Source organism: Pseudomonas sp. GD04158 (assembly GCF_029834875.1).
GTDB lineage: Bacteria > Pseudomonadota > Gammaproteobacteria > Pseudomonadales > Pseudomonadaceae > Aquipseudomonas > Aquipseudomonas hydrolytica.
The window spans coordinates 1-53,860 of sequence record NZ_JAODYT010000028.1 but is presented as its reverse complement, the minus strand read 5'-3'; the positions used below and the strand labels follow the sequence as shown (position 1 = coordinate 53,860).

Annotated in this window: 50 protein-coding genes; 20 read left to right on the top strand and 30 right to left on the bottom strand. The window is 64.0% G+C overall.

From position 1 onward, the window contains the following. The 4 genes from N7333_RS12835 to N7333_RS12820 form a co-directional block, all read right to left on the bottom strand. A partial coding sequence (locus tag N7333_RS12835; protein ID WP_279858912.1) for a YeeE/YedE thiosulfate transporter family protein occupies window positions 1–954 on the bottom strand: 954 nt, incomplete at its 3' end. A gap of 201 nt (window positions 955–1,155) precedes the next feature. Beyond that, on the bottom strand, window positions 1,156–2,082 hold the full coding sequence (locus N7333_RS12830; protein ID WP_129483644.1) for a sulfurtransferase: 927 nt from the start codon (window positions 2,080–2,082) through the stop codon (window positions 1,156–1,158). Between the two features lie 103 nt (window positions 2,083–2,185). Beyond that, window positions 2,186–3,415 (bottom strand): acyl-CoA dehydrogenase family protein, encoded by a 1,230-nt coding sequence (locus N7333_RS12825; protein WP_129483643.1) that lies wholly within the window; start codon window positions 3,413–3,415, stop codon window positions 2,186–2,188. After that, window positions 3,412–4,371, bottom strand: coding sequence for an aliphatic sulfonate ABC transporter substrate-binding protein (locus N7333_RS12820; protein ID WP_279858910.1), 960 nt, complete (start codon window positions 4,369–4,371; stop codon window positions 3,412–3,414). Before N7333_RS12820 ends, N7333_RS12825 begins: the two co-directional genes overlap by 4 nt. Before the next feature lie 388 nt (window positions 4,372–4,759). Between N7333_RS12820 and N7333_RS12815 the strand changes: the two genes are divergently transcribed. The 4 genes from N7333_RS12815 (at window position 4,760) to N7333_RS12800 (ending at window position 8,706) form a co-directional block, all read left to right on the top strand. Next, window positions 4,760–6,079 carry an OprD family porin gene (locus N7333_RS12815; RefSeq protein WP_129483641.1) on the top strand — a complete coding sequence of 440 codons (1,320 nt, stop codon included), beginning with the start codon at window positions 4,760–4,762 and terminating at the stop codon, window positions 6,077–6,079. 72 nt (window positions 6,080–6,151) lie between these two features. Next, entirely contained in the window at window positions 6,152–7,144 is a 993-nt protein-coding gene (locus N7333_RS12810) for an aliphatic sulfonate ABC transporter substrate-binding protein (RefSeq protein WP_129483640.1), read from the top strand. 3 nt (window positions 7,145–7,147) lie between these two features. Further along, complete coding sequence (locus N7333_RS12805; RefSeq protein ID WP_129483639.1) at window positions 7,148–7,978, top strand: ABC transporter permease; 831 nt, start codon at window positions 7,148–7,150, stop codon at window positions 7,976–7,978. Next, the gene (locus N7333_RS12800) at window positions 7,975–8,706 is read left to right on the top strand and encodes an ABC transporter ATP-binding protein (RefSeq protein ID WP_096825274.1); all 732 of its coding nucleotides are present in this window, start codon (window positions 7,975–7,977) and stop codon (window positions 8,704–8,706) included. Before N7333_RS12805 ends, N7333_RS12800 begins: the two co-directional genes overlap by 4 nt. Before the next feature lie 482 nt (window positions 8,707–9,188). On the opposite strand, the gene N7333_RS12795 is transcribed toward N7333_RS12800, so the two are convergent. The 8 genes from N7333_RS12795 to N7333_RS12760 form a co-directional block, all read right to left on the bottom strand. After that, entirely contained in the window at window positions 9,189–9,668 is a 480-nt protein-coding gene (locus N7333_RS12795; protein WP_252576700.1) for a GNAT family N-acetyltransferase, read from the bottom strand. Between the two features lie 79 nt (window positions 9,669–9,747). Beyond that, window positions 9,748–10,212 carry a hypothetical protein gene (locus tag N7333_RS12790; protein ID WP_129484126.1) on the bottom strand — a complete coding sequence of 155 codons (465 nt, stop codon included), beginning with the start codon at window positions 10,210–10,212 and terminating at the stop codon, window positions 9,748–9,750. 79 nt (window positions 10,213–10,291) lie between these two features. Then, window positions 10,292–10,669: a hypothetical protein gene (locus N7333_RS12785; protein ID WP_129484127.1), complete on the bottom strand. Its 378-nt coding sequence runs from the start codon at window positions 10,667–10,669 to the stop codon at window positions 10,292–10,294. A 169-nt stretch (window positions 10,670–10,838) separates the two neighbouring features. Then, window positions 10,839–11,333, bottom strand: a complete 495-nt coding sequence (locus tag N7333_RS12780) for a hypothetical protein (RefSeq protein ID WP_129484128.1) — start codon at window positions 11,331–11,333, stop codon at window positions 10,839–10,841. Window positions 11,334–12,194: 861 nt separating this feature from the next. Next, the gene (locus N7333_RS12775) at window positions 12,195–12,497 is read right to left on the bottom strand and encodes a hypothetical protein (RefSeq protein ID WP_129484129.1); all 303 of its coding nucleotides are present in this window, start codon (window positions 12,495–12,497) and stop codon (window positions 12,195–12,197) included. A 128-nt stretch (window positions 12,498–12,625) separates the two neighbouring features. Beyond that, window positions 12,626–13,012: a hypothetical protein gene (locus N7333_RS12770; RefSeq protein WP_129484130.1), complete on the bottom strand. Its 387-nt coding sequence runs from the start codon at window positions 13,010–13,012 to the stop codon at window positions 12,626–12,628. A gap of 440 nt (window positions 13,013–13,452) precedes the next feature. Continuing rightward, entirely contained in the window at window positions 13,453–13,617 is a 165-nt protein-coding gene (locus N7333_RS12765; protein WP_177491342.1) for a hypothetical protein, read from the bottom strand. A 207-nt stretch (window positions 13,618–13,824) separates the two neighbouring features. Continuing rightward, on the bottom strand, window positions 13,825–14,001 hold the full coding sequence (locus tag N7333_RS12760) for a hypothetical protein (protein WP_157786536.1): 177 nt from the start codon (window positions 13,999–14,001) through the stop codon (window positions 13,825–13,827). Between the two features lie 489 nt (window positions 14,002–14,490). Between N7333_RS12760 and chrA the strand changes: the two genes are divergently transcribed. Next, window positions 14,491–15,825: a chromate efflux transporter gene (gene chrA, locus N7333_RS12755; RefSeq protein WP_129484132.1), complete on the top strand. Its 1,335-nt coding sequence runs from the start codon at window positions 14,491–14,493 to the stop codon at window positions 15,823–15,825. Here chrA and N7333_RS12750 read toward each other — a convergent pair. Beyond that, window positions 15,820–16,275, bottom strand: a complete 456-nt coding sequence (locus N7333_RS12750; RefSeq protein ID WP_129484134.1) for a GNAT family N-acetyltransferase — start codon at window positions 16,273–16,275, stop codon at window positions 15,820–15,822. The two genes, chrA and N7333_RS12750, sit on opposite strands and share 6 nt — an antisense overlap. Before the next feature lie 126 nt (window positions 16,276–16,401). Here N7333_RS12750 and N7333_RS12745 point away from each other — a divergent pair, with 126 nt between their 5' ends. The 10 genes from N7333_RS12745 to cysW all read left to right on the top strand — a co-directional run bounded on the left by N7333_RS12745 (window position 16,402) and on the right by cysW (window position 25,226). Further along, window positions 16,402–17,040, top strand: a complete 639-nt coding sequence (locus N7333_RS12745) for a peroxiredoxin (protein WP_012020099.1) — start codon at window positions 16,402–16,404, stop codon at window positions 17,038–17,040. A 9-nt stretch (window positions 17,041–17,049) separates the two neighbouring features. Next, window positions 17,050–17,643 (top strand): NADPH-dependent FMN reductase, encoded by a 594-nt coding sequence (gene ssuE, locus N7333_RS12740; protein ID WP_129484136.1) that lies wholly within the window; start codon window positions 17,050–17,052, stop codon window positions 17,641–17,643. Between the two features lie 76 nt (window positions 17,644–17,719). Next, complete coding sequence (locus N7333_RS12735; protein ID WP_129484138.1) at window positions 17,720–18,700, top strand: sulfonate ABC transporter substrate-binding protein; 981 nt, start codon at window positions 17,720–17,722, stop codon at window positions 18,698–18,700. 91 nt (window positions 18,701–18,791) lie between these two features. Next, complete coding sequence (gene ssuD, locus N7333_RS12730) at window positions 18,792–19,940, top strand: FMNH2-dependent alkanesulfonate monooxygenase (RefSeq protein WP_129484140.1); 1,149 nt, start codon at window positions 18,792–18,794, stop codon at window positions 19,938–19,940. Window positions 19,941–20,173: 233 nt separating this feature from the next. Further along, entirely contained in the window at window positions 20,174–20,968 is a 795-nt protein-coding gene (gene ssuC / locus N7333_RS12725) for an aliphatic sulfonate ABC transporter permease SsuC (RefSeq protein ID WP_129484141.1), read from the top strand. Continuing rightward, window positions 20,965–21,765, top strand: coding sequence for an aliphatic sulfonates ABC transporter ATP-binding protein (ssuB, locus tag N7333_RS12720; RefSeq protein ID WP_129484142.1), 801 nt, complete (start codon window positions 20,965–20,967; stop codon window positions 21,763–21,765). The genes ssuC and ssuB overlap by 4 nt, the downstream gene beginning before the upstream one ends. Before the next feature lie 89 nt (window positions 21,766–21,854). Then, window positions 21,855–22,070, top strand: a complete 216-nt coding sequence (locus tag N7333_RS12715) for a TOBE domain-containing protein (protein ID WP_003242436.1) — start codon at window positions 21,855–21,857, stop codon at window positions 22,068–22,070. A gap of 222 nt (window positions 22,071–22,292) precedes the next feature. Further along, window positions 22,293–23,309 carry a thiosulfate ABC transporter substrate-binding protein CysP gene (cysP, locus tag N7333_RS12710; RefSeq protein ID WP_129484143.1) on the top strand — a complete coding sequence of 339 codons (1,017 nt, stop codon included), beginning with the start codon at window positions 22,293–22,295 and terminating at the stop codon, window positions 23,307–23,309. A gap of 253 nt (window positions 23,310–23,562) precedes the next feature. Further along, window positions 23,563–24,402: a sulfate ABC transporter permease subunit CysT gene (gene cysT, locus N7333_RS12705; protein ID WP_096825288.1), complete on the top strand. Its 840-nt coding sequence runs from the start codon at window positions 23,563–23,565 to the stop codon at window positions 24,400–24,402. After that, window positions 24,399–25,226, top strand: coding sequence for a sulfate ABC transporter permease subunit CysW (gene cysW, locus N7333_RS12700; RefSeq protein WP_012020091.1), 828 nt, complete (start codon window positions 24,399–24,401; stop codon window positions 25,224–25,226). Before cysT ends, cysW begins: the two co-directional genes overlap by 4 nt. A 60-nt stretch (window positions 25,227–25,286) precedes the next feature. Here cysW and N7333_RS12695 read toward each other — a convergent pair whose 3' ends face one another. The 7 genes from N7333_RS12695 to N7333_RS12665 are packed head-to-tail and all read right to left on the bottom strand — an operon-like array spanning window position 25,287 to window position 39,449. Then, a complete protein-coding gene (locus tag N7333_RS12695) occupies window positions 25,287–26,951 on the bottom strand; it encodes a diguanylate cyclase (RefSeq protein ID WP_129484144.1) in 1,665 nt (554 codons plus the stop codon). Continuing rightward, window positions 26,944–27,330 carry a response regulator gene (locus N7333_RS12690; RefSeq protein ID WP_003242430.1) on the bottom strand — a complete coding sequence of 129 codons (387 nt, stop codon included), beginning with the start codon at window positions 27,328–27,330 and terminating at the stop codon, window positions 26,944–26,946. Before N7333_RS12690 ends, N7333_RS12695 begins: the two co-directional genes overlap by 8 nt. Beyond that, window positions 27,323–30,220, bottom strand: a complete 2,898-nt coding sequence (locus tag N7333_RS12685; protein ID WP_279858905.1) for a CHASE domain-containing protein — start codon at window positions 30,218–30,220, stop codon at window positions 27,323–27,325. Before N7333_RS12685 ends, N7333_RS12690 begins: the two co-directional genes overlap by 8 nt. Next, complete coding sequence (locus tag N7333_RS12680) at window positions 30,217–32,139, bottom strand: ATP-binding protein (RefSeq protein ID WP_129484146.1); 1,923 nt, start codon at window positions 32,137–32,139, stop codon at window positions 30,217–30,219. The genes N7333_RS12685 and N7333_RS12680 overlap by 4 nt, the downstream gene beginning before the upstream one ends. Beyond that, complete coding sequence (locus N7333_RS12675) at window positions 32,139–36,014, bottom strand: PAS domain S-box protein (RefSeq protein ID WP_279858904.1); 3,876 nt, start codon at window positions 36,012–36,014, stop codon at window positions 32,139–32,141. Before N7333_RS12675 ends, N7333_RS12680 begins: the two co-directional genes overlap by 1 nt. A gap of 10 nt (window positions 36,015–36,024) precedes the next feature. Further along, the gene (locus N7333_RS12670) at window positions 36,025–37,146 is read right to left on the bottom strand and encodes an HDOD domain-containing protein (protein WP_012020085.1); all 1,122 of its coding nucleotides are present in this window, start codon (window positions 37,144–37,146) and stop codon (window positions 36,025–36,027) included. A 2-nt stretch (window positions 37,147–37,148) separates the two neighbouring features. After that, window positions 37,149–39,449 carry a GGDEF domain-containing phosphodiesterase gene (locus tag N7333_RS12665; protein WP_129484148.1) on the bottom strand — a complete coding sequence of 767 codons (2,301 nt, stop codon included), beginning with the start codon at window positions 39,447–39,449 and terminating at the stop codon, window positions 37,149–37,151. A 168-nt stretch (window positions 39,450–39,617) separates the two neighbouring features. On the opposite strand from N7333_RS12665, the gene desA reads away from it, so the two are divergent. The 3 genes from desA to N7333_RS12650 all read left to right on the top strand — a co-directional run bounded on the left by desA (window position 39,618) and on the right by N7333_RS12650 (window position 43,638). Further along, window positions 39,618–40,808: a delta-9 fatty acid desaturase DesA gene (gene desA, locus N7333_RS12660; RefSeq protein ID WP_003242424.1), complete on the top strand. Its 1,191-nt coding sequence runs from the start codon at window positions 39,618–39,620 to the stop codon at window positions 40,806–40,808. A gap of 111 nt (window positions 40,809–40,919) precedes the next feature. Beyond that, window positions 40,920–41,891, top strand: coding sequence for a sensor domain-containing diguanylate cyclase (locus tag N7333_RS12655; protein WP_254298597.1), 972 nt, complete (start codon window positions 40,920–40,922; stop codon window positions 41,889–41,891). Window positions 41,892–42,321: 430 nt separating this feature from the next. After that, window positions 42,322–43,638, top strand: a complete 1,317-nt coding sequence (locus tag N7333_RS12650) for an OprD family porin (protein ID WP_129484150.1) — start codon at window positions 42,322–42,324, stop codon at window positions 43,636–43,638. A gap of 259 nt (window positions 43,639–43,897) precedes the next feature. On the opposite strand, the gene N7333_RS12645 is transcribed toward N7333_RS12650, so the two are convergent. The 3 genes from N7333_RS12645 to N7333_RS12635 all read right to left on the bottom strand — a co-directional run bounded on the left by N7333_RS12645 (window position 43,898) and on the right by N7333_RS12635 (window position 45,748). After that, window positions 43,898–44,239, bottom strand: coding sequence for a DUF2388 domain-containing protein (locus N7333_RS12645; protein ID WP_012020080.1), 342 nt, complete (start codon window positions 44,237–44,239; stop codon window positions 43,898–43,900). A gap of 120 nt (window positions 44,240–44,359) precedes the next feature. After that, complete coding sequence (locus tag N7333_RS12640) at window positions 44,360–44,809, bottom strand: NfeD family protein (RefSeq protein ID WP_003242420.1); 450 nt, start codon at window positions 44,807–44,809, stop codon at window positions 44,360–44,362. Between the two features lie 3 nt (window positions 44,810–44,812). Then, window positions 44,813–45,748, bottom strand: a complete 936-nt coding sequence (locus tag N7333_RS12635; protein WP_003242419.1) for an SPFH domain-containing protein — start codon at window positions 45,746–45,748, stop codon at window positions 44,813–44,815. Window positions 45,749–46,009: 261 nt separating this feature from the next. Here N7333_RS12635 and N7333_RS12630 point away from each other — a divergent pair, with 261 nt between their 5' ends. Further along, window positions 46,010–46,690 (top strand): murein L,D-transpeptidase catalytic domain family protein, encoded by a 681-nt coding sequence (locus N7333_RS12630; RefSeq protein WP_129484151.1) that lies wholly within the window; start codon window positions 46,010–46,012, stop codon window positions 46,688–46,690. A 2-nt stretch (window positions 46,691–46,692) separates the two neighbouring features. On the opposite strand, the gene N7333_RS12625 is transcribed toward N7333_RS12630, so the two are convergent. Beyond that, complete coding sequence (locus N7333_RS12625; RefSeq protein WP_003242416.1) at window positions 46,693–48,477, bottom strand: GspE/PulE family protein; 1,785 nt, start codon at window positions 48,475–48,477, stop codon at window positions 46,693–46,695. 97 nt (window positions 48,478–48,574) lie between these two features. After that, on the bottom strand, window positions 48,575–48,901 hold the full coding sequence (locus tag N7333_RS12620) for a hypothetical protein (RefSeq protein WP_003242415.1): 327 nt from the start codon (window positions 48,899–48,901) through the stop codon (window positions 48,575–48,577). Between the two features lie 127 nt (window positions 48,902–49,028). On the opposite strand from N7333_RS12620, the gene N7333_RS12615 reads away from it, so the two are divergent. Continuing rightward, complete coding sequence (locus N7333_RS12615) at window positions 49,029–49,496, top strand: Lrp/AsnC family transcriptional regulator (RefSeq protein WP_129484152.1); 468 nt, start codon at window positions 49,029–49,031, stop codon at window positions 49,494–49,496. Here the strand turns inward: N7333_RS12615 and N7333_RS12610 are convergent. The 5 genes from N7333_RS12610 to N7333_RS12590 form a co-directional block, all read right to left on the bottom strand. Continuing rightward, complete coding sequence (locus tag N7333_RS12610) at window positions 49,493–50,176, bottom strand: DUF502 domain-containing protein (RefSeq protein WP_129484153.1); 684 nt, start codon at window positions 50,174–50,176, stop codon at window positions 49,493–49,495. The genes N7333_RS12615 and N7333_RS12610 overlap by 4 nt on opposite strands. 177 nt (window positions 50,177–50,353) lie before the next feature. Further along, window positions 50,354–51,634 carry a C4-dicarboxylate TRAP transporter large permease protein DctM gene (gene dctM / locus N7333_RS12605; RefSeq protein WP_012020076.1) on the bottom strand — a complete coding sequence of 427 codons (1,281 nt, stop codon included), beginning with the start codon at window positions 51,632–51,634 and terminating at the stop codon, window positions 50,354–50,356. Next, window positions 51,631–52,260: a TRAP transporter small permease gene (locus N7333_RS12600; RefSeq protein ID WP_252576699.1), complete on the bottom strand. Its 630-nt coding sequence runs from the start codon at window positions 52,258–52,260 to the stop codon at window positions 51,631–51,633. The genes dctM and N7333_RS12600 overlap by 4 nt, the downstream gene beginning before the upstream one ends. 136 nt (window positions 52,261–52,396) lie before the next feature. Continuing rightward, window positions 52,397–53,389 carry a C4-dicarboxylate TRAP substrate-binding protein DctP gene (dctP, locus tag N7333_RS12595; protein WP_012020075.1) on the bottom strand — a complete coding sequence of 331 codons (993 nt, stop codon included), beginning with the start codon at window positions 53,387–53,389 and terminating at the stop codon, window positions 52,397–52,399. Between the two features lie 282 nt (window positions 53,390–53,671). Then, window positions 53,672–53,860: helix-turn-helix domain-containing protein (locus N7333_RS12590; protein ID WP_279858903.1), on the bottom strand; the 189-nt coding region annotated here is incomplete at its 5' end.

Sequence of the window (53,860 nt, the reverse complement as noted above, 5' to 3'; positions counted from 1 at the left end):
GGCGCCGGCCCAGGCCGCGATCACCAGGCCGATGACGAACAGGCCGTTGTTCGACAGCAGCGTCTCCTTGACCACCGTGGCGCAGCCGGAAAAGCCGTCCAGTCCCTCCAGACGCTGTGGCAGCCAGCCCAGGCTGTCCGCGCCGGTGCGCGCCAGGCTGCCCAGTTCGGCCGTCACCCCCAGCGGTGCGACGCGAAAGTAGGCCAGCACCGCCAGCCCACCGATCAGCACGCCGCCGACCCAGGTTGGCCAACGCGCGCCGAACAGCAGCGACCACAGGCCCTGCGCTTCGGCCGACCTGCCCGTCTGGCGATACCGCAGCAGCCAGGTGGCCAGCGCACCCAGCAGCGCCAGTTGCAGCAGCAGCGAGCCGCCGTAACCGAGCCGGCCGGGCAGCCAGAGCACCGGCGCTTCCTGCAGGGCGGCCAGATACAGCGGGTTCCAGCTGAGAAAACCCAGGGCGAAGCCGAGCAGCGCGCCAGCGAGCGCGGCCAGCGAGGCGAAATTGCCCTCGCCGAGGCGATACAGATGCGCGCTGATGCACGAGCCGGAAATCGCCATGCCGAGGCCGAACACCGTGGCGGCCAGAGCCAGCACCCAGCTCAGCGGACCGATATGGGCATCCGGGGGCAGGCGCCCGCCGCTGGGGTCGGGGAGGAAGGCGCCGAACACCGCGTGATAGCCGAGGGTGCCCACCGCCAGGGCAGCGAGCAGGCCGAGCAGGCCGTCCGGTATGCGGCGTTCGACGAAGTCGCGGGTCACGCAGAAGAAGCAGAAGCGCGAACGCTGCAGCAGCAGGCCGAACAGCGCGCCGCTGGCCAGCGAGTAGCTGAAGGCGCGGCCTTCGTTGCTGCCGTCGGCCAGCTGCCAGATGAAGGCGAGCAGGGCGATGGCGATGACGCCGGCCGTGGCGATGGGTAGCGTTGCGCGAGGGGAGGCGATACTTGCGGTCATAGGTTGTCCTTGCTGACCGTAATGATGAAAGCGGCCCCGGTGTTCAGGCCGGGGCCGTGTTGTGCGTGACTGACAATTGTTCGTAGGAGCGGCTTCATCCGCGAAACTCGCGGATAAATCCGCTCCTACAGGAGGCATCAACCTTCATAGCGATGGATCGGTGAGGCGTGATCCACCCTACGCCTGGATCGGTTCAAGCCCTTACTTGCCACCCCAGACGGTGCCCGCCAGGTTCACCACCGGCACGCCCACGGCATTGCCGTACTCGGTCCAGGAGCCGTCGTAGTTGCGCACGTCGTAGCCGAGAATCTTCTTCAGGGCGAACCAGGTGTGGCTGGAGCGCTCGCCGATGCGGCAGTAGGTGATGATCGGCTTGCTGCCGTCGATGCCCACCGTGGCGTAGACCTTCTTCAGCTCCTCGGCCGATTTGAAGGTGCCGTCGGCGGCCACCGCCTGACCCCAGGGCACGTTCACCGCGCCGGGTACGTGGCCGGCGCGCACGGCCAGCTCTTGCACGCCCTGCGGGGCGAAGACCTTGCCGTTGTATTCGTCCGGCGAGCGGATATCCACCAGTTGCACGTCGCTGCGCTTCTCGGCGGCGGCCAGCACGTCCGGGAGGAAGGCGCGCAGCTCCTTGTTGGCGGCCTTGACCGTGACGTTGCCGGCTTTCGGCGTGCTGGCGCGGCTGTCCAGCTGACGGCCTTCGGCCTCCCACTTGGCGCGGCCGCCGTCGAGCAGCTTGACGTTATCCACGCCGTACACGTCGAACACCCAGGCGCCCCAGGCGGCGAACCAGTTGTTGTTGTCGCCATAGAGAATGGTGGTGCTGTCGTCATTCACCCCGGCCTTGCGCAGCAGCTGCTGGAAGGCTTCCTGGCTGGCGATGTCGCGGCGTACCGGGTCGACCAGGTCGCTGTGCCAGGCGAAGTTCACCGCGCCGGGGATATGCCCGCGCTCGTAGACGCCGGGCACCACGCTGACCTCGATGATGCGTACCTTGGGATCTTTCAGGTTCTTTTCCAGCCAGTCGGTACTGACCAGATAGTCGCTGGCGGCCTGCGCCGTCAGCGTGTGCAGCAGGGTGGCGGCGGCCAGCAGGCCGGCGCCGAACAGGGTCTTGATAGTCATTGTCGACGACCTCTCGAAGGTTGGCAGATTTCAGGCTAGTCAGCCTTTATCGAAGCGAGATACCGCTTTTTTCTATGCATATTCCCGGTTGAGCGCACCTCCCTCAGCCGTACAGCGACGGCTGCGGCCCCTGGCCGCTGAGCAGCCAGTGACCGAGGTCGCGCACCTTGTAGTCGATGGGGTCGTGCAGGCTGTGCACCCGCACGTTGCGCCAGAAGCGGTCGAAGCCGTAACGCGAGCTGGTGGCACGGGCGCCCATGGCTTCGAAGATCTGGCTGGTGATCTCCAGCGCGGCGCGTGCCGACACCACCTTGGCCTCACTGATGGCCAGCGCCACCTCGGCGCGTTCGGCGGCGGTCAGCGCCGGTTTTTCCCAGGCGCTCTGCAGGCGCTGGGCGGCGTGCTCGGCCAGAGGCAGGGCGCTGCGGTAGCGCAGCCACAGTTCGCCGTAGCGTTGCTGGATGAAGGGATCGTCACTGGCATTGGCCACGCCTGATGCCGGCCAGGCGCGACTCTGCTCGCGGGTGTAGCGCAGCGCTGCGTCCAGCGCGCCCTGAGCATTGCCCAGGTAGAGCTGGGTGAGGATCAGCTGCGACAGGCAGGCGCGCAGGGTGGTACGCGGGCTGGGGCCGACCGGGCCGAGCAGCTCGCTGGCGTCGACGAACACCTGCTCGAACTGCACCGTGCCGCTGTCGGTCTGGCGCTGGCCGAAGCCGTCCCAGTCGCTGTTCACCGCCAGGCCCTCGCGCTGGCTGGGCAGCACGATGAACACGCGATCCTCCGGGTTCCTGCCGCGCGGTGCGCTGATCACCAGCGCATCGGCGCCCAGCGCGCCGGAGCAGAACGACTTGCTGCCGTTGAGCTCGTAATGCTCCTCGCGCGGGCTGAGCACGAGGCCGGTGTCGCGGCCGTTGGTGGCGTTGCCCCAGAACCAGCGCTCCTGCACCGTACGCGTCAGCCAGTGGCGCTGCTGATCGGGGCTGCCGAACAGCACGATGGTCGCCACCTGCAGGTGCTGGAAGGCGAACAGGTGGGCCAGCGAGCTGTCCACCGCCGCCAGGTAGCGCACGATGCGGTAGATCTCCGGCCAGGCCACGCCCTGGCCGCCGTATTGCTGCGGCACGGCCAGGGTCAGCAGGCCGCTGTCGCGCAGCAGCTCGCGCTCGGCCTGCGGGCTGCCGCCGGCGCGATCACGCTCCACCGCGCTGGCCGCCAGACGCCGGGCCAGGCGTTCGACCTTGGCCGTGCGGTTGCCGAAATCCACCGGGAACAGGTGCGCGGCCAGCAGCGGTTCGTCACGCAGGCTGGGGTGCAGACGGGCCTCGGCACTCATTGCGGGCTCCAGATGCTGACTTCGCGGGCATCCACCGAGGTCGGCAGCAGGCTGGCGCCGAAGAAGGCATCGGCGATCTTCTGCTGTTCGGCGAGGCTGTCTGGTTGCACCAGGCGTACCTGGTAGCTGCGCTTGGCGTTGGCCTGCTCGACGATGGCCGGGGCGAGGTTGCCCCACAGCGGGCCGAGGATTTCAGCCGCCTGGCGCGGGTTCGCGCGCAGCCAGTCGCCGGTCTTCACCAACTCGTCGAACACGGTCTGCAGCACCTGCGGATGGTTCCTGGCGAAGGTGGCGCTGGTCAGGTAGTAGCGCTGGTAGTCGGCCAGGCTCTTGCCGTCGGAGAGGATGCGCGTCGGCAACTGCTGCTGGGCGCTGCTGAGGAAGGGTTCCCAGGTGACCCAGGCGTCCACCTTGCGGTTCTCGAAGGCGGCGCGGCCGTCGGCCGGAGCCAGGTAGGCCGGTTCGATGTCGCTGAATTTCAGGCCGGCCTGCTGCAGTGCGGCGATCAGCAGGTAATGCACGCCGGCCGCCTTGGTCACGGCGACCTTTTTGCCCTTGAGGTCGGCCAGGCTTGTGATCGGTGAATCCTCGCGCACGATGATCGCCTGGGCGCTGGGCGACGGCGCCTCCTGGGCGAAGTAGGCGAGGTCGGCGCCGGCGGCCTGGGCGAACACCGGCACGGTGTCGGCGACATCGGCAGAGAGGTCGATATTGCCGACGTTGAGCGCTTCCAGCAGCGGCTGGCCGTTGGGGAATTCGTGCCAGCTGATGGTGATGTCCTGGTCGGCCAGGGCCTTTTCCAGGGTGCCCTGGCTCTTCAGCAGGCTGATCAGCGTGGAGGATTTCTGGTAGCCGATGCGCAGCTGCTGGGCGGCGTCGGCGATGGGCGCGGCGAGCAGGCCGATTGCCAGGGACACGGCAATCAGTGTGCTGCGCTTGGAAGGGGTCTTGGACATGGCGGCATCTCGATCCAGACACGTACCGGCCATGCGTAGCGGCGGATCACGTGTACTTCAGTGTTGGGAAAGAAGTCCGGTGATCCGGTGAAGAGAAGCTAGTCGATCTAAAAAGCCCTTGTTAAATAATTTTTAGTCATGAGCTAAGGCCGATTTGTCAGGCAGGTCGCCAGCAGTCTTATATTCTTTTTTGTTACTACAAAGTGAAAAATAATTCTTTTTAGGGATTAACGAGTATTTCGTAGATTAGCCACCAGCCGACAGCGGACCACCGCATCGGGCCCGAATCGGGGGCTCTTATTTGTCAACTTCGTCGTGTCGGTCGTCCGTCGAGCCCCTGTGCAGTGCCCAGCCTATAACAGCCTACACAGCACCTGGAGCATCGAGCATGAACAAGTCCAATCTGGCGCTGGCCGTCGCCCTGGCCGCTCTGGCCACCGAAGCGACTGCCGCCGGTTTCATCGAAGACAGCAAGGCCAGCATCGGCCTGCGCAATTTCTATTACGACCTCAACACCAAGAACACCGCCACCAACAACGGCGAGGCGCAGGAGTGGGGGCAGGGCTTCATCTTCAACTACAGCTCCGGTTTCACCGAAGGCACCGTCGGCTTCGGCCTCGACGCCATCGGCCTGCTGGGCGTCAAGCTGGATTCCGGCGGCCGCAATACCAAGACCGGGCGCGACCGCACTCCCGGCCAGCTGTTCCCGCTCGATAGCGACGGCAGCGCGGTGGACGAGTACAGCAAGGCCGGCGTGACCGCCAAGGTGCGCCTGTCCAAGACCGAGGCGCGCCTCGGCACCCTGCTGCCGAAGCTGCCGGTGGTGACCTTCAACGACGGCCGCCTGCTGCCGCAGACCTTCGAAGGCGGGCAGATCACCTCCAACGAGATCGACGGCCTGACCCTGACCGCCGGCCAGCTGGAAAGCACCAAGACCCGCAGCTCCACCGACGACATCGCCCTGCGTATCGCCGGCGCCACCGGTGACGCCGACACCAACAAGTTCTACTTCGCCGGCGGTGACTACAAGCTGACCAAGGACCTGACGCTGCAGTACTACTACGGCAATCTGGAAGACTTCTACAAACAGCACTTCCTCGGCCTGGTGCACAGCTGGGCGATCGGCCCGGGTTCGCTGAAGACCGACCTGCGCTACTTCGACAGCGGTTCCGACGGCAAGAACGGCAGCGCTGCCGGTCGCGCCCAGGGTTACCGCAGCGCCGGCTACTGGCGTGCCGGCGACAGCAGCACGGGCGAGGTCGACAACCAGACCTGGAGCGCGCTGTTCACCTACACCCTGGGCAGCCACTTCGCCAGCCTTGGCTACCAGCAGGTCGAAGGCGACAGCGCCTTCCCCTTCCTCAACCAGGGCGGCGGCTCCTCGTCCTACCTGATCACCGACCGTCAGATCGGCAAGTTCCAGAACGCCGGTGAGCGCACCTGGGTGGCCGAGTACGGCTATGACTTCGCCAAGCTCGGCGTACCGGGCCTGAAGGCCAGCGTCGCTTACCTCAAGGGCGACAACGTCGATTCCGCCAACGGCGACCTGAAGGAATGGGAGCGCGATTTCCGCCTCGACTACACCCTGCAGGACGGCCCGCTGAAAGGCCTCGGCGTGTCCTGGCGCAATGCGACCCAGCGCGGCAACGTCACCACCGATGCCGACGAGAACCGTTTGATCCTGAGCTACACCCTGACCCTGCTGTAAACCCAGTTGTGCCATCTCCTGACCGGCCCGCCAACGGGCCGGAAGGTATTTCATCCAAGTGAGGAGATGACCATGAAGAAGAATGCCTTGCGCGTTGGCTTGGCGGCGCTGTTCGCCGCCTGGTTGCCCGCCGCCGTACATGCTGCACCGCCCAAGGAAGTCCGCCTGGACTACGCCTACTATGCCCCCACCAGCCTGGTGCTCAAGCAACAGGGCCTGCTGGAAAAAGCCCTCGCGCCGCAGGGCATCGCCGTCAAATGGGTGTTCAGCCAGGGCAGCAACCGCTCGCTGGAATACCTCAATGGCGGCAGTACCGATTTCGCCTCCACCGCCGGCCTGGCTGCCGTGCTCAGCCGCGCCAATGGCGCGCCGATCAACACCGTCTATGTCGCCAGCCGCCCGGAGTGGACGGCGCTCGTGGTGCCCAAGGACTCGCCCATCCAATCGCTAGCTGACCTCAAAGGCAAGAAGGTCGCCGCCACCAAGGGCACCGACCCTTTCCTGTTCCTCCTGCAGAGCCTGCAGAAGGCCGGGCTGGACAAGAACGCCGTGGAAATCGTCCACCTGCAACATCCTGACGGTCGCATTGCCCTGGAGCGCGGCGACGTGCAGGCCTGGGCGGGGCTCGACCCGCTGATGGCGGCCAGCGAGCTGCAGGCCGGCTCGCGCCTGCTGTACCGCAATCGTGATTTCAACAGCTACAGCGTGCTCAGCGTCACCGAGAAGTTTGCCAAGGAGCAACCCGAGCTGATCCAGCAGGTGATCGCCGCCTACGAGCAGGCGCGCCAGTGGGCCATCGCCAACCCCGATGCCCTGGCCCAGTTGCTCGCCGACGAAGCCAAGCTGCCGCTGGAAGTGGCCAAGCTACAACTGTCGCGCACCGACTTCAGCAACCCGCAGCCGGGCGCCGAGCACATCAAGGCGCTGAAAGCCGCCGCACCCATCCTGCTCGACGAGCAACTGGTGCGTCCGGGTACCGACGTCGCTCAGGTGGTCGACCAACTGATCCAGCCGCAACTGGCCGCTCAGGTAATCGGCAGCAACGTGGCCAAGGCGGGGAACTGACCGATGGGCGCGCTCAACCTCGTCATCGGTCGCTGGGTCGAACGGCTTCCCGCCTGGCGGCCGGCACTGACCGACCTGCGTGGTTGGGTGGTGCCCCTGCTGATTCTGGCTCTGCTGGAAACCCTGGTGCGCAGCGGCGTATTGCCCGCGCACCAGATGCCTGCGCCGAGCCAGGTGGCGCAAACTCTGTACCTGCTGGCGCAGAGCGGCGAGCTGTGGCGGCATCTGAACGCCAGCCTGCTGCGCGTCAGCGCCGGCTTCGCCATCGGCGCCGTGCTGGCCATCGTCATCGGCACCTGGGTGGGCCTCAGCCGCCGCGCTGAAGCCTATCTGGAGCCGACCTTCCAGGCGCTGCGGGCCATCCCGAGCCTGGCCTGGGTGCCGTTGCTGCTGCTCTGGTTGGGCATCGACGAAACGCCGAAAATCGTGCTGATCGCCTTAGGCGCCTTCTTCCCGGTGTACCTGGCGCTGCTCGCCGGCATCCGCAACATCGACCGCAAGCTGGTGGAAGTGGGCCAGCTCTACGGCCTTTCGCCCATGGCGCTGGTGCGCCGCATCCTTCTGCCGGCCGCGCTGCCGAGTCTGTTCACCGGCTTGCGCGGAGCACTCAGCCTGAGCTGGATGTTCCTCGTCGCCGCCGAACTGATCGCCGCCACCCGTGGCCTTGGCTACCTGCTCAGCGACGGCCGGGAAACCTCGCGACCGGATCTGGTGATCGCTGCCATCCTGCTGCTGGCGCTGCTCGGCAAACTCAGCGACAGCCTGCTCAAGGCCTGGGAAACCCGCGCCCTGCGCTGGCGCGACAGCTTCCAGGGTGGGGAGGGCGGAGCATGAGTGCGCTGCTGAAACTGCAGAATATCCACAAGGCCTTCGCTGACGTACGTGTGCTCGAAGACGTCAGCCTGAGTCTGGCCGCTGGCGAAGTGGTCAGCCTGCTCGGCCCCTCCGGCTGCGGCAAGAGCACTCTGCTGCGCATCGCCGCCGGGCTGGATCAGGATTATCAGGGCGGGCTGGAACTCAACCCGCTGCTCAACTTCGGCCGCGGCAGCGGCATCGGCGTGGTGTTCCAGGAGCCTCGGCTGATGCCTTGGCTGAGCGTGGCGCAGAACGTCGGCTTCGCCGATGGCTGGGTAGCTGATGACCAGTGGATTGAACAGCTATTGCGCGACGTCGGCCTGCACGGGCGTGGCGAGGCGCTGCCCAAGCACCTCTCCGGCGGCCAGGCCCAACGTGTGGCCATCGCCCGCGCCCTGTACGGCAAGCCGCAGGTACTGCTGCTCGACGAGCCCTTCAGCGCGGTGGACGCCTTCACCCGCATGAAACTGCAGGATCTGGTGGTGGTGCTGGCCGCCCGCTACGAGATCGCCGTGCTGCTGGTCACTCATGACCTCGACGAAGCCTTCTACCTCAGCGACCGCGTGCTGATCCTTGGCGGCACACCAAGCCGCCTGCAACGCGAACTGGCCGTGCCCCTGACCCGCCCCCGCGACCGCCGCTCGGCCGAACTGGCCTACCTGCGCGGCGAGGCCCTGACCGAGCTGTACCAGTCGCACGTGCTGTAAACGAACTCTTCAAGGTGGAGTACTTTTTCGGGCCGTCAGGCCCGAATTTTTTGCCCGCGTCGCACGCGCCGGCTTTTCGTAGCCCGGATGTAATCCGGGGCTTTGGTTGTGAGATTTGGTAGGAAATATGGCGGCACTGAAACGGGAAAAAGGGCATTATTTTCAGCTAACGAGGCGGCTCAATAAATATATCCGTCCCCTTTTACGATAGTGTATCTAGTCTTTTAGATATTTCTTGGAAACTTGCGTGGCAATTGTATAAGCCGCAGTGTGGATCATCAAAATCGCCGATTTGTGTGCCCGATACCCATATGCATAGCCGGCCCCATGGTTCAGAAGGCGGTTCTAAATGTGGCTCGATCATCGCCTCAATTGCGAAGTCTGACTTGTTGCCGAAGATCATCCGTGGATTGCCTAACGTTTGGTTAAGGGGCGGGCTTTAGCCCGTCCCAGTGAGCGAAGCGAACGGTTTGAACCAGTTGTTAGGCATCAGAACTTGCGCTGGTTGCTGAACTGAGTGACTTGCCCATAAAGACGCTGAGCGGATGCTCGGGATATGAGCCGAATGCGCCTCGACGCGTATAGCCTTGATTTGTGTAGAACCTCAGTGCCTCCGGTTGATATGGCCCGGTTTCAAGCATGAGCTCTCTGCAGCCTGACTCGTAGGCACTTGCCTCTAGGGTGGCGATGAGTTTCTTTGCAATACCTTTGCCCCTGGCTTCGGGTAGCACATACATGCGCTTGACCTCGCCGTATAAGTCATTCATGACGACAGCGCCACAGCCTAGGGCAGCGTGTTGTTCATCTCTTGCAACGACAAAAAGGACATTGGGTTTGGAGAGTGACGCGAGGTCGAGCGCATAACGCGCCTCTGCCGGATACAGAGAGTCTTGATAAGCATCGAGATCTGCGATGAGAGCTATGACATCCGGCTGATTGGGGGACTCTTGTTCGACGCGCATAGTGGACTCTGATGCCTAACGTTTGGTTAAGGGGCGGGCTTTAGCCCGTCCCAGTGAGCGCAGCGAACGATTTGAACCACTAGTTAGGCTCTCGCGCCGTATTACCTTCATAAAAGTACCAGAAAGCAAATGCTGCTGGAATGCCAAATAGTACTCCGGGAGTAAATGTCTCTTTTAGATATATTAACCAGCCCCACAGGGTTGGCGCACCATTTATATTTTTGACTACGTTGAATCCATATATTTGTGCCTCTATTGTCCCGATGAACTGGCCATCTGGGAAAGGCCATCTATAGATGCCGGTTGGGATGATTGCTATTAAGAATCCGGCCGATATCACATGCTTTAATTTGAGAAGGTTGAATTTATTTAGCAGGGTTAGAGTAGGTAGCCCCATTACGATAAAGTGAGCAGTAGAAATAATTAGACCATATAAGATAAATGTTGGAATTAAACCATCTGAGGGCGACCCGCCAAGCGCTACAGCAGTTAGAGCAATGATGAGCGAAGGCGTAACTATGGCTGCAAGGCTTGCGAAGAACATTAAGATTAGCCTAACGTTTGGTTAAGGGGCCGGCTTTAGCCGGTCCCGAGTGAGCGAAGCGAGCGGCTTGAACCATTTGTTAGAGCGGTGCACGCCGATGGAAACCTAAATATAGCTCTTTGAGTGGTTCAGGCAGGGCGTGCCAGTAGGGAGCTGCTTTTTTGCTTGGAACCTGCCAGAACAAATTTTCAGTAAACGAAACATCAATGCAGTTATAAATTTCTTTTGTGCAATTTTCAAGACTGTTACTGATGAATATGAATAGCTCCGAGTGGCTCTCGTGATTTGTGCCTTTGCACATTTCTGAATTCAGAGCATTAGCCAAACTGCCAAACCAAGAATATGCAAACCCCGGGTCTAGCTCGCCCCAAAGCCGAATGTGCTCACGGTCAGCTTTGGCGGTAATTTCTGGGAAGTTTGATCTGACAAAGTTGTATAGGTCTAGGGGGGCTTCCATGCTTTTAGCTCTAACGTTTGGTTAAGGGGCGGGCTTTAGCCCGTCCCAGTGAGCGAAGCGAACGATTTGAACCAATTGTTAGAAATGGTTCTCCTGATGCTGTGGCTTTCGCGGCGAACTGTTGAAAGATAGAACTGCCGGTACTGAATTTTGCCCGCATGGATTGCATTCAGAATTCCTCAGTTATAACAATGTCTTGATCCATATCGGCAATTTTTTGCATCAGCCACGGTACTTTGTTAATAAAAGCATATTCCCTGAGCTCAATTTCGTACTCTTTATTTTCCAGTCCTTTGATTCGATAGGTTGCAGGGTAGTTGCAGTCGCATCCGATTATGGACGGCACAATGCTTTTGTAACCGAGAACAAGCTTGCTGCCTTCTTCGACTTTATAATTACCAAGCAGCCAAGTTGTTCCGCAGTTCGGCGACAGGATTACATTGATCGTAGCTGTGTTTTCCTTCCAAAGTATTTCCTCTGGACGGGTGGGTTTGCGTGGTTCCGATTCACAAAGGCCGAATGAGAATTCCAGCTCTTCTGGTGGATCATGCCGGAAATACTCGTGCACAATAGTTCCACCGCCAGCTAGATGAAAAAGAATAACTGCTGTCAGCGAAAATAGTGCGCCTAGTGCCCAGGAAAGATATTTTAATACTCGCCACATAGCTGGCTCGACGGTAAATCTAACGTTTGGTTAAGGGGCGGGCTTTAGCCCGTCCCAGCGAGCGGAGCGAGCGATTTGAACCATTTGTTATACGCTTTTGGATTTAGGAAACCAAAAAGAAGCTAACAAAAATAGTAACGTAACCAAAGATTGCGGAGTAGATATTTGTAGTTCAATTGGTATCTCTATCGGAGAATGCTGGATGTTGCCTTTCCTCAATTATATTAATAACCAGATTATTGGCCAAAATGTTTAATGAGGTGAAAGCGAAGGCGCACCACGTTGCTATTTTGTTGCCTTTATACAAGTAAATTGAACAAGCAGCGAAGATGGCCGCTGGTATCAGAAACTCCCAGTCGGCCGAAATGCATCTGTATAGCCACGATAGAGAGATGCAGGTAACCAGAAAAGATGAAATTTTATTCATTCTGAACTTTTACCGTGTGTGTATAACGATTAAGCTAAAGGGCTGGCTTTAGCCAGTCCCAGCGAACGAAGTGAGTGATTTGAGCGCCTTGTTAGATGCCCCTCGCAGTCTGAACCGCCTCTTTCAGTTGTCCATCAAAGAATTCTGTATCATCCCGTTCCTCGAAAATTAGCCGACGCTCCGCCTCGGCAAGAACCTCTGAGATCGCGATACCTTGCGTCAAAAACGTAGCAATCATTAGATCAGATAGTTCTGGTATGGGCACATCCCAAGCGGACTTACATCGCTCCATTAAGCTAGTTGTAGCATCTCCAGACCAAGGGCCTGCGATATTCAAGACGGTTTGAGGCTTATTCATATCAATATCTAACGTTTGGTTAAGGGGCGGGCTTTAGCCCGTCCCAGTGAGCGAAGCGAACGATTTGAACCAGTTGTTAGAGGCTGCCAGCGATAAGTTTTGCCTTCTGTAACGCAGCTAACACTTTTTGTCGTTTACCGGTACTCACCAAGCCTGGCGGAAGGCGCTCAAACCATTTTTGCCAATAATGCTCAAGACCATTATTGTATTCTCTAGTACTTGGATGTGTTTTTTTAGAGAAGTATGAGATTGCTTCTTGAAGCTGGGGCTCAGATAAGAACTGAAATGTAAATGAGCAGACCTCGACGCAAAGGACTTTCTTAGGTAAAAGGTTGTTTCTCTTCTCAGGCAACACACCTCCAACGTGAGAGGTGCTCATGAAGTCCGCGTGCTGCTTCGGGTTGAATAGCTCAAGCCATACACTAGCCATGGAAAGCCTCTAACGTTTGGTTAAGGGGCGGGCTTTAGCCCGTCCCAGTGAGCGAAGCGAGCGTTTTGAACCACTAGTTAGGCGGTGTGCAAACCATCGCTATTCTTCCAATATAACGCTGATTCGTACTGGAACGAAACCACAAAGTTAGCATCCGTTTTGGTTGCAATGTGCTTTACAAAACGCTCTAGATCACCAAACGCAGAGTAGCCTTCTGGCTCCGGCCCTTTTATTCGTATGTAACAACGAATTGCTACAGGGAAATTCATGCCTTTAGTGTCTTCCGCGTATAGCGTGTGGTCATCTAGTTCGCACGCGGCGCTCACTGATAATCCTGATTCGAAAATTCCTTCGGCCGTATGGTTATCACTGTTTCTATCCAGTGCGCCGAGTTCTTTCAATGCCGTAGAGACAGTGGTTATTGAAAGTCGCTCATCGGCTTCAAGGTGAATGTCGAGACTCATTTTGTAGCCTAACGTTTGGTTAAGGGGCGGGCTTTAGCCCGTCCCAGTGAGCGCAGCGAACGATTTGAACCACTAGTTAGAGGCTGCACAGGTAGTTCTGTTGTTCAATGTGCCAAGACTCAGGATATGGCTGATGATCTTGTTGCTCTGACGTCGTGTATTCGCCTAACTCGTTGAACTGATAGTAAATTTGCATGGCTTCAAAATGAGAGTTTGCAAAAAATAGCCAGATACAGACGCTACCAGGTTCATTTAGCTCGCGTGCGGAATTACCTGCGGGCCCAAAGGGAATACAAGATGGTAGTAGCTCCCCATCGTCACTTGGACATAGCCAGATTTCGTGGATGTAGCCGCGAAAACTCATTGTTGCCTCTAACGTTTGGTTAAGGGGCGGGCTTTAGCCCGTCCCAGCGAGCGGAGCGAGCGATTTGAACCAGTTGTTACGCATTAAGCAACTCGGGATCAAACCATACGTCTTCGAAATTATTGCCGTCAATCTGAAAGCGGTAACCGGCAGGTAGATCAAGATAGCCGGCCACCTCTGGGAGATAGCTGTCGATGTGCTCTATATGCAACGGAGAAAAGAAATCGTCAGCGTCGGACATCTCGGCGCCGCACCATATGTACCAGCCATTAGTGCCATTCTCTGGTTTATGCCTCAGTCCGTTAATTGGAAGCTGTCCCAAGGTGCTTAGAGCCATTCCAAGTTTTGACCCGCTCTCTGGTTTTTGAGGGGCAACATTCTTCTATTCGCAGATGGTCTGTTCCTTCAGGATTTTCACGGTACTACTCCGAAGGTGCATAACTATTAATTAGGCGACACGGCTGTCGCGTTTGCCCACGACAGCTGTCGCATAACCTTCCTTGTCGTCCTGCAAATCCTTGTCTGGCCTGAAGATGCTCGCGGCAAACGCGACAGCACTCTGGGAGAAACGCGACATGGATGACGGCAAGCCCAAGCTGCTGATCGACTGCGTCAGCAGATTCACGCTCGAAACTAGTCCATCCATAGCGAGCCTGTCCATGCTGGCTGGGCAAAATGCCATTGCGCCTACATCGCTATCAGTATCCGCTTGGAAGGGCAGGGATTGAGGTATCCCCTTGCCACCCACAGAATCTGTTAACAGCGCTGTGGATAACCTTTGCAAAAGCGCTTCGCGCCTAGCATTCAAGCGGGCCAGGGCAGGCCGTTCAGTTTTTGCCCAATGACGCTTTGCTGGTGTTATCGCCACACGCTATATCGCGATGAATCAATAAGTTGCGATGATTTTTCAACCGCCTGGCAAGGCGGAGACTTGTTACCTGGCGTCGTGCACAGAATCTGGGGAAAGTGCTGTGGATAAGATGCGGGAAAACTCGTCCGGGCCAGGTGGGGCAAGGGCTGCGTGGGGATGGTGATTTTTCGTTCGGTGTCGCGCGGCGGTCACGTTATGCGGCTATAGTGGCCGGTCGATTTTGTCCACCGATGGAGCCCTTCGATGTCCGAGTCCCCTGAGCGTCCCGCCCCGGTCAGTTTGCTGCAAGCCTTCTGGTTCTGGTTGAAGCTGGGGTTGATCAGTTTCGGTGGGCCGGCGGGGCAGATTTCGATCATGCATCAGGAGCTGGTGGAGAAGCGCCGCTGGTTGTCCGAGCGGCGCTTTCTGCATGCGCTGAATTACTGCATGTTGCTGCCCGGGCCGGAGGCGCAGCAGTTGGCCACCTATATCGGCTGGCTGATGCACCGAACCTGGGGCGGGGTGATCGCCGGGGTGCTGTTCGTGCTGCCGTCGCTGCTGATTCTAGTCGCGCTGTCCTGGGTCTATCTGGTGTTCGGTGACGTGCCGCTGGTGGCCGGGATCTTCTACGGCATCAAGCCGGCGGTGACCGCCATCGTGGTGCAGGCGGCCTGGCGCATTGGCGGTCGGGCGCTGAAGAATCGCTGGCTGTGGGCCATCGCGGCGGCGGCCTTCGTGGCCATCTTCGTGCTGCAGCTGCCGTTCCCGCTGATCGTGCTCGGTGCGGCGCTGCTCGGTTACATCGGCGGGCAGTTGGCGCCGCAGCATTTCGCCGTCGGCGGCGGCCACGGTGCGGCGGACAAGTCCTATGGCGCGGCGCTGATCGAGGACGATACCCGCCTGGCGCATACCCGCTTCCGCCTGCCGCGCCTGGCGCTGATCCTGCTGGTGGGCGCTGCGCTGTGGCTGCTGCCCATGGGCTTGCTGACCCTGGCGTTCGGCTGGGACGGCAGCCTGACGCAGATGGGCTGGTTCTTCACCAAGGCGGCGTTGCTGACCTTCGGCGGTGCTTATGCGGTGCTGCCCTATGTCTATCAGGGCGCGGTCGGCTACTACGGCTGGCTGACGCCGACGCAGATGATCGATGGTCTGGCCCTGGGCGAGACCACACCGGGGCCGCTGATCATGGTGGTGGCCTTCGTCGCCTTCGTTGGCGCCTATGGGCAGCCGGTGTTCGGTGGCGATTCGGCCTTCGCCAGTGGCGCGCTGGCAGCCTGCCTGGTCACCTGGTTCACCTTCCTGCCGTCGTTCTTGTTCATCCTCGCCGGCGGGCCGCTGGTGGAGTCGACCCATGGCGAGCTGAAGTTCACCGCGCCGCTGACCGGCATCACCGCCGCCGTGGTGGGGGTGATCCTCAACCTGGCGCTGTTCTTCGGGTACCACGTGTTGTGGCCGGAGGGCTTCGCCGGCACGTTTGACTGGGTATCGGCGTTGATCGCCAGCGGGGCGGCGTTGGCCCTGTTCAAGTTCAAGCGCGGGGTGATCGAGACCATCGTCGGGTGCGCCGCGGTGGGGCTGGCGGCGCACCTGCTGCTATAGCGTCAGCGCCAGGCGCAGACGGTCGCGGTGTTGCAGGCCGTTCTCGAACAGGGGCTCGGGGTAGTGGGTGAGGAAGTAATCCGGCTCCACCGCCACCACGCGAAAGCCGGCGCGCTGGTAGAAGGTCAGCTGGTGGCCGAAGCTGCCGGTGCCCAGTTCCAGGCGTTTGGCGCCGAGCTGCCGGGCCTGGTCGATGGCGTGGCGCAGCAGCAGGGCGCCGATGCCCCGGCCCTGATGCTCGGGCGCTACGGCGATATTCATCAGCTCCCAGGTCTCGGCGCCCAGCGCCTTGAGCAGATAGACGCCGACGGTCGCTTCGCCCAGGCGTGCCACCACGCAATGGCAGTCGTGCAGGTAGCCGGCGATGAGCTCTGTGCTGGGGTCGGCTTCCAGCAGAAGGTGCAGCGGCGCCTGAACGCTGGGGATGCTGTGCAGGCTGGGATTGGGCATGGGGCGGCTCCATCCGTATTGCGTAAATAGCTTTAAGTTATAAATAAATTTTTATTTATTCTTTTTGTTTCGTTTCGTTCCTGAGCATAGTGGGCACCACGCAAGCCACTGCCAAGGAGCATCTTCATGACCATCCGCCTGGGCGACATCGCCCCTGACTTCGAACAGGATTCCAGCGAAGGCCGCATTCGCTTCCACGAGTGGCTGGGTGACAGCTGGGGCATCCTCTTCTCCCACCCGGCCGACTTCACGCCGGTGTGCACCACCGAGCTGGGCTTCACCGCCAAGCTGAAGGATGAATTCGCCAAGCGCGGCGTCAAGGCCATCGCCCTGTCGGTCGACCCGGTGGATTCGCACCTGAAATGGATCGACGACATCAACGAGACGCAGAACACCGCGGTCAATTTCCCGATCATCGCCGATGCCGACCGCAAGGTGTCCGACCTCTACGACCTGATCCACCCGAACGCCAACGACACCCTGACCGTGCGTTCGCTGTTCGTCATCGACCCGAACAAGAAGGTGCGCCTGACCATCACCTATCCAGCCAGCACCGGGCGCAATTTCCACGAGATCCTTCGCGTGGTCGACTCGCTGCAGCTGACCGACAACTACAAGGTCGCCACTCCGGCCAACTGGCAGGACGGTGAAGAGGTGGTGATCGTGCCGTCGCTCAAAGACGAAGCCGAGATCGCCCAGCGCTTCCCCAAGGGCTACCGCGCGGTCAAACCCTACCTGCGCCTGACGCCGCAACCGAATCGCTAAGGACTGACCATGCATGTCGTATTGCTCACCGGCAGCCCAGCGGCGCGTTCGCGCACCGAAGTGCTGCTGGACCATGTACGCCAGCGCCTGGAGGCGCAGCAGGTGGAAGTGAGCCTGCTGCGGGTGCGCGATTTTGCCGCCGAGGATCTGCTGCATGCGCGCTTCGACAGCCCGGCTGTCCGCCAGCTGCAGGCCGTGGTGGCCAGCGCCGATGGCCTGGTGGTTGGCACGCCGGTGTACAAGGCATCGTTCACCGGCGCGCTGAAGGTGCTGCTCGATCTGCTGCCCGAGCGCGCCCTGGCGCACAAGGTGGTGCTGCCGCTGGCCAGTGGTGGCAGCCCGGCGCACCTGTTGGCGGTGGACTACGCCCTCAAGCCGGTGCTGGCTGCGCTGAAGGCGCAGGAGATGCTCAGCGGCGTGTTCGCCGTGGACAAGCAGATCGCCTACCCGGAAGGGGACAGGCCTGCGCAGATCGACGACGAGCTGCGCGAGCGCCTCGACGAGGCACTGGAACAACTGACCGCCGCCCTGGCGCGGCGGCCGCAACCGATCGACCCGAACGTATTGAACGACCGGCTGGTGAACGCCCGCTGGAGCATCTGAACCACCCGTAACACCCCGCCTTACTCGCCCGCCAACGGGCAAGCAGGCCCACACTCAACTTGCAAAGGAGGTCGCCATGGGCGCCAACACTTTGCGTCGGAGTCTGGTCGCCCTGTTTGCCGCGGCCATTTCCTTCGGCGCCATCACTCAAGCACAGGCCGCTTCTGATAACGAAAGCGTGTTGCGGATCGGCTATCAGAAGTACGGCACCCTGGTGCTGCTCAAATCCAGCGGTGCGCTGGAAAAACGCCTGGCCGAACAGGGCGTCAAGGTGCAGTGGACCGAGTTCCCGGCGGGCCCGCAGCTGCTCGAAGGGCTCAACGTGGGCTCCATCGACTTCGGCACCACGGGCGAGACGCCGCCGGTATTCGCCCAGGCAGCCGGCGCCGATCTGCTCTACGTGGCCTTCGAGCCGCCGGCGCCGCTCAGCGAGGCGATTCTGCTGCCCAAGGATTCGCCGATCGAAACGGTGGCCGAACTCAAGGGCAAGAAGGTCGCCCTGAACAAGGGCTCCAACGTGCATTACCTGCTGGTGCGCGCGTTGGAGGAAGCCGGCCTGAGCATCAGCGATATCACCCCCGTGTACCTGCCGCCTGCCGATGCCCGCGCCGCGTTCGAGCGTGGCAGCGTCGACGCCTGGGTGATCTGGGACCCCTTCCAGGCGGCCGCCGAACAGCAGCTGCAGGCCCGTACCCTGCGCGACGGCCAGGGCCTGGTGAGCAACCACCAGTTCTACCTGGCCGCGCGTCCCTTCGCCGAAAAGCACCCCGAGGTAGTGGTCGCCCTGGTGGACGAGATTCGCAAGACCGGCGAGTGGACTCGCGCCAACGTCGACGAAGCCACCGCCCAGGTTGCGCCGCTGCTGGGTCTGTCTCCCGAGATCACCCGTACCGCGGTGCAGCGGCAGAGCTACGGCGCGCAGCTGATCACCGCCGACGTGGTGAGTGCGCAGCAGAAGATCGCCGACACCTTCAGCGATCTGAAGCTGATCCCCAAGCGCCTGAGCATTACCGAGGTGATCTGGCGGCAGCCGGCCAAGGTTGCCCAGGCCCAGTAACCCGTAGCCCGGATGCGATCCGGGACAGCTGCACGGTATTCCCGGATTGCATCCGGGCTACGTCAACGCTTTCGCAAAAGGAGACCACTCCATGAGCCTCAATATCTTCTGGTTCCTGCCTACCCATGGCGATGGCAAGTACCTGGGCACCGCCGAAGGCGCCCGCGCCGTCGACCACGGCTACCTGGCGCAGATAGCCCAGGCCGCCGACCGCCTCGGTTACAGCGGCGTGCTGATTCCCACCGGGCGTTCCTGCGAGGACTCCTGGCTGGTGGCGGCCTCGCTGATCCCGGTGACGCAGAACCTGAAGTTTCTCGTCGCGCTGCGCCCGGGGATCATTTCGCCGACCGTGGCTGCGCGCCAGGCGGCGACCCTGGATCGCCTGTCCAACGGCCGTGCGCTGTTCAACCTGGTGACCGGCGGCGATCCGGACGAGCTGGCCGGCGACGGTCTGCACCTGTCGCATGCCGAACGCTACGAGGCGTCGGTCGAATTCACCCGTATCTGGCGCCGCGTGCTGGAAGGCGAAACCGTCGACTACGACGGCAAGCACATCCAGGTGAAGGGCGCCAAGCTGCTCTATCCGCCGATCCAGCAGCCGCGTCCGCCGCTGTATTTCGGTGGCTCCTCCGACGCGGCGCAGGACCTGGCCGCCGAGCAGGTCGAGCTGTACCTGACCTGGGGCGAGCCGCCGGCTGCGGTGGCCGAGAAGATCGCCCAGGTGCGTGAAAAGGCGGCCAAGCAGGGGCGTGAAGTGCGCTTCGGCATTCGCCTGCACGTGATCGTGCGCGAGACCAATGAGGAGGCCTGGGCTGCGGCGGATCGCCTGATCAGCCATCTGGACCAGGACACCATCGACCGCGCCCAGGCCTCGCTGGCGCGCTTCGACTCGGTCGGCCAGCAGCGCATGGCCGCCCTGCACGGCGGCAAGACCGACAACCTGGAAGTGTCGCCGAACCTCTGGGCCGGTGTCGGCCTGGTGCGCGGCGGCGCCGGCACCGCCCTGGTCGGCGACGGCCCGACCGTGGCGGCGCGGGTCAGGGAGTACGCGGAGCTCGGCATCGACACCTTCATCTTTTCCGGCTACCCGCATCTGGAGGAGTCGTACCGCGTCGCCGAGCTGCTCTTCCCGCACCTGGATGTGGCCGCGCCTGCGCGCCCGGAGAGTCGCGGTTATGTCAGCCCGTTCGGCGAAATGATCTCCAGCGACATTCTGCCGAAGGCGGCTGCGGCGAGTTGAGGTAAGCGCGGATGAAGGTTTTCCCGGATTGCATCCGGGCTACGGACCTGATCGTAGGGTGCGCCATGCGCACCGCGATTGCCTGCGGTCCCACTGGTGCGCATGGCGCACCCTACGGATCGATGCTCAGGCTCTCCCATTGATGGGGGAGGCTGGGGGGAGAGGGGCTTTCTCAGCCAGTAGCCCGGATGCAATCCGGGGAATACAGACGCTACAAGGTTTTCGAGGCAACCATGAGCAACACGACCCTTAACAAACTGGCCCTGCGCGCTGCGCCCTGGGCCTTGCCGCTGGGGCTGCTGGCCGCCTGGCAGCTGGCGGTGGCCAGTGGCTGGCTGTCCAGTCGCATTCTGCCGGCGCCCAGTGCGGTGCTGGCCGCCGGCTGGGCGCTGCTGGCCTCCGGGGAAATCTGGCAGCACCTGGCGATCAGCGGCCAGCGCGCCGGCATCGGCTTCGCCATCGGCGGCGGTATCGGCCTGCTGCTGGGCTTTATCACCGGCCTGTCGAAATGGGGCGAGCGCTTTCTCGACAGCTCGGTGCAGATGATCCGCAACGTGCCGCATCTGGCGCTGATCCCGCTGGTGATCCTCTGGTTCGGCATCGACGAGGCGGCCAAGGTGTTCCTGGTCGCGCTCGGCACCCTGTTCCCCATCTACCTCAATACCTACCACGGCATCCGCAACGTCGACCCGGCGCTGGTGGAGATGGCGCGCAGCTATGGCCTGTCCGGCTTCTCGCTGTTCCGTCAGGTGATCCTGCCCGGTGCGCTGCCGTCGATCCTGGTCGGCGTGCGATTCGCCCTGGGTTTCATGTGGCTGACCCTGATCGCCGCCGAGACCATCTCCGCCAGCAGCGGCATCGGCTACCTGGCGATGAACGCCCGCGAGTTCCTGCAGACCGACGTGGTGGTGCTGGCGATCCTGCTCTATGCGCTGCTCGGCAAGCTGGCGGACGTCGCGGCCAGGGGCCTGGAGCGTGTGTGGCTGCGCTGGCACCCGGCCTACCAGGCCAAGGCAGGTGGCCAATGACTGCACTGCACAGCATCCGCCAGGGCATCCCCCTGGTAATCGAGAGGATCGAGAAATCCTTCGGTGAGCGTCGGGTGCTCAAGGGCATCGACCTGCATATCCCGGCTGGCCAGTTCGTCGCCGTGGTCGGCCGCAGCGGCTGCGGCAAGAGCACGCTGCTGCGCCTGCTGGCCGGGCTGGATCAGCCCAGCGGCGGCCAGTTGCTGGCCGGCAGCGGCTCGCTCAACGCGGTGCGCGAGGACATTCGCCTGATGTTCCAGGATGCGCGCCTGCTGCCCTGGAAGCGGGTGATCGACAACGTCGGCCTGGGCCTTTCCGGCAACTGGCGCCAGCAGGCTGAGGAAGCGCTGGCCGCGGTCGGCCTGGCGGACCGCGCAGGTGAGTGGCCGGCGGCGCTGTCCGGCGGGCAGAAGCAGCGCGTGGCCCTGGCCCGCGCGCTGATCCATCGGCCGCGCCTGCTGCTGCTCGACGAACCGCTGGGCGCGCTGGATGCGCTGACGCGGATCGAGATGCAGCAACTGATCGAGCGCCTGTGGCAGCAGCATGGTTTCACCGTGCTGCTGGTCACTCACGACGTCGCCGAGGCGGTGGCCGTGGCGGACCGGGTGATCCTCATCGAGCACGGCCAGATCGGCCTCGACCTCGATGTGCAACTGATTCGTCCGCGTCCGCATGGCTCGCCGCTGCTGGCGGCGCTGGAAGCGCGCGTGCTCGACCGGGTGCTGGCGCAGCCGGAGCTGCCGACGCCGCCCGACCCCGTATCACCCCTGCCCACGCAATTGCGTTGGGCGCTGTGAGGCCGTAGCCCGGATGCCATCCGGGTGCGGTTATGCAATTTCCCCGGATTGCATCCGGGCTACATCAGTGGACCATCAGGAGAAACACCATGACCATAAAAGCCATCAACGTGCGTAACCAGTTCAAGGGCAGCATCAAGGAGATCGTTATCGGCGACGTGCTCTCGGAAATCGACGTGCAGACCGCCGCCGGCATCGTCACCTCGGTGATCACCACCCGTTCCGTGCGCGAGCTGGAACTGCAGGTCGGCAGCGAAGTGATCGCCTTCGTCAAATCCACCGAGGTGTCCATCGCCAAGCTCTGATCCCCTCGCGCCGCCCCGGTCGGCCTGATCGGGGCAGGGCGCCTTTCCCTTCGCCTGTGCGGCGACATGCCTTATCCTTGCCGACCCATACGGCCGAGCCTTTTCTGCAGGTTCAGTTATAAACAGATAAGAAAAAGATATTTTTCGGCTATATATCTTTTCTGCAGAATCGAGCCATCAAAACGCCTGCGTGCAGGCCCTCCGTCGATAAGGAAGCCTCAGATGCTGAAGAAGATCGTTCTGGCCACCGTGGCCAGCGCCACCCTGCTGACTGGCTCGCTGAGCCATGCCGCCGCCGATACCCCATTCCACAACGCCTCCTACGACATCGCCCGCGAACTGTTCGGCGAGATCAACCCGCTGTTCGTCGAGCACTGGAAGCAGCAGAGCGGCAAGGAAGTGAAGATCATCCAGTCCTTCGCCGGCACCTCGCGCCAGGCGCAGGACATCATTCAGGGCAAGAAGGTCGACGTGGTCACCTTCAACCAGGTGACCGACGTGGACATCCTGGCCAAGCGCAAGCTGCTGCGCGAGGACTGGGCCCAGCAGTTCCCCAACAACAGCTCGCCGTACTACAGCACCACCGCCTTCCTGGTGCGCGAAGGCAACCCGAAGAACATCAAGAGCTGGGACGACCTGATTCGCGATGACGTGAAGCTGGTGTTCCCCAACCCGAAAACCTCCGGCAACGCCCGCTACAGCTACCTGGGCGCCTGGCTGTTCGCCAACGAGAAGTTCAACGGCGACGAGGAGAAGATCAAGGCCTTCGTCGGCAAGCTGCTGAAGAACGTCGAGAACTTCCCCACCGGCGGCCGTGGCGCCACCGTGGCCTTCGCCCAGAACGGTCAGGGCGACGTGCTGCTGACCTTCGAGTCGGAAGTGATCAACATCGCCAAGGGTGACGAGTTCAAGTCCGCCAACCTGGAAATCGTGGTGCCGGAAGTCAGCGTGCTGGCCGAGTTCCCGGTGGCCATCGTCGACAAGGTGGCCGACGAGCGCGGCACCCGCGAGCAGGCCAAGGCCTTCCTCGACTTCCAGTACAGCAAGGACATCCAGCAGCTGCTGACCCGTTACAACTACCGCGTGCACCACCCGGAAGTGGTCGAGGCGACCAAGGCGCAGTTCGCGCCGGTGCGTCTGATCAACCCGACCAAGCTGCTGGGCAGCTGGGACGAGATCACCGCCAAGCACTTCGACAACGGTGGTATCCTCGACCAGCTTCTGGCTGCCGGTCGCTGACCGGGACGCAAGGCGGGTGTAGCCCGCCTTGGTGTTACGCCACAGATCAGCTGTCGGTCGGACTGCTTTCGTAGGGTGCGCCTTGCGCACCAGGTACGCACCGTAGCCTTCACGGTGCGCGCAGCGACCCTAGCGCAAAGCACCCGACCCCATGTCGGCATTTGATCCGTGTTGTGACACCGGGCAAGCCTGGTATTGGTCCGTTGGCCGCCTTATTGGCGGCCAACTGCATTTGTAGAGCCGAGCTTCTTTCGTGAGTAAACCGACGCTGTTCTTCCTGCAGACCCCGCTGCTGCCAGGTTTCGGCCTGAGCTTCGGCGTCAGCGTGCTGTACCTGTCGCTGGTGATCCTGCTGCCGTTATCGGCGCTGCTGCTGTACGTCAGCGACATGACCTGGGCGCAGTACTGGTTCGCCATCAGCGATCCGCGTGTGGTGCAGAGCTACAAGGTGACCGTCTCGGCGGCGCTCTACTCGACCCTGGCGGTTCTGTTGATCGGCCTGTTGCTGGCCTGGATCATCACCCGCTACGACTTTCCCGGTCGGCGCATCGTCGATGCGCTGGTCGACCTGCCGTTCGCTCTGCCGACTTCGGTGGCCGGCCTGACCCTGGCGGCGTTGCTGGTGCCCAATGGCTGGATCGGTCAGTGGCTGGGCTTCAAGGTGGCCTACGCCTACGCCGGCATCATCGTGGCCATGGTCTTCACCAGCCTGCCGTTCGTGGTGCGTACCGTGCAGCCGGTGTTGCAGGATCTCGGCGCGGAATACGAGGAGGCCGCGCGCACCCTCGGCGCCAGTCGCCTGCAGATCTTCCGCCACGTGGTGCTGCCGACCCTGACCCCGGCGCTGGTCACCGGTGGTTCGCAGGCCTTCATCCGCAGCCTCGGCGAGTTCGGCGCGGTGATCATGATCGCCGGCAACATCCCCTTCCAGACGGAGGTCAGCTCGCTGATGATTTTCGTCCGTCTGCAGGAATTCAATTACCCGGCGGCCGCAGCCATCGCTTCGGTGATCCTGCTCGCGTCGCTGATCCTCCTGTTCGCCCTGCAGGTGCTGCAGGGCCGCATCTTCGCGTGGCAGCGGCAAGGTCGATGAAGAAACCTCAAGGTTGGCGCCAATGGGCGCTGGTAACGCTCGGTCTGACGCTGGTGGCACTGGTGCTGCTGGTGCCGCTGGCGCTGATCTTCAGCAAGGCCCTGGCCGGTGGTCTCGATCTGCTGTGGAGCAACCTGAACGAAGACTACATGCGCCACGCCATCGGCCTGACCCTGCTGGTGGCGGTGATCACCGTGCCGCTGAACCTGTGCTTCGGCATCTGCCTGGCCTGGTGCGTGACCCATTACGACTTTCGCGGGCGCAAGCTGCTGACCACCCTGATCGACATTCCCTACGCGGTGTCGCCGGTGGTCGCCGGCCTCTGCTACCTGGTGGTCTACGGCCTGGAGAGCTTCATCGGCCGCTGGTTCTACGATAACGGCATGCAGCTGATGTTCGCCTGGCCGGGCATCGTCATGGTCACGGTGTTCGTTACCGCGCCCTACGTGGCGCGCATCCTGATTCCGGTGATGCAGGCCCAGGGCCAGGACGAGGAAGTGGCCGCCATGTGCCTGGGCGCCAGCGGCTGGCAGATCTTCCGCCGCATCACCCTGCCGAAGATCAAGTGGGCGCTGCTGTACGGCGTGGTGGTGACCAATGCGCGGGCGGTGGGCGAGTTCGGCGCGGTATCGGTGGTGTCCGGCAGCATCATCAACCAGACCCTGACCCTGCCGCTGCTGGTCGATCAGCTCAACAACGACTACAAGCCCGCCGCGGCGTTCACCGCTGCCGGCCTGCTGGCGTGCATGGCGCTGCTCACCCTGTTCCTGAAAACCTTCATGGAGTGGCGTCAGCGCCAGCTGATGCAACGCGCCGAGGCCTGATCGCCGTCATGCAGGCGCCCGCTTGCGGGCTCCTGCGACGATGTCGATGGTCTGCCGCAATCAATCGTCCGCGATCTGCACCTGATTGCGGCCGCCATGCTTGGCCGCATACAACGCCTTGTCGGCGCGCTCGCGCAGTTGCTCGGCGTTGCTGTGCACGTCGGTGCCGGCAATGCCGGCGCTGAGGGAGCAGGAGAATTCGCCGCCATCGGCGATGAAGCGCAGCTCGGCGAAGCGCTCGCGAATCTCGTCGAGGATCATCCGCGCCTGCTGCGGCGTGCAGTCCGGCAGCACGGCGAGAAACTCCTCGCCGCCGTAACGCCCCAGGCTGTCGACGCGGCGCAGGCGCTGACGCAGCAGGTTGGCCAGGGCGCGGATGACGTTGTCGCCGGCGGCATGGCCATGTTCGTCATTGACCCGCTTGAAGTGATCGATATCCAGCATCACCACGCTGGCGCGCGCGCCGCTGCGCAAGGCGCGCTCCAGTTCGATGGCCACCTGCTCCTTGATATCGCCGTGCTTGAGCAGGCCGGTGAGGCTGTCGCGGGACAGGGCATCGGACAGCAGGCGGGCGCGCTGCGCGCGGGAGAACACCGCGGCGACCAGGGCGTTGTCGGAAATCGGTTTGGTGACGAAATCGTCGCCGGCCTTGATCAGCGCGCTCATCTGTTTGGCGATGTCGGTTTCCGCCGACAGGTAGATGATCGGGATGCGCAGCCAGTCGTCATTGCAGCGGATGATCTGCGCCAGCTCGGGGCCGGTGCAGTCCGGCATGTTGACGTCGAGCAGCATCACCTCCGGATTGAAGTCGCGCAGGTGCTCGAAGATCTGCGCCGGATCGCGCAATACCTCCACCAGCATGCCGGCGCCGCGCAACACCAGGCTGTAGCGGCTGGCCAGGTCCAGGTCGTCGTCGACGATCAGCACCCGGTAGGGCTCGCCCTGCTGCTGGGCGAAGCAGCGCTCCAGCCGGCTTTCCAGCTGGGGAATGTCCACCGGCTTGGCGAAGAAGCCCTGGGCGCCGGCCCGCACCGCCTGCAACTGGGTGGCGAAGTCGTTCTGCTCGGTCAGCACCAGCAGCGGCAGGGGCGCTTCCAGACGCTGCTGCAGGCGTGCGGCATAGTCCAGGCCGCTGCAGTCCTCGCTCGCCAGATTGACGTCGACGATCAGCGCGTCCGGCAGCTGCAGCAGCAGGGCGGCGTCGAGTGCGGCGATGGTGCTGAAGTGTTCGGCCTGATAGCCGAAGTTGCTCAGGGTCAGGCGCATGCTTTCGCCGACGGCGATCTCGTCCTCGAGGATGTAGATGAGGCGCGTATCGACGTCGGTACGGGCCGCCGGCTGCAGCGCTGTCTGTGGCTCGCCCTGGCTGGTCGTGCCGGCCGACTGGCTGCCAAGCTGCTGCAATGCGGCAATGAAGGCGTCGAGATCCTGCTGCTGCCGCAACTGACGTTCCAGCCACAGCTCGGCCTGCTGCTCCAGTTCGCGCGCCTGCTGGCCGAGCGTGTCGAAGCCGAAGGTGCCGGCGCTGCCGGCCAGGCGGTGCAACTGATCGCGCAGTGCCCGCAGCAACTGTCGGCGCTGCTCGTCGCTCGCCTCCGGCAGCTGTTGGGCCTGCTGGGCGAGCTGCGGCAGCTCCTGGCGCAGGCGTTCGGCGAACTGCTCGCCGAGCTGGTGCAGATGCTGCTGCAGGGACTGGGGAATGCCGTTGCCTTCGCGTTTATCCATGGCGCTGGCTCCAGATCTGCCGGACCTGGGCGGCTAGCTGCATGGGGTCGAACGGCTTCACGATCACGTCGAGCGCGCCCAGGCTGCGGTAGTGGGCGACTTCGCCGGGCTGCACCTTGGCGGTCATGAAGGCCACCGGCACCTCGTCGATGTCGATCAGCTCGCGCAGCTTCTCCAGGGTCTGGGGGCCATCCATGCCCGGCATCATCACGTCGAGCAGGATGAAATCGGGAGCGAAGCCCTGCACCTGATCGAGCGCTTCCTGGCCGCTCGAGCAGCTCAGTACCTGGAATCCGCCAACGGCTTCGAGGGCAACCTTGGCCACGGCCTGGATCGAAGGGTCATCCTCGACGTGGAGGATACGCTTGAGGTCAGTCATGGCCGGTCTCCTTGGCAGGTAGCAGGCGGGTGAGCGTGTGCAGGAAGTGTTGCCCATCATTGCGTGATTTGGCCAGCGCGGCGCTCACGCCGGCGAGTTGGCGGCCGTCCAGCTCGCTGGCCGAGAGCACCGCCACCGGTAGACGCGGGCGCTGGCGCTGCAGTTCGTCGACCAGTTCCAGACCGTTGCCGTCGGGCAGGCCGAGGTCGAGCAGGACCAGATCGAAGCGCTGTTCGGCGAGCAGGCGACGCGCTTCGGCCAGGCTCTCGGCGGGGACGAACTCGGCCAGCTCGCGCCCCTGTTCGGCGACGACCAGACGCAGGTCGTGGTCGTCTTCGACATGCAGCACGCGCGGGCTGTGCGGCAGGTGTTGCAGGGCCTGGGCGAGACTGCCGAGCAGGCGCTGGGGATCAATCGGCTTGCTCAGCCAGTCCAGTGCCGGCACACCCTCGAGCGCCAGGCGACCTTCCTCGCAGGCGGCCGATACCACCAGAATCGGCAGGTCGCGGTAGCGCTCGTCGGCGCGCAGTTCCTGCACCAGCTGCAGGCCGTCGCCGTCCGGCAGACGCAGGTCCAGGCTTATGGCCGCCGGCGTTTCCTCGTGCAGGCGGGCGCGCGCCTCGGCCAGGCTGTGGGCCAGGCGCACACGGTAGCCGGCATCTTCGAGCAACTGGCGCAGCAGGGCGGCGATGTCCGGCTCGTCCTCCACCACCAGCAGGCTGGGGCGGCCATCGCCCGGCTCGCTGCGGCCGGCCTCGAGCAGAAGCGGCAGCTCGAACCAGAAGGTGCTGCCCTGACCGACCACCGAGTCGAAGCCGATCTGCCCGCCCATGCGCTCGATCAGTTCCTTGCTGATCGCCAGGCCCAGGCCGGTGCCGCCTTTCTCGCGGCTGTCGCTGGCGTCGGCCTGGGAGAACTTGGCGAAGATGCGATCACGGAAGGCGGCGGCGATGCCCGAACCCTGGTCGCTGACCTCGACTCGCACGCGGGTGCCACGGCGCTCGGCGCGCAGCAGCACTTCACCGGCCGGTGGCGAGTACTTCACGGCATTGGAAATGAAGTTGGCCAGCACCTGTTGCAGGCGCATGTTATCGACCCGTACGCGCACCGGCGGGCAGTCGAGCAGGCGCAGCTGCACCTGGCGCTGGGCGGCGTAGGTCTGGTTGCTGGCCAGCGCCTCCTCGAGCTGGCCGGCGAGTTCGCAGGGCTGCAGATCGAACTGCATCTTGCCGGCTTCCAGCTTGTCCATGTCCAGCAGGTCGTTGATCAGATGGCTGAGGCGCTGGCTGTTGGCCTGGGCGATGCTCAGCATCTGGCGCATGCCTTCCGGCACCACGCCGAGGGCGCCGCCGTTGATCAGGCCGAGCGAGCCGGCGATGGCGGTCAGGGGCGTGCGCAGCTCGTGACTGACGGTGGAGACGAACTCGCTCTTCAGCCGTTCGATGCGCTTGACCTCGCTCTGGTCCATGGCGGTACCGGTGATGCGCAGCGGGTAGCTGCTGGCGTCGCGCTGGATGTAGCCACGCAGCAGGATCGGCAGCACCTGGCCGTCCGCGCAGAGCAGGCGGCATTCCAGGGTGAAGTTGCTGATGCCTTCGCGCAGCACCTGTTTCACCTGCGCGCGGGTGGCCGGCAGGTCTTCCGGGTGCACCAGCTGCTCCCAGCTCAGCGGATCGTCGGCAAAGCCGGGCGGGCCCTGCTCGGGGTAGCCGAGCATCTGCCAGCCGCGCGCCGAGGCGAAGAAGCTGCCGGCCTGGACGTCGATGTCCCACCAGCCGTCGTTGCTGCCCTTGAGGGCCAGGGCCAGGCGCTCTTCGCTGCGGTGCAGCTGCTCGGTGATGCGCTCGGCCAGTTGCTGGACCTGCTCACGGCGCAGGCTGAGGCTGCTGATCAGGAAGAACAGCAGCAGGCTGATGCAGATGCCGAGGGCCAGCAGCGAGCCCTCGCCGCGATGGGCAGCGTCGAGAAAACCCGGGGCGTAGTAGAAGTTCAGGTGCCACTGCTGACCGAACATGTCCAGCTGCCGCTGGGTATCGACCGGCGTGTCGAGGATGCTGTCACTGCTGCTGTAGAGCAGGTTGACGGTGCTGGTATCGGGGCTGGCGTAGAGGGCGAACTCCAGGTCACGTTGGCGCGCACCGAGGATGCCGTGCATCAGATCGTGGGTGCGGTAGGGGCTGTAGGCAAAACCACGCAGCGCGGCCAGGCGCTGCTCGGGCGTGTCCAGTGGCTGCCCGGGCTGGTACACCGGGGTGTACAGCAGCAGGCCAGGCTGCACCTTGCCGTGGGTTTCCTGAACCAGGGTGACACGGCCGGACAGACGGCTCTGGCCGCTGCGGGCGGCGCTCAGCATGGCCGCCTGGCGCACTGGCTCGGACAGCATGTCGAAGCCGAAGGCGGCCAGGTTGCGCCCGGCGAACGGCTCGATAAAGCGGATGGCGCTGTACAGCGCGCGCTGGCCCAGCGGGCGCACGCGGAAGTTGGGATAGCCCTCGGTGCGTAGCTCGGTTTCGAAGGCATGCAATTGCTCGGCGGGCAGCACCTGGCTGAACCCCAGGCCCTGGATGCCCGGGTAGCGTTCCTGCAGATTCAGGCGGCGGGCATAGGTGCGCCAGTCATCGCGGCTGACGTGCTCGCTGGCGTCGAGCATTGCGGCGGCTCCCAGCAGAATGCTTTCCTGGTCATGCATGCGCTGGACGATGGCCTCGCTGATTTCGTCGGCGAGCAGTTCGAGCTGGCGCGTGGCGGACGCGGTCTGGCTCTGGCGCAGACCGTCCCAGGCCAGCAGGGTCGCGCCCAGCGCCAGCGCCAGCACGCCCCAGGCCAGCAGATTGGCGCGGCTGAACAACTGTCCGAGCAGTTGCAGGCGTAGCGTGATGCTGTCGCTCATGGCTGCCCCCCGGCCAATGGCAGCTCGAACCAGAAGGTGCTGCCCTGACCCTCCTGCGAGTCGAAGCCGATCCGCCCGCCCATGCGCTCGATCAGCTCCTTGCTGATCGCCAGACCCAGGCCGGTGCCGCCCTGCTGGCGGGTGTCCCCGGCGTCGGCCTGGGCGAACTTGCTGAAGATGCGCGGCTTGAAGCTGGTCGGGATGCCCAGGCCCTGGTCGCGCACGCTGATTCTGACCCAGCCGTCGCGCAGTGCGGCGGACAGTTCGACAGGCTGGCCGGGGCTGGAGAACTTGGCGGCGTTGGCCAGCAGGTTGGCCAGTACCTGCTCGACGCGCTTGGCATCGGCCAGTACCTGGCAGTCGCTGCCGGCCAGCAGCTGCAGCCGGACCTGCTGGCGTTCGGCATACGGCTGGTTGTCGTGCAGCGCCTGCTGCAGCAGGGGGCGCAGGGCCAGCGGCTGCAGATCGAAACGCATCTTGCCGGCGACCAGCTTGTCCATGTCCAGCAGGTCGTCGATCAGGTGGCGCAGGCGCTGGCTGTTGCTCTGCGCGATTTCCAGCATCTGCTGCATGTTCTCCGGTACCGCGCCGAGGGCGCCGCCGTTGATCAGGCCCAGCGAACCGGCGATGGCGGTGAGCGGGGTGCGCAGCTCGTGGCTGACGGTGGAGACGAATTCGTTCTGCAGCTGCTCGCCGCGTTTGCGTTCGCTGATATCGCTGATGAAACCGTGCCAGAGAACTTCGCCGCCTGGCAGTCGCTGCGGCGCGGCGCGCCCCTCGACCCAGATCAAGCCCCGCTCGGGATGCAGCACGCGGTACTCCTGGTGCCAGGTGGCCAGGCGCTGCGCCGAGTCGGCGATGGCCTCGCGTACTGGCGCGATGTCCTCCGGGTGCAGGCGGGCGAATGCCGAGGCCGCGTCCTGGCAGACCTCCTCCGGCGTGCAGCCGTAGATGTCGCGGATACCGGCGCTGGAATAGGGGAAGCAGCTGCTGCCGTCGGCGCGCAACAGGTACTGGTAGACCATGCCCGGCAGTTGTGCGGCGATGCGCTGCAGGCGCTGGCGGGCCTCGTCGCGCTGGCTGAGGTCGTTGGCCACCAGCAGGTAGCCCTGCAGTGCCTGGCCCTCGGCGCGGATCGGCGAGAGATTCAGGCGCACCGGCAGGCTCTGCCCGTGGCGCGGGCGCAACCGTCCCTCGGCGCTCTGCGGGCCCTTGGCGCAGGCCAGGCACAGGCGCTCGAACTGGCCGGGTTCCTCCAGCAGTTGCGGCAGGTGCTGTTCGTTCAGCGCCTCGGCCGAATAGCCCAGCAACTGCCGGGCCTCGGGATTGCTGCGCTGAACCCGGCCCTGCGGGTCGAGCACCAGCACCGCGCTGCCGGCGTTGTCCAGCATGGCCTGATGCATGGCGCTCTGCTCGGCCTGGCGGCGCGCCTGCAGGCGCAGTTCGAACAGCTCGCCGGTGAGCTGGGCCAGGTGTCGCAGTTGCTGGCGCTGGTGCTCGTCGAGCTGGCGTGGACGGCGGTCGATCACGCACAGGGTGCCCAGGGCCAGGCCCTGGCCATCGTGCAGCGGCATGCCGGCATAGAAGCGGATGCTGGGGTCGGAGGTGACCAGCGGATTGTCGCGAAAACGTGCGTCATCCAGGGCGTTGCCCACTTCCAGCAGGGCATCGGCATGCACGGCGTGGGCGCAGAAGGCCAGCTCGCGGGCGGTCTGCTCGGCATCCAGGCCGACCCGGCTCTTGAACCACTGGCGTTGGGCATCGACCAGCGAGATCAGGGCAATGGGCGTTTCGCAGATTTGCGCAGCCAGTGCGGTGATGTGATCGAACATCGCCTCGGCCGGGGTGTCGAGCAGTTCCAGGGCGTGCAGGGCTGCCAGGCGTTGCTGTTCGTTGCTGGGGATGGGGGCTTGGCTCATCACGCACTCCCTGTGATCGGTAGTTCGAACCAGAAGGTAGCACCTTGACCGGGCGAGGAGTCGAAACCGATGTGTCCGCCCATGCGCTCGATGATTTCCTTGCAGATCGCCAGACCCAGGCCGGTGCCGCCCTGTTGCCGGGTGTCGCCGGAGTCGGCCTGGGAAAACTTGCTGAAGATGCGCGGCTTGAACGCTTCCGGTATGCCGGGGCCGCTGTCCGTCACGCTGACGCGCAGTACCTCGCCGCCATGCTGCAGGCGCACGTCGACGCAGGCGCCCGGCGGCGAGAACTTGGCGGCATTGGACAGCAGGTTGGCCATCACCTGCGCCAGGCGCTGGGCGTCGACCCGCACCTGGGCATCGTCCTCGACCTGCAGGCGCAGCTCGACCTGATGCTGCTCGGCATAGGGCTGATTGTGCAGCAGCGCCTGTTCCAGCAGCGGTTGCAGTGTCCGCGCCTGCAGGTCGAAATGCATCTTGCCGGCCACCAGCTTGTCCATGTCCAGCAGGTCGTTGATCAGCGCGCTGAGGCGCTGGCTGTTGCTGTGGGCGATGGCCAGCATCTGCCGCATGTTGTCGGGAACGGCACCGAGGGCGCCGCCATTGATCAGACCGAGCGAGCCGGCGATGGCGGTGAGCGGGGTGCGTAGCTCGTGGCTGACGGTGGAGACGAACTCGTTCTTCATCAGTTCGATGCGCTTGCGCTCGGCGATGTCGCGAATCACCGCGATGAAGCGCCGCTGGCCCTGGTGGCTGATCTGCGACACGGCCAGCTCCATGGCGAAGCGCTCGCCGTTCTGGCGCATGCCCTCGAGCTCGCGCGCCTGCCCTATGACCCAGGCCTCGCCAGTGCGCAGGTAACGCTGGATGTAGCCGTCATGGGCGCTGCGGTAGGGCTCCGGCATCAGCAGGCGCACGTTGTGTCCGGCCACCTCGCTCTGGCGGTAGCCGAATATGGCTTCGGCGGCGTGGTTGAAGGTCTCGATACGGCCCTGTTCGTCGATGGTGACGATGGCGTCGAGCACGTTGTCGAGCAGGGTGCTGAGGTAGTGTTCGCGCTCGCGTACCGCGCGTTCGGCGGCGACGCGGTCGCTGAAGTCCTGGATCTGCGAGACGAAATGCACCGGGCGCCCCTCGCTGTCGCGTACCAGCGACACGCTGAGCAGGACCCACAGGATGCGCCCCTGCTTGTCCAGGTAGCGCTTCTCCATCTGGTAGGCGTTGATCCGTCCGGCCAGCAGGTCCTCCATGTTCTGTCGGTCGGCATCCAGGTCATCGGGATGGGTGACCTGCTGGTAGGTGCAGGCCAGCAGCTCTTCGCGGCTGTAGCCGAGCATGCGGCACAGCTCGTCGTTGGCTTCCAGCCAGCGGCCGTCCGGGCCGACCAGTGCCATGCCCTGGGGCGCGGTGTTGAAGGCGTTGAGAAAGCGCTGCTGGCTCAGCCGCAGCTCGTCCTCCATGGCCTGGCGTTCGCTGATGTCCCAGATGAAGCCGTCGACCCACAGCAGATGGCCCTGGCCGTCGTACTCGCCACGGCCCTTCTCGCGCACCCAGACGTTATGACCGACGGCATGGCGCAGGCGGTAGGTGAGCTCGAAGCTCTCCTGGCGCTCGATGGCCTCGCCGGCACGGAAGGTAATGGCCAGGTCGTCGGGATGAACGATGCTGGAAAAGCTGCGTACGCGGTTGTCGATGAAGTCGCTGGCTGGGTAGCCGCAGAGGTTGCGGATCTCGTCGCTGACGTAGCGCATGCTCCATTGGCTATCGTTGGCGCAGCGGTACACCACGCCGGGCAGGTTGGCCACCAGGCCGCGGAAGCGGCTTTCGCTCTTCTGCAACGCGCGGGTGGTCTGCAGCAGCTCGCTGATGTCGCTGGCGATACCGAGAAAGCCGGTGATCTGACCGTTCTCGTCGAATATGGCACTGACGGTGAGGTTGACCTGGCGCAGGCCGCCGTCCTTGTGGCGGTAGGTCCACTGGCGGGTTTCCGGCTCGCCGCCGCGGGCGTTGTGCACGAAGACTTCGAAGCCCTCCACCGCGTGGCCGCTGGCCTCGCTCAGCTCGACGGCACGGGCCTGGACTTCTTCCTCAAGGTGGATGATCGCCGGCGTCTGGCGCCCGATCATCTCTGCGGCGCCGTAGCCCAGCAGGCGTTCGGCGCCGGAATTGAACAGGCTGATGGTGCCGCTTGTGTCGGTGGCGATGATCGACACCCCGGTGGCCGAGTCCAGTACCGCCTGCAGGTAGGCGCGTGCCGCGCGTACGGCGCGTTCCTGCTGCTGGCGCTCCAGAATGGCGCCGACCCAGCGGGCGAACAGACCGAGAAAGTCGCGGTCAGCGGCGTCGAACGGCCGCCTGCGTGGCTCCGGGTTGGCGAAGGCCAGGGTGCCGAAGGGTTTGCCGGCCACGCGCACGGCGGTGCCGATGTAGCTTTCCAGGGCGAACTGGCGATAGCAGGGATGGCGTCGATGCGGCGAGTCGGCCATGTGGGTGATGGCCAGTGCCTCGTCCTGCTGCAGCGCCAGGCTGCAGTAGGTATCACCCAGCTCGAATTGCTGGCCATCGCTCAGCGCGCCGTCGGGGGAGACCTGCACCACTACCTGGTATCGCTCGCCTTCGATGCGGCTGATGATGCCCAGCGGCATGCCGAAATGCTCGGCGCCCAGACGCAGTGCCTGGCGCAGTTGCTCGGTGCGGCTCAGGCTGGGTAGCGCGGCGATCTCGTTGAGCGCACGCAGCGCGGCCTGCTGGCGCTGCATCAGGCGCTGGGTGCTGCGCTGGGTGCTGCGCAACAGGCCCAGCAGCAGGGCCTCGGCACCGCACCAGGCGAGCAGCCACTTGATCACCAGCCAGCGCTTGTCGCGCCGGTGCACGTTGTACTGGTCGCTGATGTCATGCCAGATCAGGGCCACCGCCAGCGGCTCGTCGCTCCGCTGGTGAGCCTGGCGGTAGCTGCTGAGCGCCACCTGATTGACCAGGTAGTGGCGCTCGCCGTCGTCCAGCAGGCGTACGCTGTCGCCCTCCTCGGGCGCGGGCAGCCGCCGTTGCTCTTGCCAGGCCAGCACCTGCTGCCGCGAGTAGTCCATCAGCTGCCAGCGCTGGGCATCACTGGCCAGGCCGCGCAACTCTTCGCCGCTGCCCGAGCCCAGCAGGAGATCTTCGCGCAGCAGCAGGGCCACCCCGCTGTTGAACTCGCGGTCCAGCTGGGCAAGGTTCTCCAGCACGCCCATGGCCACCTCGATGGCTCCGACCTGCTCGGCGCCATGCTTGCCTTCGGCCAACAAAGGGGCAATGGCGCGCATGCCGATGCTGCCGCGGGTCAGGCCCAGGCCGGCCTGGCTGCTGGCGCTGCGCAGCGCTTCCTGCACCATGGGGCGCCAGCCGATCTGCAAGTCGCCGAAGTGTTCGGGCTCGTGTACCCGCAGCAGCACCTTGATGTCCGGCGCCAGATGCACGTACAGGCGAAACGGCTGGTGCGCCTGCAGGTTGCGCCAGCGTGGCGCCAGGCGGGTGTAAAGCTGGCTGCGAATGCTGGCCAGACCTTCCAGGTCGCTCGCCGGCAGGGCGTGGGCCTGGCGCACCAGTTCGGTGACCCAGGCGTCGGCGGCAATGGTTTCGGCGAGTAGCTGCGTGCGCTCCTGCAGCCCGTGCTGGGTGCTGTTCAGGGCCATGCGCTGAATGTCCGCCTGCTTGCCCATCTGCAGTTGCCAGAGGGCTTCGCGCTCGTTGAGCGCCTGGCGTCCCAGAAAGGCGAAGAACAGGGCCAGGCACAGACTGCCGCCAATGACTATCCAGCGACCGGCGTCCCGGCGGCCGGCGTCCCAGCGGCTGAACAGCCATTGCCCAAACCAGCGGTGGCTCAGCCTCGGAGTCATGCGTCGCGCCTCAGGTCAGCCCGGCCAGACGGCGCAGGCGTTGCACTTCCTGGCTCTCGGCGCTGTGCAGTTCGGCGCTGGCCAGACGCATGAGAATAGGTTCGCGGCGGGTGTTGCCCGGCGCCAGGCCATAGCAGGCGCCAATCAGCTCGCGCAGCGGAATGGGCAGGCGCCAGTGGGCCTTGAGCCGGTTGGCCAGCTCGCTGCTGTGTTGTCGCAGGGCCTGCTGCAGCTGAGCGTCGCTCAGGGGCAGCGCGCGGTTGCGCCAGAGCTGCGCCTGCTGCAGCACGGCCAGCTCGCCCATGCCCTGCAGCAGGGCGGCACTCTGCAGCGGCGCGGGGTCCAGCTGACAGGCTTTGGCCAGGTCGCCGACCCGCTGTCGCAAGTTCAGCTGGGTCTCCAGGAGCCCCTGCGCCAGCGCCTTCAGATCGGCGTCCTGCAGGCTGGCCACCGGGCGCAGCGCCAGCCCCTGGATCAAATTCAGCGCGGTGGCGGCGCCCAGGCGCTTGACCGCATCAGCCAGGCTGATGCAGGGCTGCCCGGCACTGTTGTAGAGGCTGCTGTTGGCCGCTGCGATCAGCCGGGCCTGCACTGCCGGGTCCTGCTGCCAGTGCTCGTCGAGTTGCTGCAGGGTGGCAGGGGCTTCGCTCGCCTCGCGCAGCTGCTGACAGAGTTCGTCGCGCAGCGGCAGATCGATTTCCTCGTCTGGCAAGGCGGCGAGGTGGTGAGAAAAATCCTGATCGCTGACGATGGCCACGGCCGGCTCATCATCCTCGGGTAACAGGCGGCGCAGGCAGTCCAGCACCTTGGGCACCTGGAAGGGCTTGGTGATGAAGGCGCTGATGCCCAGCGGGCGTACCTCCAGCACGCTGTCGCGGTCGGCGCGCGCGGTGACCATCACCAGGGCCACCTGGCGATCCTGGCTGCGCACCGCCTGCAGCAGCAGGGTGCCGCTGCCGTCCGGCAGGTTCCAGTCGGCGATCACCAGCTGGGCGGGTTCGCGTTGCCAGGCCGAGATGGCGTCGCTCACCCGCGCCTGACAGTCGATGCGGGCGGCAGGGCGCAGGCTGAGCACGATCTGCTTGAGCAGGTCGGCGATCCAGGGGTCGTCCTCGAGAATCAGTACGCGCATGCTCAGCTCCTCGTATCGGTCTGGCTGGCCTGTGCCACGGTCGCCATCGGCGTGCCGCCATGGTTCGCGGTTACCGGTGCGGGACGGCCGAAGTGATAGCCCTGGCCATAATCGCAGCCGAGGGCGCGCAGGAAGTCCACCTGAGCCGGCGACTCGATGCCTTCGGCCAGTACGTACAGGCCCAGGCTATGGCCCAGCGCGATCACGGCGCGAGCGATGGCGGCGTCCTCGATGTCGTCCGGCAGGCCGCGCACGAAGCTCTGGTCGAGCTTGAGCTTGTCCACCGGCAGACGCTTGAGGCGCGCCAGGGAGCTGTAACCGGTACCGAAGTCGTCGATGGCCAGGCGCACGCCCAGGGCGCGCAGGCGGGTCAGCAGGGAGAGGGCGGCATCGGGATCTTCCATGATCGCGCTCTCGGTCACCTCCAGTTCCAGCTGCTGCGGCGACAGGCCGGTTTCCGCCAGGACCTGGGCCACCTTCAGATCAAGCTCGCCGCGGCTGAACAGGCGGCTGGAGACGTTCACCGCGACGAAGCGCAGGGCAGAGCCTTCGGCATTCCAGCGCATCATCTGGCCACAGGCCTGCTCCAGCACCCAGGCATCGATGGGGCCGATCATGCCGTTGTCTTCGGCGATCGGGATGAACTCCGCTGGGGGAATCAGGCCGCGCTGCGGATGCTGCCAGCGCACCAGCGCTTCCATGCCGACCGGGTTGCCGTTCTCCAAGTCGTGCAGCGGCTGGTAGAACACCCGTAGCTCATGATTGTCCAGGGCGTGGCGCAGGCTGCTGGCCAGCTCCACGCGCTGACGGGCGTAATCGGTCAGTTCCTGCACGTAGAAGGCATAGCCCTCGCGCCCGCTGCTCTTGGCCTTGAACAGGGCCGAGTCGGCGTTGCGCAGCACCTGCTCGACGCTGTCGGCATCATCCGGAAACAGGCTGATGCCGATGCTGGCGCCGATATACAACTCGTGCTCATCGAGGCGAAAGGGCGCCTCCAGACAGCGCAGCAGGTTCTGCGCCAGCTCGGCGGCCTGGGGCGCGCCGGCACAGGTTTCGCTGAGCAGGCCGAATTCGTCGCCACCCAGGCGGGCCAGGGTGCAGCCGCCGGGAAGGTCCTGCTGCAATCGCTCGCCGACGCTCTTGAGCAGCAGGTCGCCGACGTTGTGGCCAAGGCTTTCGTTGATGTGCTTGAAGTGATCCAGATCGATCAGCAGCACGGCGCCACGCAGTTGCTCGCTCTTGCTGCGTTCGAGGGCGTGGGCGATCCGCTCGGTGAACAGCAGCCGGTTGGGCAGGTTGCTCAGCGGGTCGTGATGGGCGAGGTAGTCGAGTTCGCGCTGCGAGCGCTTGAGCGCGGTGATGTCGGAGAACACCGCGACGTAATGGCTGATGCGCCCATGCTCGTCGTGGATGACGCGGATGCACTGCCATTGCGGGTAGATCTCGCCACTCTTGCGCCGGTTCCATACCTCACCGCTCCAGGCGTCACGATTGTGCAGGGCTTGCCACAGGCTCTGGTAGAAGGCGGCGTCGTGACGGCCGGACTTGAGCAGGGTGGGGTGCTGTCCCAGGACCTCTTCGGCGCTGTAGCCGGTGATGCGGCTGAAGGCCGGGTTGACGTGAACGATGCGCTGCTCGGGGTCGGTGACCAGCACGCCTTCCTGCGTGGCATCGAATACGGCCGCAGCCTGGCGCAGGCTTTCGTCGTTGGCGCGTTGCTGGGTGATGTCGCTGGCGATGCCGATGAAACGCTGTGGCCGCCCGCCTTCGTCGCGCAACAGGCGGCCGCGCGAGTGGAACCAGCGATAGGTGCCGTCGGCGTGGCGCAGGCGGTAAACGTTGTCGTAGCTGTCGTACTGCTGGTCGACGGCCAGTGCCTGCAGCACCCGCTCGCGGTCTTCCGGATGCAGGCGTTCGGCCCAGGCATCGCGGGTGTCGCCAAGCGCCTGCGGGGTCAACCCGAGCAGGGCGGCGTAGCTGGGGGAGAAGAACACCCGCCGGGCGGCGAAATCCCAATCCCAGAGCCCGTCGCGGGTGGCATCCAGGGCAAGGCGCAGGCGCTCCTCATTGCTGGTCAGTTGCAGGCGAGCGCGCCGGTACTGCTGGGCGTGCCGATGCAGCACCAGATACAGCAACGCCGCGGTCAGGCCGACGAAGATCAGGCCCTTGAGCGATTGCAGCCGTTCCAGCTGGGCCAGTGACAGGCCCAGCACGGTCAACAGTTGGTCGCTGAGAAGAATCCACAGACCGGCGAGCAGCAGGTAGCCCAGGGTCAGGCGCAAGGCGGCGATGTCGATACGCATGGGCTGGTGGCTGCGCTCCCGGTAAATGCTGGGCAGTATAGATGCTTCGAGGCCGAAACATTCTTATCTAAAAGACCAACTGGTTTTCTGTCTTGGGTCAGCGATAATGCGCCCAGGTGAGTCCTTGTAGGACAAGCCGCGTTTCCCTTTCAAGAGGCATCTGCGTCCATGTGGTACAACGGTTTACTCGACCTTTCGGTCTGGCAGCTGATCGCTGCGACCCTGCTGATGACGCATGTGACCATCGTCAGCGTCACCGTCTATCTGCACCGCTACTCCGCGCACCGTGCGCTGGAACTGCACCCCGCGCTCAAGCATTTCTTCCGTTTCTGGCTGTGGTTGACGACTGGCCAGAACACCCGCGAGTGGACCGCGATTCACCGCAAGCACCACGCCAAGTGCGAAACCGTCGATGATCCGCACAGCCCGGTGATCAAGGGGCTGGGCACCGTGCTGCGCAAAGGCGCCGAACTCTATCAGGAAGAGGCGAAGAACCAGGAAACCCTGCGTATCTACGGCAAGAACTGTCCGGACGACTGGATCGAGCGCAATGTCTACAGCCGCTATCCGATCGGCGGCGTAACGCTGATGGCGATCATCGATCTGGCCCTGTTCGGCGTGCTCGGCATCACCGTCTGGGCAATCCAGATGATGTGGATTCCGGTATGGGCCGCCGGCGTGATCAACGGTCTCGGCCATGCCGTGGGCTATCGCAATTTCGAGTGCCGTGACGCGGCCACCAACCTGGTGCCCTGGGGCATCCTGATCGGCGGCGAGGAGCTGCACAACAATCACCACACCTACCCCAACAGCGCCAAGCTGTCGGTGAAGAAGTGGGAATTCGACATGGGCTGGGCCTGGATCAAGCTCTTCAGCTTCCTCGGTCTGGCCCAGGTGCAGCGCGTCGCGCCCATCGCCCATCGGGTCGAAGGCAAGCGCAGCCTGGACATGGACACCGCCATGGCCATCCTCAACAACCGCTTCCAGATCATGGCGCAGTACCGCAAGCTGGTGATCGCACCGCTGGTCAAGCAGGAAGTGGCCAAGGCCGACGAGTCCGTTCGTCACCTGTTCCGCCGTGCCAAGCGCCTGCTGTCGCGTGAGCCGAGCCTGCTGGAAGAGCAGCACCACGCGCGCATCGCCGACCTGCTGGCGCAAAGCCAGGCACTCAAGGTGATCTACGAGAAGCGCCTGGCGCTGCAGCAGATCTGGGTCAAGACCAGCAGCAACGGCCACGACATGCTCGAGGCCATGAAGCAGTGGGTGCATGAGGCCGAGGCCAGCGGCATCCAGTCGCTGCGCGAGTTCGCCGAGCAGCTCAAGACCTACTCGCTGCGTCCCGCTGCCGCCGCAGTCTAAACCGCTGCGCATTTCCTCCAAGGGCCCGCCGAACGGCGGGCCTTTGTCTTTGTCCAACAGCTCGCACTATGCTCACTTTATGCTTATGCGAGGGATTGGATGGCCGCTGTGATGGATGATCAAGGCAACGGTGTTTCTGAGCTGGAAGAACTGACCCTGGCCCTGCTGCACAGCCGTGCCGAGGTGGAGCGGCTGCGAGAGCGCGAACAGCTGTTCAGCAGCCTGCTCGGCAGCGTCAACGCCGCGCTCTGGGCGTTCGATTGGGATGAGCAGCGGGTGATCTACGTCAGCCCTGCCTACGAACGCATTTTCGGCCGTTCCGCGGCCCTGCTGCTGGCCGACTACGGAGAGTGGCGCAACAGCATCTACCCTGACGATCTCGATTACGCCGCCGAGAGCCTGGCCAAGGTACTGGAAACCGGCGCAGTGGAGTTTCGTGAGTACCGCATCATCCGCTCCGATGGCCAGTTGCGCTGGCTCAGCGACAAGTGCTTCGTTAGCCCACGCTCGGCGGCAGGGCAGGGGTGCGTGATAGTCGGCATCGCCGAGGACATCACCGAGAAGAAGCGTCTGGAAGGCGAGCTGCATCGTCTGGCCACCACCGACGTGCTGACCCAGAGCAGCAATCGCCGGCACTTCTTCGAATGTGCCCGCCGCGAATTCGAGCACGCGCGCAAGTTCGGCAGCCCGCTGGCCTTCCTGCTGCTCGATCTCGACGACTTCAAGAAGATCAACGACCAGTACGGTCATCAGCTCGGTGACCAGGTGCTGCAGCGTCTGGCGCAGTGCGGCGCCAACGCATTGCGTCGCGGCGACCTGTTCGGTCGCATCGGTGGCGAGGAGTTCGCTGCCCTGTTCCCCGGCTGCGAACCGGATGTCGCCCTGCAGGTAGCCGAGCGCTTGCAGCGCGAGGTGCAACGCCTGAGCTTCCAGCATGAGGGCGTCAGCTTCGGCATCACCGTCAGCCAGGGGCTGACCAGCATGCGCGCTGCCGACGTCAACCTCGACGCGCTCTATGCACGCGCCGATGCCGCCATGTACCTGGCCAAGCGCCAGGGCAAGAACCAGATCGTCCTGGGCTGAGGGCTTGGCGATTTTCCGCCTGAGAGGGGGTTCTCATAAGCGGAAAATTGCCGGTCATGCCTGGTCATCAAGCGGTAACTGCTCTGCAGAAAAACTGTAACCTACTGTTCTAGAAGCCTTGCGATGGCCTTGCCTGATTCTGGCGCGGTCCCTGCATAGGGCCCTGGACGATGCCGGCTGGGATGTCGGCGCAAAATAACAACGACGTGAGAGCACCACCATGCACCACTCTGCCCGCCTCATCTCGGCTGCCCCTGCGCGCGCGCCGTTGTTCCGTTCTTCCTGAGTTTCTTCCGCATCCGTTTCGGCCAGGCCTCGAGCCGTGTCCTGGCGTGCGGGTGCGTATGCCCCATTCGTTCCGGCCTGCCTCTTCGTGCCGAAGTCTGTGTCCGGACGAAGCGTCACCTTAAACACACTGGAGAGAAACATAATGAGAAAGACCTCCCTGGCACTGGCCGTAGCCGCCAGCACCCTGGGCCTGAGCCAAGTAGCCGTTGCTGACTTCATCGGTGACAGCAAGGCCAACCTGACTCTGCGCAACTTCTACTTCGACCACAACACCAAGAACACCGCCAACAACAACGGTGAAGCGAAGGAGTGGGGCCAAGGCTTCATCTTCAACTACACCTCCGGTTTCACCGAAGGCACCGTAGGCTTCGGTGTTGATGCGGTAGGCCTGCTGGGTGTGAAGCTGGACTCCGGTGGCCGTGCCAACAAGACTGGTCGTGATCGCACCCCGGGTGCTCTGTTCCCGCTGGAAAGCGATGGCAGCGCCGTTGATGAGTTCAGCAAGGGCGGTCTGACCGGTAAGGTCCGTGTTTCCAAGACCGAGGCACGTATCGGCACCCTGACTCCGCGCCTGCCGATCCTGGTATCCAACGACGGCCGTCTGCTGCCGCAGTTGTTCGAAGGTGGTCAGATCACCTCTAACGAAATCGACAACCTGACCCTGACTGCCGGTCAGATCGAGCACGCCGTAGGCCGTGCTTCGAGCAACAGCACCGGTTTGTCGGTTGCCGGCGGCAGCGAAGCCAGCAACAAGTTCTACTTCGCCGGTGGTGACTGGAAAGTAAACAGCGACCTGACTGCTCAGTACTACTACGCCAACCTCGAAGACTACTACAAGCAGCACTTCGCCGGCCTGGGCCACAACCTGGCGCTGGGTGAAGGCACCCTGAAGACCGATCTGCGCTATTTCCGCACCAATTCCGATGGCAAGAACGGTAAAGAAGCCGGCTACTCGGTGGGCGGTTACACCCGTAATGGCGATGGCAAGATCGACAACAACACCTGGAGCGCCGCGTTCACTTACAGCCTGGGCAGCCATGCCGTGATGCTGGGTCATCAGCGCGTTTCTGAAGACAGCAACTTCGTGCAGCTGAACCAGGGTGGCATCGAAGGTTCCGCTGGTGCCAGCGTGTACCTGCTGACCGACCGCCTGGTTAACAGCTTTACCCGTGCCGGCGAACGCACCACCTTCGGTCAGTACAGCTACGATTTCGCCAACCTGGGTGCTCCGGGTCTGAAAGCGTCGGTGATCTACCTGAAAGGCACCAACATTCAGGTTGCTGGCGCCAACGAGGCCAAGGAGTGGGAGCGCGACATCGCCCTGGATTACGTGTTCCAGGAAGGTGCCCTGAAGGGCCTGGGTCTGGGCTGGCGCCACGGTGTGCTGCGTGGCAACACCTCTACCGCCGACGCCGACCAGAACCGTCTGATCGTCAGCTACACCCTGCCGCTGCTGTAAGTCGGCAGCTCTCCGGAAGGCCTGTTGCAGGCCTGTCGTTCCGGAGGCTTGATGAAAATGCCCGCATCCATTGGATGCGGGCATTTTTTATGAACGCGATATCGGTCGGCTGCAGCGCGAGCCCACTGGCAGAGCCCGTACTAGCTGAATACACCCAATCCGCTGCTGCGCGGCAAGCTCCTTGCGACGCTCGCAAATGGATGCGCTTGCCCCGGCCATATCGGGTGCATCGACCGCCAATTCTGCTTCGCGCTTGCGCTCAGCGTGCGTCGGCGGTGCTGGCATCCAGCGGTGCCGCGGAGGCAGCGAGAATGGCGCTGGCCAGGGCCATGTCGTCGCTATCGCGCAACTGCGGGTTATCGCTGCGCAGCTGCTGTAGCGCCGCTTCCAAATGCGGGCCACGGATCTCTCCGGCGCTGGCGACGAAGCTGCTGGCATCCTCTTCGGCGGCGGCGACCAGCTTGCGATCCTTGAAGGTCAGGTAGGTGGACGCAGTCGTGGCGCCGGAAGACAGAATGTCGCGCAGCAGGCCATCGGCGGCGGCGGTCTGAGCGATCAGGGCGGCGCTCAGCGCCAGGGCGGCTCGGCTCATTACTCGCATGGGGGGTACTCCTGTGGATTGACTCCCTTGCTCAGAGTCGTGCGGGCCCCTTGTGGTTCCTTGTGGGCGATGGCCGGTCGCCATGACCGGCCACCGTCGAATGGCCTCTTTCGCGTTCGCTCAGGCGTCCTGCTCGACTCGCAGAATCACGCCGTCCTGGGCCACGACCTTGACCTGACTGCCTACCGGCAGGTCAGGTCCGCTGACCAGCCACAGGCTGTCGCCAGCCTTGATCTTGCCGCGACCGCCGACGATGGGCTCGTGCAGGGCGAAGCGCCGGCCGAGCAGTTCGCTGCCGCGGCGGTTGAGGCCGGGCTGGTCGCTGGGGCGCAGCATGCTGCGTTGACGGCGCCACCAGACCACGGCAGTGAGGATGGCCAGCAGGCCGAACAGGAAGAACTGCCAGACCCAGGGCAGCTCGGGAAACAGATAGGTGAGCACGCCGACGCAGGCGGCGGCCAGGCCGATCCACAGCAGGTAGCCGCCAGCGCCGAAGACTTCGAGTATCAGCAGGACAGTGGCCAGCGCCAGCCAGTCCCAGAAAGACAGGTGTTGCAGGTAATGGATCATCGATCAGCCCCGCTTCCCGCCTGTAGCATCGGCGCCGAAGGTGGCCCTGACGATTTCGCCGATGCCGCCCACCGCGCCGATCACCTGGCTGGCCTCCAGCGGCATCAGCACCACCTTGCTGTTGTTGGCCGATGCCAGTTGCCCGAGCGCCTCGACGTATTTCTGGGCGACGAAATAATTGACCGCCTGCACGTTGCCCTCGGCAATCGCCTGGGATACCACGCGAGTCGCCTCCGCTTCGGCCTGGGCTGCCCGCTCGCGAGCCTCGGCTTCGAGGAAGGCGGCCTGGCGCTCGCCCTCGGCACGGAGAATCTCCGCCTGCTTGTGCCCCTCTGCGGTGAGGATGGCGGCCGAGCGCGAGCCTTCGGCTTCGAGAATCTGTGCGCGCTTGAGGCGTTCGGCCTTCATCTGGCTGGCCATGGCCTCGACCAGGTCGGCGGGCGGGCTGATGTCCTTGATCTCGATCCGGGTGATCTTGATACCCCAGGGGGCGGTGGCTTCGTCCACGGTCTTGAGCAGACGCTCGTTGATCGCATCGCGCTGGCTGAGCATGGCGTCCAGCTCCATGGAGCCGAGCACGGTACGGATGTTGGTCATCACCAGGTTGCGGATGGCGTGCTCCAGGTCGTTGACCTCGTAGGCGGCCTGGGCCGCATTGATCACCTGGAAGAAGCACACCGCATCGATCTGCACGATGGCGTTATCGGCGCTGATCACCTCCTGCGGCGGGATATCGAGCACGCTTTCCATCACGTTGAGCTTGCGGCCGATACGGTCCATCACCGGGACGATGATGTTGAGGCCGGGCTTGAGCGTGGTGGTGTAGCGGCCGAAGCGCTCCACCGTCCATTCCGAGCCCTGCGGCACCACCTTGAACCCCATGTAGACGATGGCCACGGCCAGGCCGACGAACAGCAGCAGGACGCCACCGATTTCCATAGTGCGATCTCCCTCGTGCGCATATGAGCGGCCCTGCGCAAGGTGCGCAGTGGCCTTCTGGCATCTAAGCATAGTCGCTATGCGCCTGCCGCCGACCCCTTCTCAGTGCCTGGTGCCGGCGTTGCCGGCTGGGCGCAGACGTGACCTGGCGCTCATTGTCGGCAGAGTGTTCGCTGTCCGTCCGCCGAGCTGCCGCGAGCCTGGCCATTGGGCTATCTTCGCTCGTATGACAGATGTCTTGCGGGAGGAGAGGGCAGGTCGATGTTTCGAGCCATTGGCCGTCATGCTCTGGTGCTGCTGTTCGGTGTGTTTGGCGCCGCGAGCGCGTGCGCCGACGAGCTGTTCGAGGCGCTGACCAGGCAGGCGCCCGAGCTTGAAGTGCAGGCCCTGCGCCAGGCGCTCGGCGCCATGCGCTGTGCGCAGAGTCGGGGCGCAGGGGCTGCCAGTCGGCTGGCGGTGATCGATTACTCGCAGCCCTCCAGCGCACGGCGCCTGTGGATCTTCGACCTGCAGGGCAGGCGCCTGCTGCTGCGCGATCTGGTCGCCCATGGGCGTGGCTCCGGCGAGGATGTCGCCGCGCTGTTTTCCAACGAGCCGGGGAGCCACCAGAGCAGCCTCGGCCTGTTTCGCACCGCGGAAAGCTACAGCGGCAAGCACGGCTACTCGCTGCGCATGGATGGCCTGGAGCCCGGCCTCAACGATCGGGCGCGCGAGCGCGCCATCGTCATCCATGGCGCCGACTACGTGAGCTCCGGCTGGCTGCAGGCGCACGGCCGTCTGGGGCGCAGCCTGGGCTGTCCGGCGGTCAGGCAGGAGGTGGCGCGAACGGTGGTCGATCAGCTGGTGGGCGGTCAGTTCCTCTTCGCCTGGCATTCCGACCCGCGCTGGCTGGATGCGTCCGCGCTGTCGCCGTGCCGCCAACTCGCCGCAGGGGCGCGCTGAACTCAGCGATGCTCGCTCTGCGGCGTGACGCGCAGCACTTCCTCGATGGTGGTCAGGCCCGCGGCGATCTTCTGCGCACCGGACAGGCGCAGGCTGCGCATGCCATCCTTGAAGGCCGCGCGGCGCAGGGCGGTGAGGTCGGTGTCGGCGCTGATCAGCGGCTTGATGGCGTCGTTGATCAGCATGATCTCGTAGACGCCGGCGCGGCCGCGGTAGCCGGTTTCGCGACATTCCAGGCAACCGACGGCGTGGTGCGCCTGGGTCGGCAGTGGCGAGCTCCAGGGCCGGGTCAGGCCGTTCCAGGTGTCTTCGTCCAGCTGCACCGGTGCCTTGCAGTGCGGGCACAGGGTACGCACCAGGCGCTGGGCCATGACGCCGAGGATGGTGGCCTTGAGCAGGTAGTGCGGCACGCCCAGTTCCAGCAGGCGGGTGATGGCGCTGGGGGCATCGTTGGTGTGCAGGGTGGAGAGTACCAGGTGACCGGTGAGTGCGGCCTGGATGGCCATCTCGGCGGTTTCCAGGTCGCGAATCTCGCCGACCATGATGATGTCCGGGTCCTGGCGCATCAGGGCGCGCACGCCGCTGGCGAAGGTCAGGTCGATATTGTGCTGCACCTGCATCTGGTTGAAGGCGCCCTCGATCATCTCGATCGGGTCCTCGATGGTGCAGACGTTCACCTCCGGCGTGGCCAGTTGCTTGAGCGTGGTGTAGAGCGTGGTGGTCTTGCCCGAGCCGGTGGGGCCGGTGACCAGGATGATGCCGTTGGGCTGGCTCGTCATGCTATGCCAGCGGCGCAGATCGTCCGGGGAGAAGCCGAGCTGGTCCGGGCTCTTCAGCAGCACCTCGGGGTCGAAGATACGCATCACCATCTTCTCGCCGAAGGCGGTGGGCAGGGTGGACAGGCGCAGCTCCACCTCGCCGCCGTCCGGAGTCTTGGTCTTGACCCGGCCGTCCTGGGGTTTGCGCTTTTCGGCGATGTTCATGCGGCCGAGGTTCTTCAGGCGGCTGACCACCGCCATGGTGACCTGGGCGGGGAACTGGTAGACGTTGTGCAGCACGCCGTCGATGCGAAAGCGCACGGTGCCCTGCTCGCGGCGCGGTTCGATGTGGATATCGCTGGCGCGCTGCTGGAAGGCGTACTGGAACAGCCAGTCGACGATGTTGACGATGTGCGCATCGTTGGCGTCCGGCTCCTGATCCTGGGCGCCAAGGCTGAGCAATTGCTCGAAGTTGCCGACGCCGCTGATCTTCTGGTCGGTGGCATTGGCACCGCTGACCGAGCGGGCCAGGCGATAGAACTCGGTGGTGAAGCGCTGGATGTCCGCCGGGTTGGCCACCACGCGCTTGATCGGGCGCTTGAGCACGTGGATCAGGTTGGCTTCCCAGCTGTGCACCAGCGGCTGGCTGCTGGCGATGGTCACGCTCTCGCTGTCCACCGCCACGGCAAGGATCTTGTGACGCTGGGCGAAGGCGTAGGACATCAATGGGGTGATGGCCGGTACGTCGATCTTCAGCGGGTCGATGCGCAGGTAGGGTTGGCCGGCGAAGTTGGCCAGCCAGACGGTAAGGGTTTCCAGATCGAGTTTCTTGCCCGGGCGGGTCAGGTCGTCGACCTGCTGCGCCGCGAGGAATTCCAGCGGGTGCTGGGTGTTGTTCAGCGAACTGCGGCGAATCGCCAGGCACTGCTCGGCCACCTCCTGGGCGACCCGGCCCTGGGCAACCAGCTCGCGCAGCAGGTCGCCAAGATCCAGTACGCGGTCTTGGGCGGTGGCGGCAAATGCGGACATGCGGGCTCCTCGGGGTCGGCCTGGACAAGGGTAGCCGAACTAGGATGCCCGAAAAGCGCCGGCAGGGCGAAGGGGCCGGCGTGATCGAGCGCCCGCTTCAGGCCACCTCCGTCTCCAGGCTGTGATCCAGATGCTGCCAATCCACCTGCCACACGCACACCAGACCGCGCAGTTTCTGCGCCAGCACGCCGGCCCGGTGCAGCGAGAGGCCGGGCAGGCGCAGGCTGATGTGCAGGTCGTCCTGCAAGCGTTCCATGTGCAGAGCCTCGGGGAGCAGCTGCAATTGGGCGAACAGCCCGAGCAGGCGGCACATCACGTCGGCTTCGGCATCGGTGCGCAACTGGTATTCGACGCAGGCATCGGCGCGATCCTGCCAGGGATCGCGGCGCTGAGGCAGGGCGGGAAACGGCGTGGTATCGGGCATGGCGGTCACTCGGGCAGGTTTTGCCTAAGTTTCCGCTTTCCGGCGGCAAAAGTTCTGCCTGGTTTAGTGGGAAAACCTAGATCTTGTGGATAGTCTTGCCCTGTATTGGCTGTCTGAGGGATTTTTTATGTCCGTAGCTCTGGATTCGTACGATCAGCGCATTCTTGCCTTGTTGCAGGAGGATGCCGGCCTGTCCACCGGCGAGATCGCCGCGCGCGTCGGCTTGTCGCAATCGCCCTGCTGGCGCCGCATCCAGCGCCTCAAGGAGGAGGGGGTGATCCGCAAGCAGGTGACCCTGCTCGATCGCAAGCGTATCGGTCTGCACACCCAGGTCTTCGCCCAGGTCAAGCTCAACGCCCATGGCCGCTCCAACCTCACCGAGTTCGCCGAGGCCATGCGCGAGTTTCCCGAGGTACTGGAATGTCACGTGCTGATGGGAGCGGTGGACTTCATGCTGCGCATCGTCACCCGTGACATCGAGGCCTACGAGCGCTTCTTCTTCGAGAAGCTGTCGCTGGTGCCGGGGATCCAGGAGGTCAACTCCATCGTCGCCCTGTCGGAGATCAAGTCGACCACCAGCCTGCCGCTGGGCTAGGGGCTGGTCGGTGCTGGCGGGGTCGGCGTGCCGCGTTCGGGATGGCGTTTGCCCGGCGGCGGGGTGAGGCCCATGGAAACGTAGATGCTGGTGAGCTGATCGACGCCCATCTCGGCCGGACGAATCCACGCCTGCGGCACATAGAGCAGGCCACCGCCGACCGGGATCGGCGCGGTGGGGACCAGGATCGCGCAGTAGGGGCGTCCCTCCAGCTCGATGGTTTCCGAGCTGGGGCGCAGGGCAAGTACGGCGACACCCTCGCCGCCGAAGAAGCACCAGACCGGTGCCATGGTGGTGATATCCGGGTTCTTGCTCTTGTCCAGCAGGCCGACGAAGCGGTCGGCCAGGTTGTAGAAGTTGCCGATCAGCGGGGTGCGCCGCAGGGTGCGATCGAGCAGCCAGGACAGCGGCCTGCGCAGCCCCATCTGCACCGCCAGGCCCAGTGGATAAAGGCTGGCCAGCAGCACCAGGCTGCCGAGCAGATAGGCCAGGTAGCTGTTGCTGGAGAACGGCTGGCCGAGTGCGGCGAACAACTGGCCAATCAGGGTCGAGGGCCCGACCAGGCGGTTGAGCAGGCTGAAGATCCAGGCCAGCAGGGCCAGGGTGAGCACCAGGGGCAGCAGTGACAGCAGGCCGGTCAGCCAGGTGGTGACGATGGATTTCAGGCTGCTTCTGATCATGCATCCGGCTCCTTAGCGAGTGTGCAGGCGACTTTACGCCAAGCCGGGCGATTCTGCGCACAACAGCGCGTTGCGAGAGCTGATGGAAGTTGGTGCGGCGCAAAAAAAAAGCCCGGCACTCAGGCCGGGCGGAGTCGGTACACAAAGTACCAAAGAAGCAGCGTTGGATAGCGTGGTTCACATACCGAGCAGGTTCGGCAGGGTCATGGACACGGCCGGGATGTAGGTGATCACCATCAGGAAGCTGATCAGCATCATCAGCCACGGCAGGGCGGCGCGAATCACGTGGGTCAGCGGCATGCCGGTCACCGCCGAGGTGACGAACAGGTTCAGTCCCACGGGTGGCGTGATCAGGCCGATCTCCATGTTCACCACCATGATGATGCCCAGGTGGATCGGGTCGATGCCCAGCTGCATGGCGATGGGGAAGAGGATCGGCGCGAGGATCAGGATGATCGCCGAGGGCTCCATGAAGGCCCCGGCCACCAGCAGCACGATGTTCACCACCAGCAGGAACTGCCAGGGCTGCAGGCCCAGCTCCACCACCCAGGCGGTGATCTGTTGCGGGATCTGCTCGGTGGTCAGCACGTGGGCGAAGAGCATGGCGTTGGCGATGATGAACATCAGCATGATGGTCAGCTTGCCGGACTCCAGCAGCACCTTCGGGCACTCGCGGATGGTCAGGTCCTTGTACACGAACAGCGCGACGAAGCCGGCGTAGACCGCCGCCACGGCCGCGGCCTCGGTGGGCGTGAACATGCCGCTGTAGATACCGCCGAGGATGATCACCATCAGCAGCAGACCCCAGAACGCCTCGCGCGCAGCGCGCAGCCACTCGCGGAAGCTGGCGCGCGGCAGGGCCGGCAGCTTCTTGATGCGCGCGACGATGTAGATCGCGATCATCAGCGCCAGGCCGAGCATCACGCCGGGCACCACGCCGGCCATGAACAGCTTGCCCACCGACTGCTCGGTGGCGGCGGCGTACACCACCATCACGATCGACGGCGGAATCAGGATGCCCAGGGTACCGGCGTTGCACACGATGCCGGCGCCGAAGGCCTGCGGATAACCGGAACGCACCATGCCGGCGATGGCGATGGAGCCGACCGCGGCCACGGTGGCCGGCGAGGAGCCGGACAGTGCGGCGAACAGCATGCACGCCAGCACCGCACCGATGGCCAGGCCGCCACGGATGTGGCCGACGCAGGCGTTGGCGAAGTCGATCAGGCGACGGGCCACGCCGCCGGTGGTCATGAAGGCACCGGAGAGCAGGAAGAACGGGATGGCCAGCAGGGTGTAGTGCTCGGAGGTCTCGAACAGCTTGATCGCCAGCGAGCGCACCGAGTCGGGGCTGAACAGCATGATGGTGATCGAGCCGGCCAGGCCGAGCGACGCAGCGATCGGCACGCCGATGAACATCAGCAGGAACAGCAGCAGGAAGAGGAACAGGACGGTCATTGCTTGGGCTCCTCGTGCTCATTGACCTTCAGGGCGTCGGCGGCCTCGTCGGCCAGACCCAGGCCGGTCTGCTGATTGCGCAGGATGCGCACCAGGATCTCGAGGAAGCGGACGAACACCATGGCGTAGCCGAAGGGCACGATCATGCCGATGTGCCACTGCTGAATGCCGTAGTGGCCGAGGTCTTCGGCACCGATGCCGGCGATGAACAGGGTGCGGACCCAGTCGAAGCTGCCGACCGCGATCAGGCCGGCGTAGCCCAGGCAGCACAGGCAGGCGATCACGCCGATGATGCGCTGGATACCGCGCGGGGCGAGCTTGACCAGGGCATCGACGCCGATGTGGCCGGCGGTGCGCACGCCATAGGCCAGGCCGAAGAAGATCAGCCAGCCGAACAGGGCCTTGGTCAGGGCATTGCTCCAGGTCATCGCCTGGGCCATGTCGAGAATGAAGTCGCCGATAGCGAGCAGAGTCTCGTTACCGCCGAAGGTGTCACCCAGCCAGTAGAACAGGGTGTAGAAGTTGTTGAGGATCACGTAGACGAAAGTGATCAGCGTCATGGCCGCCAGGAGGAAAGCGATGAAGCCTTCCTCGAAGTGCTCCCAGACGCGCCGCAAGGCGTTCATGGTCGGTTCTCCCGAATGGAAAGGGCGTAGGGTGGGGCAGCTGGGCCGACCCACCGGTTGCAGCATGACGGTGCCCGCGCGGGCACCGTGGTGGGTCGCTATCTGCCGATACCGCCCACCCTACGGCTCTCCGGCCTTACTGCTGGTTGGCCGCTTGTGCAGCCTTGATCAGATCGGCGCCGATCTCGCCTTCGAACTTCTTCCATACCGGCTGCATGGCTTCGCGCCACTGATTGCGCTGCTCCGGAGTCAGCGTCAGGATTTCGGTGCTGCCGGCTTCGAGGATGCGCTGCTTGTCGCCTTCGTTGAGGGCGTCAGCCTGCTTGTTCACCTCGACGGTGACCTCGTCCATGATCTTGCTCAGCTCGTCACGCACGTCTGCCGGCAGGCCGTCCCAGAACTTGGTGTTGGTGATCACCATGTAGTCGAGCAGGCCGTGGTTGGACTCGGTGATGTACTTCTGCACTTCGTGCATCTTCTGGCTGTAGATGTTCGAGTAGGGGTTCTCGGCACCGTTGACCACGCCAGTCTGCAGGCCCTGATAGACCTCGGCGAAGCTCATCTTGCGCGGGTTGGCGCGCACGGCCTTGAACTGCTCTTCCAGCACTGCGGAAGCCTGTACGCGGAACTTCAGACCCCGGGCGTCCTTGGGCTCGAGCAGCGGCTTGTTGGCCGACAGCTGCTTCAGGCCGTTGTGCCAGTAGGCCAGGCCGGTGATGCCCTTGTCGGTCATGGAGGTCAGCAGCTTCTGGCCTTCAGCGCTCTTCTGGAAGCGATCCACCGCAGCCATGTCGTCGAACAGGAACGGCAGGTCGAACACCTGCAGCTGCTTGGTGTAATGCTCGAACTTGGCCAGGGACGGGGCGATCATCTGCACGTCGCCGAGCAGCAGCGCTTCCATTTCCTTGCCGTCGCCGAACAGCGAGGAGTTCGGGTAGACCTCGACCTTGACCTTGCCAGCCAGACGCTCCTCGGCCAGTTGCTTGAACAGAACGGCACCCTGACCTTTCGGGGTGTGCTCGGCAACCACATGGGAGAACTTGATGACGATCGGATCGGCAGCGTGAACCACGCCAGCGATGGACAGGGACAGGGCGCAGACCAGCGCCTTGGCAGACAGTTTGAACATGCGGATGCTTCCTCTTGTTGTGTTTATCGCATTGGCGCCGAAGCGCTGCTGACGAACGAACAAGGGCAAGTCTAGGCGGCTTGGGGAAAAACGCCGGGGGCGTCAGCGAGGCCTGGACTTGTACTTGTGGGTTCGCTTGGAGTTTGCCTAGAGCAACCCTTGTGCCAGTCCGCATGAGCGCGCTGTCGGTGCGCCGGTAAAGCCCGTTCTACGGGCCTTGGTGGCATTCTGCCGGCTGCCGGCCGAGGCGTGCCGGCAGCGCGTTTGGCGGTTTGCCGCCAGTCAGTCGAAATCCTCTGGCGAGCTTCCGCCAGCGCCGGAGAAATTCAGGCCGTGCTTGCGCAGCTTGTCGTGCAGGGTCTTGCGCGGCACGCCCAGCGCCTCGGCCAGGCTGCGCAGCGAGCCATGCGGGCGGCTCAGCTCGGCGGCGATCAGCGCCCGCTCGAAGGCTTCGACCTGCTCGCTAAGGCC

Coding starts and splice junctions, on each gene's coding strand:
- N7333_RS12830 (WP_129483644.1), bottom strand. CDS start 2,082: ATGACTATCAAGACCCTGTTCGGCGCCGGCCTGCTGGCCGCCGCCACC.
- N7333_RS12825 (WP_129483643.1), bottom strand. CDS start 3,415: ATGAGTGCCGAGGCCCGTCTGCACCCCAGCCTGCGTGACGAACCGCTG.
- N7333_RS12820 (WP_279858910.1), bottom strand. CDS start 4,371: ATGTCCAAGACCCCTTCCAAGCGCAGCACACTGATTGCCGTGTCCCTG.
- N7333_RS12815 (WP_129483641.1), top strand. CDS start 4,760: ATGAACAAGTCCAATCTGGCGCTGGCCGTCGCCCTGGCCGCTCTGGCC.
- N7333_RS12810 (WP_129483640.1), top strand. CDS start 6,152: ATGAAGAAGAATGCCTTGCGCGTTGGCTTGGCGGCGCTGTTCGCCGCC.
- N7333_RS12805 (WP_129483639.1), top strand. CDS start 7,148: ATGGGCGCGCTCAACCTCGTCATCGGTCGCTGGGTCGAACGGCTTCCC.
- N7333_RS12800 (WP_096825274.1), top strand. CDS start 7,975: ATGAGTGCGCTGCTGAAACTGCAGAATATCCACAAGGCCTTCGCTGAC.
- N7333_RS12795 (WP_252576700.1), bottom strand. CDS start 9,668: ATGCGCGTCGAACAAGAGTCCCCCAATCAGCCGGATGTCATAGCTCTC.
- N7333_RS12790 (WP_129484126.1), bottom strand. CDS start 10,212: ATGTTCTTCGCAAGCCTTGCAGCCATAGTTACGCCTTCGCTCATCATT.
- N7333_RS12785 (WP_129484127.1), bottom strand. CDS start 10,669: ATGGAAGCCCCCCTAGACCTATACAACTTTGTCAGATCAAACTTCCCA.
- N7333_RS12780 (WP_129484128.1), bottom strand. CDS start 11,333: ATGTGGCGAGTATTAAAATATCTTTCCTGGGCACTAGGCGCACTATTT.
- N7333_RS12775 (WP_129484129.1), bottom strand. CDS start 12,497: ATGAGCACCTCTCACGTTGGAGGTGTGTTGCCTGAGAAGAGAAACAAC.
- N7333_RS12770 (WP_129484130.1), bottom strand. CDS start 13,012: ATGAGTCTCGACATTCACCTTGAAGCCGATGAGCGACTTTCAATAACC.
- N7333_RS12765 (WP_177491342.1), bottom strand. CDS start 13,617: ATGTCCGACGCTGACGATTTCTTTTCTCCGTTGCATATAGAGCACATC.
- chrA (WP_129484132.1), top strand. CDS start 14,491: ATGTCCGAGTCCCCTGAGCGTCCCGCCCCGGTCAGTTTGCTGCAAGCC.
- N7333_RS12750 (WP_129484134.1), bottom strand. CDS start 16,275: ATGCCCAATCCCAGCCTGCACAGCATCCCCAGCGTTCAGGCGCCGCTG.
- N7333_RS12745 (WP_012020099.1), top strand. CDS start 16,402: ATGACCATCCGCCTGGGCGACATCGCCCCTGACTTCGAACAGGATTCC.
- ssuE (WP_129484136.1), top strand. CDS start 17,050: ATGCATGTCGTATTGCTCACCGGCAGCCCAGCGGCGCGTTCGCGCACC.
- N7333_RS12735 (WP_129484138.1), top strand. CDS start 17,720: ATGGGCGCCAACACTTTGCGTCGGAGTCTGGTCGCCCTGTTTGCCGCG.
- ssuD (WP_129484140.1), top strand. CDS start 18,792: ATGAGCCTCAATATCTTCTGGTTCCTGCCTACCCATGGCGATGGCAAG.
- ssuC (WP_129484141.1), top strand. CDS start 20,174: ATGAGCAACACGACCCTTAACAAACTGGCCCTGCGCGCTGCGCCCTGG.
- ssuB (WP_129484142.1), top strand. CDS start 20,965: ATGACTGCACTGCACAGCATCCGCCAGGGCATCCCCCTGGTAATCGAG.
- N7333_RS12715 (WP_003242436.1), top strand. CDS start 21,855: ATGACCATAAAAGCCATCAACGTGCGTAACCAGTTCAAGGGCAGCATC.
- cysP (WP_129484143.1), top strand. CDS start 22,293: ATGCTGAAGAAGATCGTTCTGGCCACCGTGGCCAGCGCCACCCTGCTG.
- cysW (WP_012020091.1), top strand. CDS start 24,399: ATGAAGAAACCTCAAGGTTGGCGCCAATGGGCGCTGGTAACGCTCGGT.
- N7333_RS12695 (WP_129484144.1), bottom strand. CDS start 26,951: ATGGATAAACGCGAAGGCAACGGCATTCCCCAGTCCCTGCAGCAGCAT.
- N7333_RS12690 (WP_003242430.1), bottom strand. CDS start 27,330: ATGACTGACCTCAAGCGTATCCTCCACGTCGAGGATGACCCTTCGATC.
- N7333_RS12685 (WP_279858905.1), bottom strand. CDS start 30,220: ATGAGCGACAGCATCACGCTACGCCTGCAACTGCTCGGACAGTTGTTC.
- N7333_RS12680 (WP_129484146.1), bottom strand. CDS start 32,139: ATGAGCCAAGCCCCCATCCCCAGCAACGAACAGCAACGCCTGGCAGCC.
- N7333_RS12675 (WP_279858904.1), bottom strand. CDS start 36,014: ATGACTCCGAGGCTGAGCCACCGCTGGTTTGGGCAATGGCTGTTCAGC.
- N7333_RS12670 (WP_012020085.1), bottom strand. CDS start 37,146: ATGCGCGTACTGATTCTCGAGGACGACCCCTGGATCGCCGACCTGCTC.
- N7333_RS12665 (WP_129484148.1), bottom strand. CDS start 39,449: ATGCGTATCGACATCGCCGCCTTGCGCCTGACCCTGGGCTACCTGCTG.
- desA (WP_003242424.1), top strand. CDS start 39,618: ATGTGGTACAACGGTTTACTCGACCTTTCGGTCTGGCAGCTGATCGCT.
- N7333_RS12655 (WP_254298597.1), top strand. CDS start 40,920: ATGGATGATCAAGGCAACGGTGTTTCTGAGCTGGAAGAACTGACCCTG.
- N7333_RS12650 (WP_129484150.1), top strand. CDS start 42,322: ATGAGAAAGACCTCCCTGGCACTGGCCGTAGCCGCCAGCACCCTGGGC.
- N7333_RS12645 (WP_012020080.1), bottom strand. CDS start 44,239: ATGCGAGTAATGAGCCGAGCCGCCCTGGCGCTGAGCGCCGCCCTGATC.
- N7333_RS12640 (WP_003242420.1), bottom strand. CDS start 44,809: ATGATCCATTACCTGCAACACCTGTCTTTCTGGGACTGGCTGGCGCTG.
- N7333_RS12635 (WP_003242419.1), bottom strand. CDS start 45,748: ATGGAAATCGGTGGCGTCCTGCTGCTGTTCGTCGGCCTGGCCGTGGCC.
- N7333_RS12630 (WP_129484151.1), top strand. CDS start 46,010: ATGTTTCGAGCCATTGGCCGTCATGCTCTGGTGCTGCTGTTCGGTGTG.
- N7333_RS12625 (WP_003242416.1), bottom strand. CDS start 48,477: ATGTCCGCATTTGCCGCCACCGCCCAAGACCGCGTACTGGATCTTGGC.
- N7333_RS12620 (WP_003242415.1), bottom strand. CDS start 48,901: ATGCCCGATACCACGCCGTTTCCCGCCCTGCCTCAGCGCCGCGATCCC.
- N7333_RS12615 (WP_129484152.1), top strand. CDS start 49,029: ATGTCCGTAGCTCTGGATTCGTACGATCAGCGCATTCTTGCCTTGTTG.
- N7333_RS12610 (WP_129484153.1), bottom strand. CDS start 50,176: ATGATCAGAAGCAGCCTGAAATCCATCGTCACCACCTGGCTGACCGGC.
- dctM (WP_012020076.1), bottom strand. CDS start 51,634: ATGACCGTCCTGTTCCTCTTCCTGCTGCTGTTCCTGCTGATGTTCATC.
- N7333_RS12600 (WP_252576699.1), bottom strand. CDS start 52,260: ATGAACGCCTTGCGGCGCGTCTGGGAGCACTTCGAGGAAGGCTTCATC.
- dctP (WP_012020075.1), bottom strand. CDS start 53,389: ATGTTCAAACTGTCTGCCAAGGCGCTGGTCTGCGCCCTGTCCCTGTCC.